The organism is Bradyrhizobium sp. KB893862 SZCCT0404 (genome assembly GCF_018130885.1).
GTDB classification, from domain to species: Bacteria; Pseudomonadota; Alphaproteobacteria; order Rhizobiales; family Xanthobacteraceae; genus Bradyrhizobium; species Bradyrhizobium stylosanthis.
Map to the genome: position 1 here is coordinate 1 of NZ_JAFCLT010000003.1, position 56,407 is coordinate 56,407.

The 56,407-nt window shown below is 65.5% G+C and carries 52 protein-coding genes (1 of these 52 cut by a window edge); 20 read left to right on the forward strand and 32 right to left on the reverse strand.

The genetic code is table 11. The annotated features are described in order from the left end of the window. Positions 1-121 precede the first annotated feature (121 nt). From JQ617_RS13980 to JQ617_RS13990, 3 genes are read right to left on the reverse strand one after another with little or no spacing between them, the layout of a single operon-like run. The gene (locus JQ617_RS13980; protein ID WP_212026832.1) at positions 122-757 is read right to left on the reverse strand and encodes a GNAT family N-acetyltransferase; all 636 of its coding nucleotides are present in this window, start codon (positions 755-757) and stop codon (positions 122-124) included. 22 nt (positions 758-779) lie between these two features. Next, positions 780-1,430: a 3-oxoacid CoA-transferase subunit B gene (locus tag JQ617_RS13985; protein WP_063694048.1), complete on the reverse strand. Its 651-nt coding sequence runs from the start codon at positions 1,428-1,430 to the stop codon at positions 780-782. Between the two features lie 18 nt (positions 1,431-1,448). Continuing rightward, entirely contained in the window at positions 1,449-2,156 is a 708-nt protein-coding gene (locus tag JQ617_RS13990; RefSeq protein ID WP_011089830.1) for a CoA transferase subunit A, read from the reverse strand. A gap of 324 nt (positions 2,157-2,480) precedes the next feature. Between JQ617_RS13990 and JQ617_RS13995 the strand changes: the two genes are divergently transcribed. The 4 genes from JQ617_RS13995 to JQ617_RS14010 all read left to right on the forward strand — a co-directional run bounded on the left by JQ617_RS13995 (position 2,481) and on the right by JQ617_RS14010 (position 7,830). Continuing rightward, the gene (locus JQ617_RS13995) at positions 2,481-4,421 is read left to right on the forward strand and encodes an AsmA family protein (protein WP_212027419.1); all 1,941 of its coding nucleotides are present in this window, start codon (positions 2,481-2,483) and stop codon (positions 4,419-4,421) included. Positions 4,422-4,629: 208 nt separating this feature from the next. After that, the gene (locus JQ617_RS14000) at positions 4,630-6,015 is read left to right on the forward strand and encodes an ABC transporter substrate-binding protein (protein ID WP_212026833.1); all 1,386 of its coding nucleotides are present in this window, start codon (positions 4,630-4,632) and stop codon (positions 6,013-6,015) included. Positions 6,016-6,109: 94 nt separating this feature from the next. Next, positions 6,110-6,982 (forward strand): carbohydrate ABC transporter permease, encoded by an 873-nt coding sequence (locus tag JQ617_RS14005; RefSeq protein ID WP_212026834.1) that lies wholly within the window; start codon positions 6,110-6,112, stop codon positions 6,980-6,982. Continuing rightward, positions 6,979-7,830 (forward strand): carbohydrate ABC transporter permease, encoded by an 852-nt coding sequence (locus tag JQ617_RS14010; RefSeq protein WP_212026835.1) that lies wholly within the window; start codon positions 6,979-6,981, stop codon positions 7,828-7,830. Before JQ617_RS14005 ends, JQ617_RS14010 begins: the two co-directional genes overlap by 4 nt. An 87-nt stretch (positions 7,831-7,917) precedes the next feature. Here the strand turns inward: JQ617_RS14010 and JQ617_RS14015 are convergent, their stop codons facing one another. The 7 genes from JQ617_RS14015 to JQ617_RS14045 form a co-directional block, all read right to left on the reverse strand. Then, positions 7,918-9,945 carry a methyl-accepting chemotaxis protein gene (locus tag JQ617_RS14015; RefSeq protein ID WP_212026836.1) on the reverse strand — a complete coding sequence of 676 codons (2,028 nt, stop codon included), beginning with the start codon at positions 9,943-9,945 and terminating at the stop codon, positions 7,918-7,920. Between the two features lie 14 nt (positions 9,946-9,959). Continuing rightward, positions 9,960-10,943 (reverse strand): TRAP transporter substrate-binding protein, encoded by a 984-nt coding sequence (locus JQ617_RS14020; RefSeq protein ID WP_249157109.1) that lies wholly within the window; start codon positions 10,941-10,943, stop codon positions 9,960-9,962. Between the two features lie 95 nt (positions 10,944-11,038). After that, a complete protein-coding gene (locus JQ617_RS14025) occupies positions 11,039-11,851 on the reverse strand; it encodes an ABC transporter permease (protein WP_212026837.1) in 813 nt (270 codons plus the stop codon). A gap of 4 nt (positions 11,852-11,855) precedes the next feature. Further along, the gene (locus tag JQ617_RS14030; protein WP_212026838.1) at positions 11,856-12,770 is read right to left on the reverse strand and encodes an ABC transporter permease; all 915 of its coding nucleotides are present in this window, start codon (positions 12,768-12,770) and stop codon (positions 11,856-11,858) included. Next, entirely contained in the window at positions 12,767-13,939 is a 1,173-nt protein-coding gene (locus JQ617_RS14035; protein WP_212026839.1) for an ABC transporter ATP-binding protein, read from the reverse strand. The genes JQ617_RS14030 and JQ617_RS14035 overlap by 4 nt, the downstream gene beginning before the upstream one ends. 176 nt (positions 13,940-14,115) lie before the next feature. Beyond that, on the reverse strand, positions 14,116-15,576 hold the full coding sequence (locus JQ617_RS14040) for a glycerol-3-phosphate dehydrogenase (RefSeq protein ID WP_212026840.1): 1,461 nt from the start codon (positions 15,574-15,576) through the stop codon (positions 14,116-14,118). 137 nt (positions 15,577-15,713) lie between these two features. Further along, entirely contained in the window at positions 15,714-18,401 is a 2,688-nt protein-coding gene (locus JQ617_RS14045; RefSeq protein WP_212026841.1) for a sensor domain-containing protein, read from the reverse strand. Between the two features lie 202 nt (positions 18,402-18,603). Here JQ617_RS14045 and JQ617_RS14050 point away from each other — a divergent pair, with 202 nt between their 5' ends. Then, a complete protein-coding gene (locus tag JQ617_RS14050; protein WP_212026842.1) occupies positions 18,604-19,707 on the forward strand; it encodes an NAD(P)/FAD-dependent oxidoreductase in 1,104 nt (367 codons plus the stop codon). A 213-nt stretch (positions 19,708-19,920) separates the two neighbouring features. On the opposite strand, the gene JQ617_RS14055 is transcribed toward JQ617_RS14050, so the two are convergent. Continuing rightward, positions 19,921-20,100: a YdcH family protein gene (locus JQ617_RS14055; protein WP_061880823.1), complete on the reverse strand. Its 180-nt coding sequence runs from the start codon at positions 20,098-20,100 to the stop codon at positions 19,921-19,923. Between the two features lie 329 nt (positions 20,101-20,429). Between JQ617_RS14055 and JQ617_RS14060 the strand changes: the two genes are divergently transcribed. The 3 genes from JQ617_RS14060 to JQ617_RS14070 all read left to right on the forward strand — a co-directional run bounded on the left by JQ617_RS14060 (position 20,430) and on the right by JQ617_RS14070 (position 21,255). After that, complete coding sequence (locus JQ617_RS14060) at positions 20,430-20,636, forward strand: YdcH family protein (protein ID WP_008546179.1); 207 nt, start codon at positions 20,430-20,432, stop codon at positions 20,634-20,636. Between the two features lie 126 nt (positions 20,637-20,762). Continuing rightward, a complete protein-coding gene (locus tag JQ617_RS14065) occupies positions 20,763-20,981 on the forward strand; it encodes a hypothetical protein (RefSeq protein WP_145668571.1) in 219 nt (72 codons plus the stop codon). A 22-nt stretch (positions 20,982-21,003) separates the two neighbouring features. Beyond that, positions 21,004-21,255: a hypothetical protein gene (locus JQ617_RS14070; protein ID WP_063694061.1), complete on the forward strand. Its 252-nt coding sequence runs from the start codon at positions 21,004-21,006 to the stop codon at positions 21,253-21,255. 105 nt (positions 21,256-21,360) lie between these two features. On the opposite strand, the gene JQ617_RS14075 is transcribed toward JQ617_RS14070, so the two are convergent. After that, complete coding sequence (locus JQ617_RS14075; RefSeq protein WP_212026843.1) at positions 21,361-22,074, reverse strand: GGDEF domain-containing protein; 714 nt, start codon at positions 22,072-22,074, stop codon at positions 21,361-21,363. Positions 22,075-22,216: 142 nt separating this feature from the next. Between JQ617_RS14075 and purE the strand changes: the two genes are divergently transcribed. After that, positions 22,217-22,705 (forward strand): 5-(carboxyamino)imidazole ribonucleotide mutase, encoded by a 489-nt coding sequence (purE, locus tag JQ617_RS14080; RefSeq protein ID WP_145668560.1) that lies wholly within the window; start codon positions 22,217-22,219, stop codon positions 22,703-22,705. After that, positions 22,702-23,811, forward strand: coding sequence for a 5-(carboxyamino)imidazole ribonucleotide synthase (locus tag JQ617_RS14085; RefSeq protein WP_063694064.1), 1,110 nt, complete (start codon positions 22,702-22,704; stop codon positions 23,809-23,811). The genes purE and JQ617_RS14085 overlap by 4 nt, the downstream gene beginning before the upstream one ends. Positions 23,812-23,847: 36 nt before the next feature. Here JQ617_RS14085 and aqpZ read toward each other — a convergent pair whose 3' ends face one another. After that, positions 23,848-24,570: an aquaporin Z gene (gene aqpZ, locus JQ617_RS14090; RefSeq protein WP_145668548.1), complete on the reverse strand. Its 723-nt coding sequence runs from the start codon at positions 24,568-24,570 to the stop codon at positions 23,848-23,850. A 259-nt stretch (positions 24,571-24,829) separates the two neighbouring features. Between aqpZ and rpsU the strand changes: the two genes are divergently transcribed. Together rpsU and JQ617_RS14100 are read left to right on the forward strand one after the other, a co-directional pair. After that, complete coding sequence (gene rpsU, locus JQ617_RS14095) at positions 24,830-25,126, forward strand: 30S ribosomal protein S21 (RefSeq protein ID WP_063694066.1); 297 nt, start codon at positions 24,830-24,832, stop codon at positions 25,124-25,126. Positions 25,127-25,250: 124 nt separating this feature from the next. Then, positions 25,251-25,901, forward strand: coding sequence for a tetratricopeptide repeat protein (locus tag JQ617_RS14100; RefSeq protein ID WP_212026844.1), 651 nt, complete (start codon positions 25,251-25,253; stop codon positions 25,899-25,901). Between the two features lie 15 nt (positions 25,902-25,916). Here JQ617_RS14100 and JQ617_RS14105 read toward each other — a convergent pair whose 3' ends face one another. From JQ617_RS14105 to JQ617_RS14160, 12 genes are all read right to left on the reverse strand, one after another. Further along, positions 25,917-26,888 carry a hypothetical protein gene (locus tag JQ617_RS14105; RefSeq protein ID WP_212026845.1) on the reverse strand — a complete coding sequence of 324 codons (972 nt, stop codon included), beginning with the start codon at positions 26,886-26,888 and terminating at the stop codon, positions 25,917-25,919. A 91-nt stretch (positions 26,889-26,979) separates the two neighbouring features. Beyond that, positions 26,980-27,264 (reverse strand): cupin domain-containing protein, encoded by a 285-nt coding sequence (locus JQ617_RS14110; RefSeq protein WP_212026846.1) that lies wholly within the window; start codon positions 27,262-27,264, stop codon positions 26,980-26,982. Positions 27,265-27,320: 56 nt separating this feature from the next. Then, entirely contained in the window at positions 27,321-28,418 is a 1,098-nt protein-coding gene (locus JQ617_RS14115) for a calcium:cation antiporter (protein ID WP_212026847.1), read from the reverse strand. Positions 28,419-28,467: 49 nt separating this feature from the next. Next, positions 28,468-29,946 (reverse strand): sodium:proton antiporter, encoded by a 1,479-nt coding sequence (locus JQ617_RS14120; protein ID WP_212026848.1) that lies wholly within the window; start codon positions 29,944-29,946, stop codon positions 28,468-28,470. After that, positions 29,900-30,697, reverse strand: a complete 798-nt coding sequence (locus JQ617_RS14125) for an alpha/beta hydrolase (RefSeq protein ID WP_212026849.1) — start codon at positions 30,695-30,697, stop codon at positions 29,900-29,902. Before JQ617_RS14125 ends, JQ617_RS14120 begins: the two co-directional genes overlap by 47 nt. Positions 30,698-30,719: 22 nt before the next feature. Continuing rightward, positions 30,720-30,890: a hypothetical protein gene (locus JQ617_RS14130; RefSeq protein WP_212026850.1), complete on the reverse strand. Its 171-nt coding sequence runs from the start codon at positions 30,888-30,890 to the stop codon at positions 30,720-30,722. Positions 30,891-30,903: 13 nt separating this feature from the next. After that, entirely contained in the window at positions 30,904-32,304 is a 1,401-nt protein-coding gene (locus JQ617_RS14135) for an NAD(P)(+) transhydrogenase (Re/Si-specific) subunit beta (protein WP_212026851.1), read from the reverse strand. Positions 32,305-32,343: 39 nt separating this feature from the next. Continuing rightward, entirely contained in the window at positions 32,344-32,661 is a 318-nt protein-coding gene (locus JQ617_RS14140) for a proton-translocating transhydrogenase family protein (protein WP_014492434.1), read from the reverse strand. A 12-nt stretch (positions 32,662-32,673) separates the two neighbouring features. After that, entirely contained in the window at positions 32,674-33,801 is a 1,128-nt protein-coding gene (locus tag JQ617_RS14145; protein WP_212026852.1) for a Re/Si-specific NAD(P)(+) transhydrogenase subunit alpha, read from the reverse strand. A gap of 137 nt (positions 33,802-33,938) precedes the next feature. Next, positions 33,939-34,091, reverse strand: a complete 153-nt coding sequence (locus JQ617_RS14150) for an aa3-type cytochrome c oxidase subunit IV (RefSeq protein WP_008136857.1) — start codon at positions 34,089-34,091, stop codon at positions 33,939-33,941. 140 nt (positions 34,092-34,231) lie between these two features. Continuing rightward, positions 34,232-37,219: a patatin-like phospholipase domain-containing protein gene (locus JQ617_RS14155; RefSeq protein WP_212026853.1), complete on the reverse strand. Its 2,988-nt coding sequence runs from the start codon at positions 37,217-37,219 to the stop codon at positions 34,232-34,234. A gap of 239 nt (positions 37,220-37,458) precedes the next feature. After that, positions 37,459-39,396, reverse strand: coding sequence for a M3 family oligoendopeptidase (locus JQ617_RS14160; RefSeq protein ID WP_212026854.1), 1,938 nt, complete (start codon positions 39,394-39,396; stop codon positions 37,459-37,461). A 127-nt stretch (positions 39,397-39,523) separates the two neighbouring features. Between JQ617_RS14160 and JQ617_RS14165 the strand changes: the two genes are divergently transcribed. From JQ617_RS14165 to JQ617_RS14175, 3 genes are all read left to right on the forward strand, one after another. Then, the gene (locus JQ617_RS14165) at positions 39,524-41,020 is read left to right on the forward strand and encodes a sigma-54-dependent transcriptional regulator (RefSeq protein ID WP_212026855.1); all 1,497 of its coding nucleotides are present in this window, start codon (positions 39,524-39,526) and stop codon (positions 41,018-41,020) included. Between the two features lie 346 nt (positions 41,021-41,366). Next, complete coding sequence (locus tag JQ617_RS14170) at positions 41,367-43,577, forward strand: L,D-transpeptidase family protein (RefSeq protein WP_212026856.1); 2,211 nt, start codon at positions 41,367-41,369, stop codon at positions 43,575-43,577. Between the two features lie 285 nt (positions 43,578-43,862). Beyond that, positions 43,863-45,473, forward strand: coding sequence for a peptidoglycan L,D-endopeptidase MepK (locus JQ617_RS14175; protein WP_349630612.1), 1,611 nt, complete (start codon positions 43,863-43,865; stop codon positions 45,471-45,473). A gap of 117 nt (positions 45,474-45,590) precedes the next feature. On the opposite strand, the gene JQ617_RS14180 is transcribed toward JQ617_RS14175, so the two are convergent. Further along, the gene (locus tag JQ617_RS14180) at positions 45,591-46,016 is read right to left on the reverse strand and encodes a DUF1801 domain-containing protein (RefSeq protein ID WP_212026858.1); all 426 of its coding nucleotides are present in this window, start codon (positions 46,014-46,016) and stop codon (positions 45,591-45,593) included. A gap of 247 nt (positions 46,017-46,263) precedes the next feature. Between JQ617_RS14180 and JQ617_RS14185 the strand changes: the two genes are divergently transcribed. Next, on the forward strand, positions 46,264-46,797 hold the full coding sequence (locus tag JQ617_RS14185) for a hypothetical protein (RefSeq protein WP_212026859.1): 534 nt from the start codon (positions 46,264-46,266) through the stop codon (positions 46,795-46,797). Positions 46,798-46,923: 126 nt separating this feature from the next. Here JQ617_RS14185 and JQ617_RS14190 read toward each other — a convergent pair whose 3' ends face one another. Then, positions 46,924-47,196 (reverse strand): DUF2312 domain-containing protein, encoded by a 273-nt coding sequence (locus JQ617_RS14190; RefSeq protein ID WP_018641571.1) that lies wholly within the window; start codon positions 47,194-47,196, stop codon positions 46,924-46,926. A gap of 192 nt (positions 47,197-47,388) precedes the next feature. Beyond that, entirely contained in the window at positions 47,389-47,694 is a 306-nt protein-coding gene (locus JQ617_RS14195; RefSeq protein WP_212026860.1) for a DUF1244 domain-containing protein, read from the reverse strand. Positions 47,695-47,867: 173 nt separating this feature from the next. Here JQ617_RS14195 and JQ617_RS14200 point away from each other — a divergent pair, with 173 nt between their 5' ends. After that, entirely contained in the window at positions 47,868-48,449 is a 582-nt protein-coding gene (locus tag JQ617_RS14200; protein WP_063694083.1) for a DUF1036 domain-containing protein, read from the forward strand. After that, the gene (gene pyk, locus JQ617_RS14205; protein ID WP_063694084.1) at positions 48,446-49,882 is read left to right on the forward strand and encodes a pyruvate kinase; all 1,437 of its coding nucleotides are present in this window, start codon (positions 48,446-48,448) and stop codon (positions 49,880-49,882) included. Before JQ617_RS14200 ends, pyk begins: the two co-directional genes overlap by 4 nt. 152 nt (positions 49,883-50,034) lie before the next feature. Here the strand turns inward: pyk and JQ617_RS14210 are convergent, their stop codons facing one another. Continuing rightward, positions 50,035-50,715, reverse strand: coding sequence for a TetR/AcrR family transcriptional regulator (locus JQ617_RS14210; RefSeq protein WP_063694085.1), 681 nt, complete (start codon positions 50,713-50,715; stop codon positions 50,035-50,037). 267 nt (positions 50,716-50,982) lie between these two features. Between JQ617_RS14210 and JQ617_RS14215 the strand changes: the two genes are divergently transcribed. Next, entirely contained in the window at positions 50,983-51,966 is a 984-nt protein-coding gene (locus tag JQ617_RS14215; RefSeq protein ID WP_212026861.1) for a phosphatase PAP2 family protein, read from the forward strand. Between the two features lie 504 nt (positions 51,967-52,470). Here JQ617_RS14215 and JQ617_RS14220 read toward each other — a convergent pair. Further along, on the reverse strand, positions 52,471-52,635 hold the full coding sequence (locus JQ617_RS14220; protein ID WP_018641576.1) for a Flp family type IVb pilin: 165 nt from the start codon (positions 52,633-52,635) through the stop codon (positions 52,471-52,473). Between the two features lie 300 nt (positions 52,636-52,935). On the opposite strand from JQ617_RS14220, the gene JQ617_RS14225 reads away from it, so the two are divergent. Further along, entirely contained in the window at positions 52,936-54,423 is a 1,488-nt protein-coding gene (locus JQ617_RS14225) for a hypothetical protein (protein ID WP_212026862.1), read from the forward strand. 23 nt (positions 54,424-54,446) lie between these two features. Here JQ617_RS14225 and JQ617_RS14230 read toward each other — a convergent pair whose 3' ends face one another. Then, positions 54,447-55,517 carry a hypothetical protein gene (locus JQ617_RS14230; protein WP_212026863.1) on the reverse strand — a complete coding sequence of 357 codons (1,071 nt, stop codon included), beginning with the start codon at positions 55,515-55,517 and terminating at the stop codon, positions 54,447-54,449. A 141-nt stretch (positions 55,518-55,658) separates the two neighbouring features. Beyond that, a protein-coding gene (locus tag JQ617_RS14235; RefSeq protein ID WP_212026864.1) for an ABC transporter substrate-binding protein crosses the window boundary here: on the reverse strand, positions 55,659-56,407 show its 3' portion. The gene runs 457 nt beyond the window's last position; only the last 749 of its 1,206 coding nucleotides appear in the window; the start codon falls outside the window, past its right edge — the gene reads right to left on this strand; it ends in the stop codon at positions 55,659-55,661.

Consider the following 56,407-nt stretch of genomic DNA (forward strand, 5'->3'; position numbering starts at 1 on the left):
TCGCCTTGACCGGCGAGCACGATGCCGCACTCTTGCCCCTGATCGACCTCTTGACGAACATCACGGTAGATGCCCCGCCTTCGCGGGGCATGACAGCGGCGAATGCAGAGACCAACCGCTCTTAGATATCCCGCGCGAACATGCGAAAGCCGGGTGCGCCGATGATCGCCTCGAAGGCGGGATCGCGCTTCTCCTCCGCGAAGACGAAGCCGGCCTTGGCATAGGCGCGCTCGGCGGGCTCGTTGCCGATCAGGAACGAGATCGTGGCGCGCGCAAATCCGGCTGCCCGCCCCTTGTCCAGCGCATGGGCAATCAACGCCTGCATGAGACCGCGACCGCGATAGGCGGGATCGGTGGCGACATGCTCGATCATCCAGTCGCCTTCGCCGCCCTGCACCCAGCAAGCACGCGAATACGTACCGCGTCGGCGGATGGCTTCGAGCTCCGACGCGGCGAGCCCGGCCGCCAAGCCGACCTCCTCGATCGCGCGCCAGGCCGACGGCCCGGTGTTCGCCGCAGGCACGGCACAAAGCGCCGCGACCGGCTTACCGTCTATCTCGGCGACCAGGAACTGCGAGACATGCCACATCGACACCGCGTGTGCCGTCGCGACGCGCGCGATGAAATCGAGGCACTCGGCTTCAGGCCGGCCGAGCGCGACGTCGAACCAGCCGCGCGACCGGTAGCCGCGCATCGATGACAGAATAATGCTTGCGATGAAACCGGCGTCTTCGGGACGCGCAGACCGTATCGTCATGCGCGCCCCCTTTGCGACGACCTTACGTGTTCTTCAGCGCGACGCGGAATTCGGCCTCGGTCTTGGACTTGACCTCGTCGAGCGTGACGCCGTCGGCGAGCTCGATCAGAGCCATGCCGCCGTCGCCGTGCTTGTCGATGGTGAAGACGGCAAGATCAGTGACGACCATGTCGACCACGCGCTCGCCGGTCAGCGGCAGGTTGCACTTCTTCAGGAGCTTCGAGCCGTCCTTGGCCGAATGCTCCATCACCACGACGACGCGTTTGACGCCGGCGACGAGATCCATCGCGCCGCCCATGCCCTTGACCATCTTGCCGGGGATCATCCAGTTGGCGAGATCGCCGTTCTGGGCCACCTGCATGGCGCCGAGGATCGACAGATCCATATGGCCGCCGCGGATCATGCCGAAGGAATCCGCGCTCGAGAAATACGAGGTCGAGGGCAGCTCGCTGACGGTCTGCTTGCCGGCGTTGATCAGGTCGGCGTCCACCTCGTCCTCATAGGGGAACGGGCCCATGCCGAGCATGCCGTTCTCGCTCTGCAGGCTGACATCGACGCCCTCGGGGATGAAGTTCGAGACCAGCGTCGGGATGCCGATGCCGAGATTGACGTAGTAGCCGTCGCGCAGTTCCTTCGCGGCGCGCGCAGCCATCTGTTCACGGGTCCAGGCCATGTGAGTCTCCTGATACGCTTAAGCGGCGGTGCGCGGGCGGGTGTTGCGGAATTCGATGCGCTTCTTGGCCGTACCGACCTCGACGATGCGCTTCACGAAGATGCCGGGCGTGTGGATGTGGTCGGGATTGAGTTCACCGGCCGGAACCAGGTGCTCGACCTCGGCCACCGTGATCTTGGCGGCGGTCGCCATCATCGGGTTAAAGTTGCGCGCGGTCTTGCGGTAGATGAGGTTGCCGGCGGTATCGCCCTTCCAGGCGTGGACGATGGCGAGGTCGGCGAACAGGCCGCGCTCCATCAGGTACTTCTCGCCGTCGAACTCCTTCACTTCCTTGCCTTCGGCGATCAGCGTGCCGACGCCGGTCTTGGTGTAGAAGGCCGGGATGCCGGCGCCGCCGGCGCGGATGCGCTCGGCCAGCGTGCCCTGCGGGTTGAACTCGAGTTCCAGCTCGCCGGCCAGGAATTGCTGGGCGAACAGCTTGTTCTCGCCGACATAGGACGAGATCATCTTCTTGATCTGCCGGGTTTCCAGCAGGCGGCTGAGCCCGATGCCGTCGACGCCGGCATTGTTGGAGACGACCGTCAGCCCCTTGACGCCGGATTCGCGGATCGCGTCCGACAGCTCCTCGGCAATGCCGCAGAGGCCGAAGCCCCCCGACATGATCATCATGTTGTCTTTCAGAATGCCGTCGAGCGCCGACTTGGCGTCGGGATAGACCTTGTTCATACAGGAAACCTTCGGCTTGGAGGCGTCGCGCCTTATTGGCGGCGATTATTAGGCGAAATCGTCCGAAGCCGTCAATGATACGGGGTTCTCCGTTCCGCGGGGCGGTGGTAGAAGCTGCCCACGCGGTGGGCAGACCCGCCTGCGGCCTTGAAAGCGACAAGAAAGCCCATCAAGTTGCGGCACTTAACACGGCAGGGCTTGTAAGCTGACAAGACTTGTAGCCTAACAAAGACTTGTAACCGAACAAAGGCTTGGGCGTGGGGCGCGCAGCTTGCCCGGCCCGACCTTCTGGCACACCAACCCGATCAGGACATGCCATTGACCATGGCCCAAGGAATGAAGCGCCTCGGGACGCCGATCGCGGCGCTGCTCGGCGTCGTGCTGATCGCCCTGATCGCGACCTCATGGCTCATCAACCGCGACGCGCTGCGCAAGGCGGTGGAAGCGCAGATCCGCGACGTCACCGGCCTCGAGCTCAATGTCGCAGGCAGCATCGACATTTCGGTACTGCCGGCGAGCTACATTTCGTTCCATGACGTCGGCCTCAAGGGTGGCGGCACCACCGATCCCGCGCTCCATGTCGACGTGCTCACGGCCAATCTGCGCCTGCTGCCGCTGCTGCTGCAGCGGTTCGAGATCGCCGATCTGACGCTGCTGCGGCCCCGCATCCATGTCAGCCTGAAGCCGGACGGCGAGAGCAACTGGACGCCCTTCATCCAGACCATCGCCCGCACCATGAAGCCCGGGGCCGACAACCAGGTGTCGTTCTCCGAGATCAGGATCCAGGACGGCGTGCTGAACTACGAAGACGCCGTCACGCACGCCACCGAGAAGTTCGAGGACATCGACCTGTCGCTGGCCTGGCCCTCGATCTCGCGCTCCTTTGCCGCGACCGGACAGTTCGACTGGCGCGGCGAACGGGTCGACGGCTCGATCAGCTTTTCCGATTTCGTCGCCGCCCTCTCCGGCGATCGCTCCGGCCTGAAGGCGCGGATCGCCAGCGCGCCGCTCAAGCTCGCCTTCGATGGCAGCGTCGCCAACCGCACCAGCCCGATGATGGAGGGCACGCTCACGATCGACAGCCCGTCCTTGCGCAACGCGCTGCGCTGGACGGGGCAGCCGCAGCCAGGCAGCGGCGGCTTCGGCCGCTTCGCGCTGAAGGCGCGCGCCAACGTGGTCGGCGCCTCGATCGCGCTCACCAACGTCAATGTCGAGCTCGACGGCAACGCCGCCGAGGGCGTCATGACCTACGCCAATAACGGCCGGCAGACGCTGCAGGCGACGCTCGCCGCCGACGCACTCGACTTCACACCTTATATCTCGACCTTCCGCCTGCTCGCGAGCGGCGCGCGCGACTGGAACAGGCAACTGTTCGACCTCAACGGATTGTCGACCACCGACCTCGATATGCGCCTGTCGGCGGCGCGGCTGACGGTGGGCCCGACCAGGCTCGGCCGCACCGCGATCGGCGCCAACCTGCGCAACGGCGCGCTGGCGCTCTCGGTCGGCGAAGCCCAGGTCTATGGCGGCATTGCCAAGGGCTCGTTCGGCATCGCGCGCTCCGACAGCGTCGCCGACATCAAGGCGCAATTCCAGTTCACCGACGTCGACCTGCAAGCCTGCGCCACCGAGCTGTTCGGCCTCAACAAGCTGTCCGGGCGCGGCAACATCAACGTCTCGCTCCTGGCCTCCGGCTCGAGCCCGTTCGGCCTCGTGCAGTCGCTCGACGGCAGCGCCACGATCACCGGGCATGACGGCGCGATCTCGGGCTTCAACGCCGAGCAGCTGTTGAAGAGGCTGGAGCGGCGGCCGCTGTCGGGCGGCGGCAATTTCCGCAGCGGCTCCACCCCGTACGACCATCTCACCATCGCGTTGAAATTCTCCGACGGCATCGCCACCGCCGAGGACATCCGCGTCGAAGGGCCGGCGGCGAAGATCACGCTCACCGGCACCGCCTCGGTGCCGACGCGCGAATACGACATGAAGGGCGTGGCGAGCCTCAACAGCACCTCGGGCTTCGAACTGCCCTTTGTGGTGCAGGGCCCCTGGGACGATCCGCTGATCTTCCCCGATCCGGAAAGCCTGATCCGCCGTTCGCCGGCCTCCGCCCCGCTGCTCGACATGCTCAAGGACCGCAAGGGGAGCGACGCCGTGCGCTCCGCGATCGAGCGCATCACCGGCGCAGGCAAGCGTCCCGCACCGGCGGAATCGCCGACGGCGGAGAACGCGAAAGAGAACCCCAAGGACAACGCCAAGTCGAACTAGTGCGCGCGCCGATCGGCCCGCAACGGCCGACCGTCGCGAATTGATCCGGCCGAATTGATGCGGCGATTGGATCGATGCGCACGTCAAGCATCTCCTCCGGCGCAAGGCCCACGACCCAGGTCTGACAAGATGCGTTGATTGCGCTACCACCATGCGCTAGTGTTTTAGCCGACCGGTTAAAAACACCGGCCGTTTGAGGGAGAAAAACGTGAAATCCAAGGTTATTGGCGCAGTGTCATTGGCGGTCGCTGCGGCTGGGCTGTTTGCCGCCACCGCACCTGCCTTTGCGCAGCAGAAGACGATTACGGTCTGGTGGGGCAAGGGCTTCTACCGCTCCGAAGACGACGCGCTGATCGAGACGATCAAGAAATTCGAAGCCAAGACCGGCATCAAGGTCGAATTGTCGCAGTACGCGATCCAGGACATGATTCCGAAGACGGTCGCCGCGCTCGACGCCGGCACCGTGCCGGATGTGGCCTATTCCGATTCCTACGACGTGCAGGCGCAGGGCAAGTGGGCCTACGAGGGCAAGCTCGAGGACCTCTCCGACATCATGGAGCCGATCAAGGACCGGTTCGTCCAGAACACGCTCGATGCGTCGATCCTCTATAACAACGTCACCAAGAAGAAGGCCTATTACGGCTTCCCGCTGAAGCAGCAGAGCATGCATGTCGAGATCTGGAACGACATGCTGGAGAAGGCCGGCTTCAAGCTCGCCGACATTCCGACCGACTGGTCGGGCTACTGGACGTTCTGGTGCGACAAGGTGCAGCCGGCGATCCGCAAGGCGACCGGCCAGCGCATCTATGCCGTCGGCCAGCCGATGGGCGTGGAATCCACCGACGCCTTCCAGTCGTTCTACACCTTCATGGACGCCTATCACGTCAAGCTGGTCGACGACGACGGCAAGCTCCTCGTCGACGACCCCAAGGTTCGCGAGAACCTGATCAAGGCGATGAAGGACTACACCGACACCTACATCAAGGGTTGCACGCCGCCCTCCTCCACGACCTGGAAGGATCCGGACAACAACGTCGCCTTCCACAACAAGACCATCGTGATGACCCACAACTTCACGATCTCGATCGCGGCGAAGTGGTTCGAGGACTCCCAGAACCAGGCGCTCACCCAGGAGCAGCGCGACGCCGGCAAGAAGGCCTATGAGCAGGACATCGTGACGGCGTCCTTCCCGAAGGCGCCGGATGGTTCGACCATCCGTTACCGCTCCGACGTCAAGACCGGCCTCGTCTTCACCGCGGCCAAGAACAAGGCCGAGGGCAAGCAGTTCATTGCCTTCCTGCTCCAGGAAGAGAATGTCCGCCCCTATATCGAGGGCGCGCTCGGCCGCTGGTTCCCGGTGACGAAGGCGAGCCAGGAAAGCCCGTTCTGGCAGGCCGACAAGCACCGCAAGGCCGTCTATAGCCAGTTCACCGGCGGCACCACCGCGTTCGACTTCACCAAGAACTGGAAGTTCACGATCCTCAACAACGAGAACATCTGGGCCAAGGCCATGAACCGGGTCGTCAGCGAGAAGGTCCCGGTCGAAAAGGCCGTCGACGAGATGATCGCCCGCATCAAGGAAGTTGCGGGTTAAGTCCGTCCTTCCCTCTCCCCGCATCGCGGGGAGAGGTGTAAGAATAACACCGGCCGCGTTTCGCGGCCGGCTTCTCTTTGAAGAGTCCTAAAGAATGGCGATCACGCTCTCTGGCGATCAGGCACTCCCCGGCCCGCCCCTGTCGTCGCGGCTGACCCCGGCGCAGGTCTGGGGCATCATCCTGCTCGCGCCCTATCTGCTCGTTTTCCTCGCTTTCGTCGTCTATCCCGTCTGCTACGGGCTCTGGCTGGCGCGCGCTCCGGCGAACTACGTCGCGCTGTACAACGACCCGATCTTTGCGCGTGCCGCAGTCAACACGCTGATCTTCCTGGTCATCGGCATCAACATCAAGATGATGATCGCGTTGGTGCTGTCCGGCTTCTTCGCCGTGCAGCGCACCTGGATCAAATGGCTCTCGGTGGTCTTCATCCTGCCCTGGGCGGTGCCGTCGATCCCGACCATCCTGTCGGTGCGCTTCATGCTCAATCCCGAATGGGGCGTGATCAACCACCTCATCTTCTCCTTCACCGGCGATGACGGCCCGAACTGGCTGAACGACCCGACCGTGGCGCTCAGCATGGCGATCGGCGTGCACATCTGGAAGTCGCTGCCGTTCTGGACGCTGATCCTGATCACCGGACGCCTTGCGATCTCGCACGATCTGTTCGAGGCCGCCGAGGTCGACGGCGCGAGCTGGTGGCAGAAGTTCCGCTTCATCACCTGGCCGTCGATGCAGACGCTCTACATCACCTGTACGCTGCTCTCGATGATCTGGACGCTGGGCGATTTCAACAGCGTCTACCTGCTCACCGGCGGTGGCCCGGCCGACCTCACGCACGTGCTGGCGACGCTCGGTATCCGCTATCTGCGGCTCGACCAGCTCTCGCTCGCGATGGCCTCCATCGTCTGCGCGATGCCGTTCGTCCTGCCGCTCGTGTACTTTATGATGAAACGGTTGTCGCGATGAAGCTTCCCTCTCTCCGTGACGTCGCGACGGAAGCGCGGCTGCTCCTGATCGGCATTCCCGTCTTCCTGTGGACGATGATCCCGATCTACCACATGTTCCTGTTCGCGATCTCGCCGAAGGAGGACGCGTTCTCGGGCAAGCTGTGGCCGGACCACCCGACGCTCCACAATTTCGAGATCGTGTTCAAGCAGCAGCACTACTTCCTGCGCGACTTCTACGTGCAGTTCTGGAACTCGACGCTGATCGCAGCCGCGGTCGGTGCGCTGACGCTGTTCATCGCGACCGCCGCGGCGTTCTCGATCTCGCGGCTGAAGGTGCCGGGCGGGCGCATGGTGCTGAACCTCGCGCTATTCACCTATTTCATCCCGGCGGCGTTCCTCGCGGTGCCGATGTACCGCACCATGGGCAATTACGGCCTGCTCAACAATCACTGGTCGCTGATCCTGGCCATGGTGACGATCGCATCGCCATACGCGATCTGGGTGCTCAAGCAGGCGTCCGACAAGCTGCCGGTCGAGCTGGACGAGGCCGCCGTCATGGACGGCGCCACCACGCTGCAGATCTTCCGCCTGGTCTACCTGCCGCTGATGATGCCCTCGCTGGTCGCGATCGGCACCTATGCGGTGCTGCTGGCCTGGAACGAATATCTCTACGCGTTCCTGCTGCTCTCCAACGACCGCGAGATCACCCTCCCCGTCGCGCTCGGCAACTTCCTCGCCGCCGACGACTCGCCGTGGGAGCTGCTGATGACCACCGGCTTCATCTACGCGCTGCCGCCGGCCGCGGTCTATTACGCCTTCCGCCGCTACATGGTGGGCGGGCTCACGGCAGGTGCGGTGAAGTCCTGAAGCCGGCCCGCAGGTCGCGCCCGAGATGGCGCGGCCTGCCGTATCGCCACGATGCGCCAGGCGAAGGACCGCCGCGCGCGAAGATCCTCAGGCCGCCTTGCGCACAGTCTGCAGAAACTCCGCGACGGCCGTCTTGAGCGCGCGCGCCTGATCCTGCAATGCTGAAGCCGCCGTGAGCGCGGCTTCGGCGCCGGCATCGGTTTCGCCGGCCACGGTGCGGACGGCGCCGACCTGATCGGTCACCGCCGCGGTCCCGTTAGCAGCCTGCTCGACATTGCGCGCGATCTCGCTGGTTGCCGCGCCCTGCTCCTCGACGGCCGAAGCGATCGTCGTCGCGATCTCCGTCATCTCGGCGATGGTCCGGCCAATCTGGCCGATCGCAGCGACCGACTGTCCGGTCGAGCCCTGGATCTCGGCGACGAGGCCGGCGATCTCCTCGGTGGCGCGCCCGGTCTGGGTCGCAAGGCTCTTCACTTCGTTGGCGACCACCGCAAAGCCCTTGCCGGCATCGCCGGCCCGCGCCGACTCGATCGTGGCGTTCAATGCCAGCAGATTGGTCTGGCTTGCGATCGCCTGGATCAGCTGAACCACGGTGCCGATCCGCTCCGCCGAATCCGACAGCGCGCGCATCAGCGCCTCGGTCCGCGAAGCCTCCTCCTTGGCCTGATCCGACACCGACACGGAGCGCGCGACCTGGCTCGAAATCTCCTTGATCGAGGCGGCGAGCTGATGCGTCGCGGCCGCGACGGTCTGCACGTTCGAGGACGCCTGGGCCGACGTCGCCGCGACTTGCTCGGCCAGCGAACGGCCGCGCTCGGCGACACGGGCGAGACTTCCGGCGCTCTGTCCCATCTCCTCGGCACGGCTCGAGACGCCGCCGATGACGCCCTCCATGCCGCGATCGAAGCGGTCGGCGAGCTGAGCCATCATCGAGGCACGTTCCGTCTCGGCTGTAGCCCGCTGCGCGGCAGCATCCTGCTCCATGCGCCGAACGGTTTGCGCGTTCTGGCGGAACACCTCGACCGCGCCGGCCATGTGACCGATTTCGTCGCCGCGCTCGCCGCCCGGGATCGCCTCGTCGAGCTGGCCCGCAGCCAGGCTCTGCATGCGCAAGGTCATCTGACCGATCGGGCGCGACACGCTGCGTCCGATCAGCCATGCCAGCAACGCGCCAAGGACGAGCGCGGCCGCGGCCACCGTGAACACGAGATTGCGGGTCTGATCGACCGAGCCGGCCGTGAGCCGGCTCTGCTCGGTGCGCGTCGCGCCGAGGGCCTTGCTGATCTCCGCCGCCTTGGCGTCGATCGCGCTGCTGGATTTGGTGAGATCGGCCTGCGCCTTGCGAAGCTCGCTCATTGCGGCAGACAGCTCGGTCAAGGTCGCCGATTGATCGGCAAGCACCTTCTTCAGGGCAGCGATCAGGTTCTTCAGTCGCGGTGCCTCGACAGCGGCGATCTCCGCCTCGCTATCGGCCACCGCTGCCAGCACATAACCGATCGTCAACCCGGCATCGTCGGCGTCGACCTGGGCCTGGGTGATCGTGTAGCGCAGCGTCGAGACGCGCATCGCATCCACCGTGCCGGCCAGACGCAGCGGCTGGAGCAGGCGCTCGGGCTGGTTGGCAAGCGCGACATTGATCGCGCCGACAGCGAGGCCAGCGGTGGCACCGAGGCCCTCACTCTTGGTGCTCGCATTGCGCAAACGATCGACAGCGGAGGCGACCGCCGTGAAGGATTTCCGGTAGGTCCCGAGTGCGTCGACCAGCGCACTTCGGCCGGCGGCGATCGCCGGCAGGCGGCCGAACTGCTGATCGACCTGGTCAAAGGTCTGGCCAAAACCGTCGATCGCCTTGATGGCGCTGTCGCGGTCGCCGAGATTGCGCGTGCGGATGAACTTCTCGACGGTGACGTTGGACGAGAGCAGCGCGGCGTGTACCCGCGCCATGCCGGCATCGCCGTCGGCGCTGGTGACGAGTTCGCCGACCGTGCCGCCGATCTCGTACAGCCGCATGACGGCGAGCAGCGCCAGCACGCAGAGGAAACCCAGGACCAGCGCGAAGCCGCCGAAGATGCGCGGGCGGATGCCGATGCGCGACAGGATCAATGACAGGTTCATGATGTTTCCCGCGATTACGGCGTCGCCCGGATCCGGGCGAGCAGATCCTTGCCGAAGCGCTTCTCGAATTCGGGCTCCAGCGGCTTCACGGCATCGATGAAGGGCTGGCGATCGACCTTCTCGATGATCTCCATGCCGCCCTTGCGAAGCTCCTCGATCTTCTTCGTCTCTTCTGCGACGCCGCTCTGCCAGGTCGCCTCAGCGCCGGCCTTGGCCGCGGCGACGATCGCGGCCTGGTCCGCGGGCGGGAGAGCCTGGAACGCATCACGATTGGCGACGAAAGCGATCGGCGCGAAGAAATGCCCGGTCAGGCTGGCGTATTTCTGCACTTCCTCGAGATGGCTGGCGGCAATCGTCGCGACCGGATTCTCCTGCCCGTCGATGCGGCCGTCCTTCAATGCGGAATAAACCAGCGTGAACTCCATCGGCACGACCTCGGCGCCCAGCGCCTTGAAGGTCATCTGATAGACTTCGTTCGGCAGCACGCGAATCTTCAGGCCGCGAAGATCTGCGGGAGACTGAATCGGCCGCTTCGAATTGGTGACGTTGCGAAAGCCCTGCTTGCCGATCGCGAGCAGCACCAATCCCTTGTCGGCGAAATGCTTGGCGAAGAGAGCGCCGACCGGCCCCTCGGCGACCGCCTTGGCCTGCGCCGCATCGCGGAACAGGAACGGCACGTCGAACACGCCGAACTCCGGCACGGCGGAGCTGACCACCGAGCCGGACAGCGTGGCCATGTCGACCACGCCACTGCGCATGGCGGCGAGGATCGCCGTCTCGCTGCCCAGCGCGTTGCCGGCGCGGGCATCGAGGATGATGCGGCCCTTTGCCAGCTCGCCGAGCTTGCGGCGAAATTCGTCAGAGCCAATCTGTTGCGGCGACTGCGGCGAACCGTTGTAGACCAGCGACACCATCTGCGTCGCAGCGGCCGATGGCCGAACCGCGAAACAGAGCAACGCCAGCACCGTGCTGGCCACACCAATATAAAGCCGCTTCATCGCCCCTCTTCCCCAAGCGAGGCGACGATAGCCAGATAAGCTATATGAACTGTTAACCAAGTTGGCCGGTGCCCAAGCACCGCGGGAGAGCGCAGCTACAGCGGCGCCGCGCTCTCGCCCTGTGAGCTCGACAGCTTCGAGGCCAGCGAGGCGATGACGATAACGACCGCGATCAGAGCGATCACCAGCGTGCAGATCGCGTTGATCTCCGGCTTCACGCCGAGCCGCACCTCCGAATAGATCCGGATCGGCAGCGTCGCCGAGCCGGGACCGGTGGTAAAACTCGCGATCACGAGATCGTCGAGCGAGAGCGTAAAGGCCAGCATCCAGCCGGCGACGATCGCGGGCGCGATCAGCGGCAGGGTCACCGCCACGAAAGCGCGGACCGGATTGCAGCCGAGATCCATCGCCGCCTCCTCCAGGGAACGGTCGAGCGAGCTGAGGCGGGACTGCACGACGACGGCGACGAAGCACATGGTCAGCGTGGTGTGGGCGATCGTCACCGTCCAGAAGCCGCGCTCGGCGTTCAGCGCCACGAACAGCAGCAGCAGCGACAGGCCGGTGATCACCTCCGGCATCACCAGCGGCGCGTAGAGCATGCCGGAGAACAGCGTGCGGCCGCGGAACCGCTCGCCGCGCGACAGCGCCACGGCCGCGAGCGTACCGAGCAGCGTCGCGATGGTCGCGGAGGCGACCGCGACCCGCAGGCTCATCCAGGCCGCCTCGATCATGGCGCGGTCGTTGAATAATTCGCGATACCAGCGCAGCGACCAGCCGCCCCACACCGTCACCAGGCGCGAGGCGTTGAAGGAATAGAGCACGAGGATCAGGATCGGCAGATAGAGGAACGCCAGCCCTAGCGCGAGCGAAGCGACATTGAAGCGGGTCAGGCGGGAAGCCTTGCGCATCGCCCTACCTTCCCAGTTCGAGCTGGCGCTTCTGCAGCCGCTCGTAGAGTAGAAGCGGCACGAGCAGCACCACCAGCAGCACGATGGCCGCGGCGGAGGCGACCGGCCAGTCCTTGTTGGTGAAGAATTCGAGCCACAGGGTTTGGCCGATCATCAGCGCGTTGGAGCCGGCCAAGAGATCCGGAATCACGAACTCGCCGACGATGGGGATGAAGCACAGCAGTACGCCGGCGCCGACGCCGGGCAGCGACAGCGGAAAGGTGACGAGCCAGAACACCTGCCAGGGCGGCGCGCCGAGATCGCCCGCCGCCTCCTCAAGCGCCGGCTCCATCTTGGCGAGCGTGGCGTAGAGCGGCAGGATCATGAACGGCAAATACGAATAAACGATGCCGATATACATCGCGGTGTCGGTGGAGAGCCACACCACGGGCTGGCTGACCAGATGCAGGGCCAGCAGGATCTGGTTGAGCAGGCCGTCATGCTGGAGGATGTTGATCCAGGCATAGATGCGGATCAGGAACGAGGTCCAGAACGGCACGATCACCAGCACCATCGCCACCGCCTGCCACCGCTTCGGCAGCCGCGCCATGCCATAGGCGATGGGATAGCCGATCAGGAGCAGCAGGGCGGTGGCCGTCACGGCGACGGTCAGGCTGCGCACATAGGCGAACACGTAGATGTCGTCGGAGCCGATCAGCCTGAAATTGTCGGCCGACAGCGCAGCGAACGCCGCCTTGAGCGCACCCCACCCGGCCGAGAGGTCAAACACCGGCTCATATGGCGGCTGCGCGATCGCGGTTTGCGACAGGCTGATCTTGAGCACGAAGGCGAACGGCACCAGGAAGAACAGCACCATCCAGACATAGGGCGCGATCGCGGCAAAGCGCGCCGGGCGCGCGAAGATGCGGCGGGAGCTCATGATTGCAGCACCACGCAATCATCGGGCGTGAACCAGGCGACGACATGCTGGTTCAGGCTGTAGGCATCGACGTCGATCCGCGCGCTGTTGGCGACGGACGCCTGCAGCACCCCGCCGGTGTCGAGCTTCACCTTGTAGGTGGTGGTGCCACCGAGATAGCAGATGTCGGCAATGACGCCATCGAGCCGGTTGATCGCCGTCTCGCGCCCGGCCTCGCTGACGGGACCGCGGCGCGACAGCTTGACCTTCTCGGGGCGGATCGCGACGGCAAATCGTCCCGCACCGACCGGCTCGCGCGGCTCGGCCACCACCAGCGCGCCCGCATCACGCGTGCCGATGACGAGGCGATGACCATCGCGCAATTTGGACTCGCCGTCGAACAGGTTGATGTCGCCGACGAACTCCGCGATCCAGCGCGAGCGCGGCGCCTCGTAGAGCTCGCGCGGCGGTGCGACCTGGGCGAGCTTGCCTGACTTCATCACGCCGATCCGGCTCGCCATCGTCATCGCCTCCTCCTGGTCGTGGGTGACGATGATGAAGGTCATGCCGAGCCGGCGCTGCAGCTCCATCAGCTCGCCTTGCGTGCTCTCCCGCAACTTCTTGTCCAGCGCGGCCAGCGGCTCGTCGAGCAGCAGCAATTGCGGCCGGCGCGCCAGGGCGCGCGCGAGTGCGACGCGCTGGCGCTGGCCGCCGGAGAGCTGGTCCGGCTTGCGCTTCTCCAGGCCATCGAGCTTGACCAGCGCGACCATCTCCGCAACGCGCGAGGCGATCTCGGCGCGCGCCATACCAGCGCGTTTCAGGCCGAAGGCGATGTTGTCGCGTACGGACAGATGCGGGAACAGCGCGTAGTTCTGGAACATCATGTTGATCGGACGCTCATGTGGCAGCGCCTGCGCGATGTCCTTGCCGCCGAGCAGGATGCGCCCCTCATCGGGCGCCTCGAAGCCCGCGAGCATGCGGAGCAGCGTGGTCTTGCCGCAACCGCTCGGCCCCAGCAGCGCGAAGAATTCGCCGGCCTTGATGTCGAGCGATACGCCGTCCACGGCCCGGAACGTTCCGAAGCTTTTGGCGACGCCCTCGATGCGCAACAACGGCTGCCCCGCCGCGGGAAATACATCTCCGGCGCCACTATCCGCCGCGGCGTCTTTTCTGGGCAACTCGTCCGTCATGGTCCCTGCCAACCCCGATTCCGCCGCACGCTAGCGGCCCATCGGGATTTGCTCAACCTGTTCGGCGATAACATTGCAGCCCGTAGCCCGGATGGAGCGAAGCGTAATCCGGGGCAGCCTTTCCGCGGCGAAACTTTCCCGGATTGCGCTTCGCTCCATCCGGGCTACTTCGCCCACTAGCTCGCGCCCGCCATGAACGCGGCCAGCGCGTCACGGTCCGCCGCCGGCATGGTCAGGCCGAGCTTGGAGCGGCGCCACAGGATATCCTCGGGGAAACGTGCCCATTCGTGCGTCATGAGATAGCGCACCTCGGCACCGGTCAGCTCGGGGCCGAACGCGGGGCCGAGCTCGTCACGCGTCTTCGCCTCGCCGAGCACTGCCTTTAGCCGCGAGCCGTAGGCCGCGACCAGCCGGTGCGCCTCCGGCTCGGACAGGAAGCGCCAGCGGTCGCGCGCGAGGTCGACCTCGTGATCGAACCGGTCCCACGCGAAATCCCCGCCCGGGAGCGGCGCGCCGGCGGTCCAGGGCGGCGACATCGGATAGAACGGCGTCAGCTTCGTCACCGCCCGCTCCGCGCGCAGGCGCGAGGTGGTGACATCGCCCCCGAACATCGTGATCAACGGAGCCTTGCGCCGGCGGGCGTGGAACAGCGTCGTGCCGTCGCGTCCCCGCGCGGACGCCAGCGTCAGGTTGACGCCCGAGACCGTACGGACCACGTCGGTCGGAGCGACGCGCTCGCGGAAATAACGGCTGGCGGCCTCGCAGAGATAGCTGACGTCGGCGCCCGGCATCGCGACGATCGCGGGGTCCCCGGTGAAGGCATGCGTGATCGTCCCGATCAGCGTGAAGTCGCGCTCGAGGGGCCGGGCGAAGATCAGCCGCCCGTCATTGTTCTGAAACACGTCGACATTTTCGGAGTCGAACAGCCTGGGCACGACGATCTGGCTCATCTGCGTCGCCGCCATCGCGGGCTGCGGCTGGCGCAGCACGGTGTCCGCGACGATCGGGGTCCAGCCGCCCGTGGCGTTGGCCAGCGCCCGCGCCGTGACCGTACGGCGATAGCCGCGATCGACCACCGCAAGCCGCCAGACGTCGTCCCGATCGGCACGCGCGCAGCGCGCCCCGGTCCGGATCGCGGCGCCGCGTTCGGCGGCATCCAACGCCGTGATTGCCACCAGGCGGGAATCGTCGACGACGCAATCCCAATATTCGAACGCGGTGCCGAACGGCCGCTTCAGCGCGTTGCCGACCGGATGATGGGTGATGTCGAGGGTCGCCGATGGCGGCAGGCCGCCCCGATTCGTGAGGCCGTCATAAACATAGAGACCGGCACGCAAGAGCCATGGCGGACGCTCGTCGGAATGCGCGGGGATGACGAAAGGCAGCGGCCGGACCAGATGGGGCGCGATGGCAAGCCAGGTCCGCCGCTCGGCCAGCGCCCGGCGCACCCGCCAGAAGCCGCGGCGCTCCAGCACGGACAGGTCACCATGGATCAGCCGCGGTGTCGCCGACGACGCCGCGCCGGCGAGATCGCCCTGCTCGAACAGGATGACGCGCAGGCCGCGACCGGCCGCATCGCGCGCGAGGCTGACACCGTTCAGGCCGCCGCCGATGATCGCAAGATCGTAATCCGCCATGAAGCCGTCGAATGAGAGCGAAGCGCGCTCTCATCACTAGAGCCATTTCCGTTCCGATGAAATCGGAACGGAGCCCCAGAGTTTTGTTTTGCGTGTTTTCTTGACGCGAACCGGCGGCCAATTCGCTCGAAAGCGCGCTAGCCGGTCTTGAGCACCAGCTCCATGCGTTCGGCGCGGCCGACGAGGTTGGCATATTTGCCGATCGGCAGCGGCTTGCCGAGCAGATAGCCCTGCACGCCGTCGCAGCCCTCCTTGGCGAGGAAGGCGAGCTGCTCGACGGTCTCGACGCCCTCGGCAATGATCGACATTTCGAGGCCGTGGCCGAGATCGATCACGGCGCGCACGATCGCCGCCGATTGCGGGTTGCGGCCGAGATTGATGATGAAGGCGCGGTCGATCTTGATCTTGTCGAACGGGAACGCCTGGAGATAGCTCAGCGAGGAATAGCCGCTGCCGAAATCGTCCATGGAGATGCGCACGCCGAGTGCCTTCAGCCGGCGCAGCAATGCAAGACCGCGATCAAAATCCTCGATCAGCACGCCCTCGGTGATTTCGAGCTCGAGGCGGCCGGGCGCAAGGCCGGTCTCGATCAGGATGGAATGGACGAGGCCGACCACGTCGCCGTGCATGAACTGCGCGGGCGACAGGTTGACCGCGACCTGGAGCGGCTTCGGCCAGGACGCCGCCTCGCGGCAGGCCTCGCGCAAGATCCATTCGCCCATCTCGACGATCAGGCCGCTCTCTTCGGCGATCGGGATGAATTCGGCCGGCGAGACCTGGCCGCGCACCGGATGCTGCCAGCGCGCCAGCGCCTCGAAGCCGATGATGTCGCTCTCGGCGACGCTGTGGCGGGCGACGCCCTGGGGCTGGAACGCGAGCGAGAGCTCGCCGTTCTTGATCGCCATCGAGAGGTCCTGGTGCAGCACGCGGCGGTCGCGGATCTGCTGGTCCATCTCGGGCTGGTAGAGGCTGATCGTGCCGCGCGACTTCTGCTTGGCGCGGAACAGCGCCGCGCCGGCATTGGCGAGCAGCGAGGCGCCATCAGCGCCGTTGTGCGGGAAGATCGACATGCCGGTGGTGGCGCCGGCGCGGACCGGCCGGCCGTCGATCAGGAATTCCTGCGCGACGGCATCGCCGATCTGCTGCGCCAAAGCGAGACCCGCTTCCGGCTGCTTGCCGTCGATGATCAGGCCGAACTCGTCGCCGGACAGGCGCGCCACCACGCCGCCGCGTGCGGAGTCCTGGAGCCGCTGGGCCACCTCGATCAGGAGCTTGTCGCCGAGCGCATGGCCGAAGACGTCGTTGACCTCCTTGAGGCCGTCGAGGTCGACGCAGAGCACGGCGAATTCCTCGCCGGTGCCTTCGCAGGCCTCGATCATCTGGGTCAGCGCCTGCAGGAAGGCGGCGCGGTTCGGCAGATCGGTGAGGCCGTCATGATAGGCCATGTGCGCCATGCGCGACTCGGTCTGCCGGCGGTCGGTGACGTCTTCATGGGTCTTGATCAGATATTGCGGCTCGCCGGCATCGTTCAGCACGGTGGCGCGGCGGGTCAGGAACAGCCGCAGGCCGTCCTTGGTGGAGATCGGGTGCTCCTCGGTGATCATCCCGCGCTTCTTGATCGCGGCCTCGTCGCGCGCGATGATCAGCTTGGCTTCCTTGGGATTGAAGATGTCGGACGCGGTCAGGCCCGTGGCCTCCTCGCGCCGGCGGTTGAGGATCGTCTCGGCGCTGCGGTTGGCGAGCAGATAGCGCCCGTCCTTGACCTGCTCGACGATCAGCGCCACCGGGATGTTGTCGACCACGAGTTCGAGGAACCTCTTGGTGCTCTCCAGCTCCTGCGACAGCGAGCGTCGGTCGGTGATGTCCTCGAACACGAGCAGCAGGAATTCCGGCTTGTTGCTCTCGTTGCGGACCACGATCCGGATCGAGGCGACCATGCGCCGCTCACCGCCGCGGTCGACCTCGAACTCGTTGCGGAACCGGCCATCCGCCGCCTCCAGCGCCGCCCGGTCGGCCGCCTCGATGCTCGTCGCCGAGCTCGCCGCGAACAGCTCCCGCGCATTCCTGCCGACGGCGTAGTCCCGCGACAGGCCCCAGAACCGCTCATAGGCGCTGTTGGCGAAGATGTAGCAGCCGTCGTCGATGTTCTTGGCGGCCACGCAGGCCGGCACATGGTCCAGCACCGATTCCAGGAATTGCTTGGTCGAGGCGAGCTGCCGCGACAGCTTGCGCTGCTCGCTGACGTCCAGATGGGTCGCGACCGAGCCGCCGTTCGGCAGGATGAAATACTTCACCAGGATCGCCCGCCCGTCGGGCAGTTCGGTGATCAGGCCGTTGGTGCTCGCCGCCTTCTCGTAGAACTCGTCGTCGGAGACGCCGCCGAGGACGCCCCGCTTGCGCCTGAGCTCGAGGATGTCGTAGCCGGTCATGCCGGCCCACAGGTCCGAACGGGTCAGGCCGTAAATCTCGAGATAGCGGTTGTTGCAGAAGATGATGCGCCGCTGCGCATCGGTCATCACCACGCCCTGGTTGAGGCTGTTCATGGCGGATGAGACGAAGGCGTTGCGCCGCAGCTGCGAGCGCCGGGTCCGGCGCAGCGCCGAGTGGACCCACAACGCGACGGAAGCCAGGAACGCACAGACGACGACGCCTGCGATCAGGGCTTCCCAGATCAGGTTGGGGCCGAGCTGGCCGATATAGTCCGGCGGGGTGAGGCTGTCCGAGAGCGCAAAGGCGCGCGCAGGCGCGACCGTGCCGGCCAGGCACAAGACGGCCTGCACAGCAATCGGAAGCGTGCTGCCCTCGTGCCAGTTCTTCTCAGCCATCAGCCACCCGCGATTTCAACGTCGGATTGTCTGGCCTCACGGGTTTGGATCGGGTAAACGCCTGTACGCGCAACAGAAAAATGTGACGCCAAATACGGCAATTGCCCTGACATGATAAATTCTTCCTTAATGGAAAACGGCCCCGCGCCCGTCTTCCCAGGTCCAATGCCACCGGCGCTTCCAGCGGACACCCTGCACAACCATGGATAAGGTCGATTGCATCGTCATCGGAGCCGGCGTGATCGGGCTTGCGGTGGCACGGAAGCTCGCCCAGGCCGGGCGCGAGGTCGTCGTGCTCGAGGAAGCCGAGGCCATCGGCACCATCACCTCCTCGCGCAACAGCGAGGTGATCCATGCCGGCATCTACTACCGCGCCGGGAGCTGGATGGCGCGCATGTGCGTCAGCGGCAAGCACGCGCTCTACCGCTACGCTGCCGAGCGCGGCATCCCCCACAAGAATTGCGGCAAGCTGATCGTCGCGACCAGCGCCAAGGAAACCGAGAAGCTGCAATCGATCAAGGCGCATGCCGAAGCCAATGGCGTGCTCGACATGCAGCTGCTCACGGGCGAGGCCGCACGCGCGCTGGAGCCGGCGCTCGCCTGCGACGCCGCGCTGCTGTCGCCCTCGACCGGCATCATCGACAGCCACGCCTACATGCTCTCGCTGCGCGGCGAGGCCGAGGATGCAGGCGCGGCCTTCGCGTTTCACACCCCGCTGATCCGCGCCAAGGCCGTCGCCGGCGTGATCGAGGTCGAGGCCGGCGGCGAGGCGCCGATGACCTTGCAATGCAGCCTGCTCGTCAACGCCGCGGGACTGTCGGCGACGACAGTGGCGCGCAATATCGAGGGCATGCCGCTCGACCGGATTCCGCCGGCCTATCTCGCCAAGGGCAACTACTTCAGCTGCAACGCCAGGGCGCCGTTCTCGCACCTGATCTATCCGGTGCCCGAGCCCGGCGGCCTCGGGGTGCATCTGACGCTGGACATGGCGGGACAAGCGCGTTTCGGGCCCGACGTCGAATGGATCGAGACGATCAACTACGAGGTCGATCCGTCACGCGCCGAGCGCTTCTATCCGGCGATCCGCAAATACTGGCCGACGCTGCCGGACGGCGCGCTGATGCCGAGCTATTCGGGTATCCGGCCGAAGATCGTGCCGCCGGCCGTCGCCACGCAGGATTTCCTGATGCAGGGCCCGCGCGACCACGGCGTCGCGGGTCTGGTCAACCTGTTCGGCATCGAATCTCCGGGACTGACGTCGTCGCTGGCGATCGCGGACCACGTCGCCGAGCTCGCGGACATCTAGCGCGCTCTCGCGCGAAGCGGGCACGGTTCGCGCGAGGAAAACGCATCCCAAAAAACGAGAGCCATTTCCGTTTCGATTCCATCGAAACGGAAATGGCTCGGGCTTCCGCGCAAATGTCTTTGCATGGTCTCGCACCTTGCAGCAGGGATGAGCACAAAGGCTCTCATCCCCGCCTGAAAGGGTACGATCAACTCAACGCTGTTACGGGGGTCACTAGTGGAGCGTATCGCCGTGCTTCAGACGCTCGATCTGGTCCTTGACCATCAACTTCCGGCGCTTCAACTCAACAATTTGCAGGTCGTCTGTTGAAAGGTGCACGAGAGCTTCGTGCAATTCGTTTTCGAGAAGTTTGTGCTTCCGCTCCAATTCAACCAGATGTGCCTGAATTGTCATTCGAAACCTCCTCGGTAGGGTAGAGCTTTAGGATTCGATCCGGACGCCAAAGTCTACATCACCGATTCGTTCTGTCGATGGGTATCCGTCGTCGCATCGTCATTTTTGAAAATTCATATGTAATGAAGCGTGAGTAATGGAACCGCGCCTGAAAAATCCATGATATCAATGCGCTCGCGCAGCGCCGCATCGGTCCGCAGAAATATGTTGCGGGAGATCGGCGTGCGGGGGTCGCAGATCGCTTGCGATCACGTCGCGCAAGGACGATAATTTCCACAGGGCATCCACAGCCCAGATCTCACGCTTTTCGGTTTTCGGCCACCGCAGACATGACCAATGAAGACGAGCGTGAGCTCGAAGCCGAGCTCACCCGGTTGCAGCAGGAACACCGAGATCTCGATGCGGCGATCGATGCACTGCATCAATCGCCTGCCCCCGACCTATTGCGGTTGCAGCGGCTGAAGAAGCGCAAGCTGTTGTTACGCGACCGTATCGCGTTCATCGAAGACCAGATCACGCCCGACATCATCGCCTGATCCACAGAGGCGCGTTCGCGGCCCGCTCGCCGCAGATGAATCCGCTTGACTCACAGAGAACAAAATAGGAACATTTTGCGACCCCAGCGCCCCAGGAAACGCCAAGCAGCCCCAAGGACACCGCCGATGTCAGTCCCCGCCCTTCTCGACAACAGCCATTACGAACAGGCCTGCGATCAGGCGATCGCGATGTGCGACGGCAACCTGCGCAGCACCATCAAGGCGCTGATCATGGCCAACGAATATCTGGAGGCGGAGCTGGAAGAATTGCAGGCGGCGATTTCCGCCGGCTGCATCCCCGAGACGTCACGCAGCAAGGCGCGGAGCAACAGCAGCGCCGCGTAGTTTTGATCATTGGAGCAACGCCATGTCGGACGTGACCTATTACGTTGCAATGCCCTTCCTGATCGATGACGACGGATCGCCCGTCGCGGGCGCTGCGGAGGAGTGTCAGTCCTCGACGGCAGCGCTGCGGCGCGCCGAAGCTCTGGCGCGCGGCGCCGGCCATATCGGCGCGGTCGCCTTCAGCCGCAGCGGCGATCCCATGACCGGCGAATTCGGGGACGCCACGCTGCTGCGCAAATTCGGCAACGTGCCCGAAGATCTCGCGACCCTCTGATTTCCTGTTTGAGCATGATCTCCGCGCAAACGCGTTGCGTGTTCGTCGCGAGGAAAGCCGCTGCGCACTTCGCGCTGACGCGGCCCTTCGGATCCGGATCATATTCTAGCGCTCGCTGCTGACGAGCCTGATGCGCGGCTCGTGCCGGCGCCGCGCCTTGCGCACATACATGGCGGCATCGGCCTCCTCCAGGGCGCGGCCCGCATCGGAATGCGGACCGAGCAACGCGACGCCGGCAGAGGCGCCCGCGGTGACCTGTTGGCCGCGGAAGACGAAGGACAATTCGTCGATCGCCTGCTCGAAGGAAGCAGCCTTCGCCTTGGCATCGGTCTCGTTGAGATTCCACAGCAGCAGCGCGAACTCGTCGCCGCCGAGCCGGCCGACCACGTCGGAGGCGCGGACCTGCCGCGTCAGCGTCGCGACGATCGCCTTGAGCACCTCGTCGCCGGCGGCATGGCCGAAGGAATCGTTGATCGGCTTCAGCCGGTCGACATCGAGCACGATCAGCGCGCCGCTGGCGCGATACCGCTTCATGTAGGCAATGGCGCGTGCGAGCTCGCGCTCGAAGCCGCGCCGGTTCGGAATATCGAGCAGGAAGTCGGTGTCTGCGGCCGCCTCGAGTTCCGAGACCCGCAGCAGGGCTTCCCTGAGCTTGCTCTTGAGGCCGCGGATGGTCGCGTTGGCGCAGGCGGCAGCGGCGGCCGGAGCGCGGCGCCGCGCCGGCTTGGCCGGGGCCTTGGCGGCGGCTCCAGGTCGGCCGGCACTGGTTTTCCGGCCCTTTTTGGCCTTCGCAGCGCGCGCCCTTTTTGGTTTCCTCATGGGCATCCTGCTCAATGAAGGCTTGCGGGGATTCACCAAGACAGGATAGTGCATTCCCTTCTCCTTGCCACCGCCTTGCGAGCCGCCGGCCGGAACCGTTAATCTGGCCTATGTTTCTGTTTTCCCGAGCACAATTAACGCCATGACCGCGCCGATCGCCATTATCATGGGAAGCCAGTCGGACTGGGACACGATGCGGCATGCCGCCGACACGCTTGCAGCGCTCGGCGTTCCCGCCGACACCCGCATCGTTTCGGCCCACCGCACCCCCGACCGGCTGTTTGCCTTCGCCAAGGGCGCCAAGGCGGCCGGCTACAAGGTCATCATCGCCGGCGCCGGCGGCGCTGCGCATCTGCCCGGCATGGCGGCCGCGCTGACGGAACTCCCGGTGCTCGGCGTCCCCGTGGAGTCGAAGACGCTCAAGGGCGTCGATTCGCTTCATTCGATCGTTCAGATGCCCGCGGGCATCCCGGTCGGCACCCTCGCCATCGGCAAGGCCGGCGCAATCAACGCGGCGCTGCTTGCGGCCGCGGTGCTGGCATTGTCCGACCCGGCATTGTCCGACCGCCTCGCCGCCTGGCGCAAGGCGCAGACCGAGGCGGTTGCCGAGCGTCCGGAGGACAAGGCGTGACTGACGCAAAGCAGGTGACGCTGAAGCCCGGCGACACCATCGGAATCCTCGGCGGCGGACAATTGGGGCGGATGCTGGCGATGGCTGCGGCACGGCTCGGCCTGCGCTGCCAGGTGTTCTCGCCGGATCCGGACTCGCCGGCCTTCGATGTCGTGCTGAACGCCACCTGCGCCGAATATGCCGACGTCGAGGCGCTCGAGATGTTCGCGGGCGACGTCGACGTGATCACCTACGAATTCGAGAACGTGCCGGCCGCCGCCGCGATGGTGCTGGATGCGCGCCGCCCGGTGCTGCCCAAGCGCAAGATCCTCGAGACCACCCAGGACCGGCTCGCCGAGAAGGATTTCGTGACGCGGCTCGGCATCGGCACCGCCGCTTACGCCGACGTCACCTCGGTGGCTTCGCTGCGCGAGGCGATCCTGAGGATCGGTCTTCCCGCGGTGCTGAAGACCCGCCGCTTCGGTTACGACGGCAAGGGCCAGGCCATCATCCGCGAGGGCGACGACATCGCCAAGGTGTGGACCAGCCTCGCCACCAAATCGGCGATCCTGGAAGCCTTCATTCCCTACGAGCGCGAGATCTCCGTGATCGCCGCGCGCTCGGCCACGGGCCAGGTCGAGTGCTTTGACGTCACCGAGAACGAGCACCGCGATCACATCCTGAAAATATCCCGCGCGCCCGCGCCCATTCCGGATGCGCTGGCCGAGGAAGCACGCAGCATCGCCGGCAAGATCGCCGACGCGCTCGACTATGTCGGCGTGCTGGCGGTGGAGATGTTCGTGCTCGCCAATGGCACCGGTCCGAAGGTGCTGGTGAACGAGATCGCGCCGCGCGTACATAATTCCGGGCACTGGACGCTGGACGGCGCCTCCGTCTCGCAGTTCGAGCAGCACATCCGCGCCATCGCCGGCTGGCCGCTCGGCAAGCCGGTGCGCCATGGCGAGATCGTCACCATGACCAACCTGATCGGCGACGAGATCAACGACTACGGCAAATGGCTGAGCGTGCCCGGCGCGACCGTGCACATCTACGGCAAGGGCGCGCCGCGCCCCGGCCGCAAGATGGGCCACGTCACCGAAGTGAGGCGGCCGATCGAGGGCAAGTGAAGGGACCGCAGCAAAGGCTGCGATCCCGCACTTGAATCAGGCCGTCTTCGCGCCCGCGACGATGCCGCTGGGCTCCTCGCTGAGCCAGCGATAGATCACCCCGCCCAGCGCGCCGCCGATCAGCGGTGCGACCCAGAACAGCCAGAGCTGCGACAGTGCCCAGCCGCCGACGAACAGCGCGGGACCGGTGCTGCGCGCCGGGTTCACCGACGTGTTGGTGACGGGAATGCTGACGAGATGGATCATCACCAACGCAAGCCCGATCGCGAGCGGCGCGAAGCCGGCGGGTGCGCGGCCGTGGGTCGCGCCCATGATGATGAACAGGAACATCATGGTCATCACCACCTCGGTGAGGAAGCACACGATCATGCTGTACTGGCCGGGCGAATGGGCATCGTAGCCGTTGGACGCAAAGCCCTTGGTGACGTCGAAGCCGGGCGCTCCGCTGGCGATGACGTAGAGGATCCCGGCACCGACGATGGCGCCGGCCACCTGCGCGATCACGTAAGGCAGGATCTGGCCTGCCGGAAACCGGCCGCCGGCGGCAAGGCCAAGCGTGACGGCCGGATTGAGATGGCAGCCCGAGATGTGGCCGATCGCGTAGGCCATCGTGACCACACTCAGGCCGAACGCCAGGGACACACCGACCAGACCGATTCCGACCTGCGGGAAGCCGGCCGCGATCACGGCGCTGCCACAACCTGCGAATGTGAGCCAGAAGGTGCCGATAGCCTCGGCAGCGTATTTTTTCATATCCATTGTAGTCCCCTCATTTCAAAGAATCCGGAACAAAGCTCCGGTCGCGGCCGCGCCAAGGGCGCCAAATCACCCAAATCGAGGCCGCCCGGGGGCATTTTCGCCGCATTTAATGGCTGAACTTGGCCCGAAAACCCGCTTGGCAGGTGGACATCAAGGGTTTTGTCTGATACATCCACGCCCTCAGGTTAAGGGCTTGCGCGTTTCGCCATCCCCTTTGACTTACCAGAATTCAAATCCGATCCACTGAAGAGGATGCCGCGTGCAGGTTCTCGTTCGCGATAACAATGTCGACCAAGCCCTCAAGGCGCTGAAGAAGAAGATGCAGCGCGAAGGCATTTTCCGCGAGATGAAGCTCCGCGGTCACTACGAAAAGCCCTCCGAGAAGAAGGCCCGCGAAAAGGCCGAAGCCGTGCGCCGCGCGCGCAAGCTGGCCCGCAAGAAGCTGCAGCGTGAAGGCCTGCTGCCGATGAAGCCGAAGCCGGTGTTCGGCGCCGGCCCCGGTGGCGACCGCGGTGGCCGTGGCGGCCCGGGTGCAGGTCCGCGCCCTCCGCGCTGATTTGGTGAATAACTAAGACCTCAGTTTTCGATGACGCGGGCCCTTGGCCCGCGTTATTGTTATGAGCGGTGCCTTTCTGGGACGGGCACGACCGGTGCGGCACCAACGCGCGAGCGAACCGTAGATGGCCTCCCCTTTCCCCGAGCGCGGCTTGGCGCGACGACGCCGGTTCTGGCGGCAGCCGCTCGCACTGGCCCTGACGGGGATTGCGCTGTGCGGCTGCTCCTTCGATCTGGGATCGCTGATGCCGGAGAAGGACAAGCCGCAGGAGACGCCGAAGGCCGCCGCGACCGCCGAGAGCGCGGTCAGCCCCGGCAGCGTCACCGAAGCCGCGAGCCACACCGCAAAGGCCCAGTCCCTCGCCAAATCAGGCGACACCGCAGCGGCGCTCGACGAGTTCAATCGGGCCGTCGGGCTCGATCCCTATAACGCGCAGGCGCTCTATGGCCGCGCGCTGATCTACCAGGGCAACAACCAGCACGATGTCGCAATCGCCGATTTCAGCGCGGCGAGCGGGCTCAACCCGCAAAAGGCCGAGCCGCTGCTCGGCCGTGCCACGAGCTATCTCGCCCTCGGCAAGATCAAGGAGGCTACGGCCGATCTCGACGAGGCGTCCGAGGCCGACCCGCACAATGCCCAGATCTGGACCGCGCGCGGGCAGGCCTATGAGCGGCTCGGCGACAAGGCCAAGGCGGCGGCGTCCTACAACAAGGCGGTTGCGCTTCGTCCGCGCGACGATACCGCCCGCAGCGGCCTCGCCCGGGTCGGCGGCTGACAGCAGCGAAAGCTCTTAGTCGGGGGTGGCGCCCTTCGGCAGGACCGAGTGGAACATCGACTTCATGCCCGACAGCATCTCGTCGGCGACGTTGGTCTTCTTCGGTCGCGGCATGGCCGCGCCGGCGTCGGCCCGCAGGTCAAGCGGCGGCGCGATCATCGGCACGGGAATGTCGGCCGGAGGGGTGATTCGATTCGGGTCGTCGTTGCCGACCGACGCGGTGTAGTTCGGCGACGAACCGCCATTGCCATACGCCTCGGTCGAGGGCGTGGACACCGTGATCGGCGGCGGCAGGGGACGGACCGCAGACGGATCGGTCGAGATGACACGCGGAGCCTCGGGGGTGCGGGCGGCTTCGCGCACCGCAGGCTCGGGGGTTCGCTCGACCGGCTTGGTCTCGGCGGCCTTGGCTTCCGCAGCCTTTGCTTCGGCGGCCTTGGCTTCGGCAGCCTTCTCGGCGGCCTTGCCCTCAGGCGACTTGCGCAGACGCTCGATGGCGGCACGCGCCAGGTCGTTGGCGTCCGGGGCCGCAGCCGGGGAGCTAGCGGCCGGCGCCGAATTCGCCTCCGCCACCGGCGCGGTGGCAGCCGGGGTCGACTTGGCAGCCGCCTTCTCGCGGGCCGTCGGGCGGCCATGGGAGGCGGCCTCGGCGGGAGCCGTGTCAGCAGCCTTGGTGTCCGCAGCCTTGGTGTCCGCAGACTTGGTGTCCGCCGCCTTGGTCTCGGACTTGTCGGCAGGCTTCTCGACCGCCGCCTTCTCGGTCACGTTCTTCTCGGAGACGCCCTTGGCCTTGACGCCGGGCGCGGGAAGATTGGCGGTGTCCGCCGGCTTGCCGTCGCCGCCGGCCTGGGCAGGCGCCGTCACGGCCGCGGGGGTGTCGGGCGCGGGCTTGGCGTTGATGTAGTGGTTAACGATGTAGGCCCCGATGATCGTCGCGAGCACCGAGGGGAAAATATCCATCGAGATTTTAGCGAGGTATTTCAGCATTTCTCGGCCACTCCCCGCGCGACCTGATGCGGGAACTTTAGGGCATTGTAAGGGATCAACTGCGACGGATCGATGGCAAACACAACCGGCCTTACGGCTTCAGCTCGATCTCAAGGAACACGATCTCGGTTGCGGTTTCGTTAAGCACGTCGTGCTGGACGCCGGCTTTGCGGAAGTAGGATTTTCCGGCCGCAAGCTGCGCCTTGGACCGCTCGCCGCCGGGGGCCACGATGGTCATCTCGCCGGCCACAACGGGAACGATCACATAGTCCATCCCGTGGGTGTGATGCCCGGTCGCGCTGCCCGGGGCAAGCCGCCATTCGGTCACCCGGACCTGTTCGTTCTCGATCTGGACTTCGGACTTGGCGGCAAGCATCGGAACTCTCCTGGGACATGATCCGGACCCGGTGGGCCGCGGCAGCGCAATGGTGCTCAGGGCACGAAAACCATGAACACGTAGACGGCAAATACCACCATATGGACCAGCCCGAACAGGACATTGGTCCTGCCCGTGCCGAAGGTCAGCATGCTCAGGAAGAAGGTCAGGAGCAGAAGCACGCTGCCCTGGTCGCTGAGACCGAGCTCGAGCTCCTTGTCGAGCGCATAGGTGGCGACGCCGACGGCGGGAATGGTCAGGCCGATGGTCGCCAGGGACGAGCCGAGGGCGAGGTTGATGCTCTTCTGGAGGTCGTTCTTCCGTGCCGCCGCGATGGCCGCGACGCCCTCCGGCATCAGGATCAGCAGCGCGACCAGAAGACCGGCGAAGGCCGGCGGCGCCCCGATCCTGGCGCCGACGGCATCGACCACCAGCGAGAATTTCTTGGCCAGCAGCACGACCGCCAGCAGCGAGACCAGGAGCATCGCCACGGTGACCGCGAGCGCTCCGACCGACAGGTGCACGTCCCCGCCCTCGCCCTTCCCCCGTTCATGAACGAAGTAGTCCTTGTGCAGGACGGTCTGGGTGTAGAGAAACACCGCATAGAGCGCCAGCGTAACCACATCGACGAAGCCGAGCTGGATGGCCGAATAGACCGGTCCGGGCGTGGTTGTCGTGTAGTTCGGCATGATCAGCGTGATGGTCGCGAGCGCGAACAGGACGCTGAGATAGACGTTGGCGCCGGAGAGCTGAAAGCCCTGCTCGCGATAGCGCAAGCCGCCGATGAAGATGCAGAGCCCGACGAGGCCGTTGCAGACGATCATGACCACGGCGAACACCGTGTCGCGCGCCAGTTCCGGCGCCGGCTTTTCGCCCAGCATGATCGTGGTGATCAGCGCCACCTCGATGATGGTCACCGCGAGCGTCAGCACCAGCGTGCCATAGGGTTCTCCGACCCGTTCGGCGATCACTTCGGCATGATGAACGGCGGCGAACACCGTGCCGAACAGGATGACCAGAAGCACGGCGGCGAACCCCAGCCCGGCCAGCGACAGCGTGAAGACGTAGTCCGCCACGCTGACGGCCACGAACAACAGCACGGCCAGCGCCGGGAAGATCCAGGCCGACCGGGGCATCGAATTATGCGCGCTCATCCACCGGCTCCGATTGTGAAGCCGAGCAGTAGCAAATCGGCCGTCAGATTCAATGCCAGTGCAGGATCGGGGCGACCGGCAGGACCGTCAGCAGCAGGAACAGCGGGATCAGCACGGCGCCGGCGCGCAGCAAATAGCCGAAGAAGCTCGGCATCGCGATGCCGTTCTCGCTGGCGATGCTGCACACCATGAAGTTCGGCGCATTGCCGATATAGGTGAGCGCGCCCATGTAGACCGCGCCCATCGAGATGGAGGCGAGCGTGCCCGGCAGGGCATGCATCAGCACCTGCGGGTCTCCGCCGGCCAGCTCGAAGAACAACAGATAGGTCGGCGCATTGTCGAGGAATGCCGACATCAGGCCGGTGAACCAGAAATAGGCGGCCTCCCTCGGCGTGCCGTCCGGGGCCGAGACCGCCGACAGCAGCCAGGCGAAGGCGCCGTGATCGCCGGCATCGAGCATGGCAATGACCGGGATGATCGCGACGAAGATGCCGGCAAACAGCTTTGCGACCTCGCGGATCGGCTCCCAGGTAAAGCCGTTGGCCAGCCTGTGCTCCTCCGGCGTCAGCCACACCGAGAGCGCCGCAATCGCGAGCAGCGCCGCGTTGCGGGCGACGTCTTGCAGCTCCAGCTTCGTTCCGAGCACGTCGAACGCGATGCCGGGCTCCCACATCGCCGAGGCCAGCAGGCTGGCAACGATCGCCGCGATCAGCACGAGGTTGACGAGACCGCGGATCCGCACCGGCGCCGCAGGCTCCGTGTCGCGGACCGGCGGCTCGCTCCTGAAATGCCAGACGTCGATGGCGACGAAGATCGCGAGCAGCAGCCCTGCAACGATCATCGTCTGCAGCCAGATCGTCCGCGTGGTCCAGAAGAAGTCGACGCCGTGCAGGAAGCCGACGAACAGCGGGGGATCGCCGAGCGGGGTCAGCGCGCCGCCGACATTGGCGACCAGGATGATGAAGAAGATGATGACGTGGGCATTGTGGCGCCGCGGCCGGTTGGCCCGGATCAGGGGACGGATCAGGATCATCGCGGCCCCCGTGGTGCCGACGACGCTCGCCATCAGCGTGCCGAGCGCGAGGATGCCCGTGTTCGCGGCCGGCGTACCCTTGATGCCGCCCGTGACGAGGATGCCGCCGGCGACGACATAGAGCGAGAAAAGCAGCACGATGAAGCCGAGATATTCAGCGAGCATGGCGTGAACCAGCGCGGCCAGCGTCGCCATGCCGCCGGCAAAGACCACGAGCGAGCCGAGCGCGAGCAGCGACCAGGCTGCGGCGATCTTGCCGTAGTGGTGGTGCCAGAATTTCGCGAATAGCAGCGGCCCGAGCGCGATCGACAGCAACAGGCCGGCAAAGGGCAGCGCATAGGGCCAGCGCATCGCCGCGCCGTCGAGCCCGGCCGCTGCCCACGCGGGCTGCGGCGACGCCGCGAGAGCCGCGGCGATGACCGCGCAGCCCCGCCAGGTCGCAAGCCGTCTAGGAAGCAATGAAGCGCCTCGCTGTCTCGATCGCGCCGAACGCATCGAGATTGTCGTGTCCGCCGCCCGCGAAGCGAACGAACTGCTTCGGTTCATGCGCGAGCCCGAACAGACGCTCGCCGAACACGATCGGAATGGCAAGGTCATCGGTGCCATGCATCACCAGCAGCGGCACCGTGACGCGCGCAATGCGTTCGTCGGAGCGAAACTGGTCGCGCATCAAGAGGCGCACGGGAACGAAGCGGAATGCCGCGGCAGCGACGTCCACGGTCGAGGAGTACGGCGCCTCCAGGATCAGTTTGCCGACCGGATGCTCGGATGCGATGGCGACCGCAACGCCGGTCCCCAGCGAGAAGCCCCAGGCGACGATCTGGTCCGCGGCATAGCGCGCGGTGGTGAAGGCGTAGGCGGCCGCGGCATCGCGCAGCAGCCCCTCCTCGCTCGGCGCCCCGCTCGAGCCGGCGTAGCCGCGATAGGACAGGGCGACGAGACCGGTGCCGTCCGCCGTCATGGCCTTGAAGCGATCGATGCGGCCGGCGAGGAAATCGCCGTTGCCGGGGAAGAACAGGATCACGGGACGGCCGGGCTTGGCCGGCACGTGCCAGACGATGACCTTCTCGCCGTCGGAGGTGGCCAGGACATGCTCCTCAGCCTCGCCAAAGCCTGCGGCACCGGGTGCGGTGCGGCCGACGGGCGGGATCGGAAACAGCATCTCGCGCTGGCGGACATACAGCACGACGAGACCGGCGCAGTAGACGGTCACGAGCAGGATGGCGATCCACTTGAAGATTGTCATGACGGGGCGGCCGGTCTCCGCCTCACGGCTTGCGACGACTCCGCAGCAATTTCATGACGTCGGGCCGGATGCTCGCTGGAGCGTCGCGGCAACCGCAGGCCGCCTTGTGAGCGGCGCGCCAGGCGATGCGCTGCTCGCGCGTCGCCTTCGGCGGCATGCGATGGGACCGGTGCCATTCCTTGTTGATGGCCACGGTCCCTTCCGCGTTACATCGCCTTGACGATGTTCTCGGTCACCTTCTTGGCGTCGCCAAGCAGCATCATGGTGTTGTCGCGATAGAACAACGGATTGTCGATGCCGGCGTAACCCGACGCGAGCGAGCGCTTGATGAACATCACGGTGCCGGCCTTCCAGACCTGGAGCACGGGCATGCCGTAGATCGGCGACGTCTTGTCTTCTTCGGCCGCCGGGTTGGTGACATCATTGGCGCCGATCACGAAGGCGATATCGGCCTGCGCGAATTCGGAGTTGATGTCCTCGAGCTCGAACACCTCGTCATAGGGCACGTTGGCTTCCGCCAGCAGCACGTTCATGTGACCGGGCATGCGGCCCGCGACCGGGTGAATGGCGTACTTCACCTCGACGCCTTCCTTCTTCAGGATGTCGCCCATTTCACGCAGCGCGTGCTGGGCCTGCGCCACCGCCATGCCGTAGCCGGGCACGATGATGACCTTGGAGGCGTTCTTCATGATGAAGGCCGCATCGTCGGCCGAGCCGAGCTTGGCGGGCTTCTGCTCGCCGCCTGCTCCGCCGCCGGCAGCGGCAGTCTCACCACCGAAGCCGCCGAGGATGACCGAGATGAAGGACCGGTTCATCGCGTGGCACATGATGTAGGACAGGATCGCGCCGGAGGAGCCGACCAGCGCGCCGGTGATGATCAGCGCCGAATTGCCCAGCGTGAAGCCGATGCCGGCCGCGGCCCAACCCGAGTAGGAGTTCAGCATCGAGATCACGACCGGCATGTCGGCGCCGCCGATCGGGATGATCATGAGCACGCCGAGCGCCAGCGCCAGGATGACGATCAGCCAGAAATCGAGCGCACCGCCGGTCAGGACCAGGCGGACGATGAAGAACACCAGCGCCACCGCAATCGCGATGTTGATGATGTGACGGGCGGGCAGGATGATCGGCGCGCCGCTCATGCGCGCGGACAGCTTCAGGAACGCGATCACCGAGCCGGTGAAGGTCAGCGCGCCGATGGCGACGCCGAGCGACATCTCGACCAGGCTCTGCGGATGGATGTTGCCGGGGGTGCCGATGTCGAAGGCTTCAGGCGCATAGAACGCGCCGGCGGCGACCAGCACCGCGGCCATGCCGACCAGCGAGTGGAAGGCGGCGACCAGTTCCGGCATCGAGGTCATCGGCACGCGGCGGGCGATCACCGCACCGATCGCGCCGCCGATCGCGATGCCGACGATGACGAGCACCCAGGCGAGACCGTCTGCCGGCGGATGGTTGGCCAGCGTGGTGGCGACCGCGATCGCCATGCCGATCATGCCGAACAGATTGCCCTGGCGCGACGACGCCGGGCTCGACAGCCCGCGCAGCGACAGGATGAACAGCACCCCCGCCACAAGATACAAGAATGCAGAGAGATTGGCGCTCATCTCAGGTCCCCATTGATCCCATCAGCCCGAGGTGGCCGCTTACTTCGACTTCTTCTTGTACATCGCCAGCATGCGCTGGGTGACAAGGAAGCCGCCGAAGATGTTGATGCAGGCGAAGATCAGCGCGACGAAACCGAACGCGCGGGCCCAGCCCGAACCGCTCGAGACGTTCGCGACGCCGCCGGCCAGCAGCGCGCCGACCACGATCACCGAGGAGATCGCGTTGGTGACGCTCATCAGCGGCGTGTGCAGCGCCGGCGTCACCGACCACACCACGAAATAGCCGACGAAGACGGCGAGGACGAAGATCGACAGCCGGAAGATGAAGGGGTCGACGACCTGTGCAGCATGCTCCATGACGATCTCTCCTTACGCCTTCGGCTGGAAGTTCGGGTGCACCACGGCGCCGTCTTTCGTGAGCGCAGTGGCCTTGACCAGCTCGTCGTCCCAGTTCACGGCGAGCTTCTTCTCCTTCTTGTCGACCATGGTCTCGATGAAGGAGAACAGATTGCGTGCGTAGAGGCTGGAGGCCGAGGCCGCGACGCGGCCGGCAACGTTGGTGTAGCCGACGATCTTGATGCCATCGAGGTCGACGACCTCGCCGGCCTTCGCGCCCTCGACATTGCCGCCGCGCTCGACGGCGAGATCGACCAGCACCGAGCCCGGCTTCATCGACTTGACCATCTCGGCGCTGACGAGCTTCGGCGCCGGCCGGCCCGGGATCAGCGCGGTGGTGATGACGATGTCCTGCTTCTTGATGTGCTCGGCGGTGAGCGCGGCCTGCTTGGCCTGGTATTCCCTGGACATTTCCTTGGCGTAACCGCCGGCGGTCTGCGCGTTCTTGAACTCCTCGTCCTCGACCGCGAGGAACTTCGCGCCGAGCGATTCGACCTGCTCCTTGGTCGCCGGCCGGACGTCGGTCGCGGTCACCACCGCACCAAGGCGGCGCGCAGTCGCGATCGCCTGGAGGCCGGCGACGCCGACGCCCATCACGAACACTTTCGCGGCGGGCACGGTGCCGGCGGCGGTCATCATCATCGGGAAGGCGCGGCCGAAGGCCTCGGCACCTTCGATCACGGCGCGGTAGCCGGCGAGGTTCGCCTGCGAGGACAGCACGTCCATCACCTGCGCGCGGGTGATGCGCGGCATCAACTCCATCGCGAAGGCGGCGACGCCGGCATCGGCGATCGTCTTCAGCGCGGCCTCGTTGCCGTAAGGATCCATGATCGCGATGACGAGCGCGCCGCGCTTGTAGCGCGAAAGCTCGGAGGCCTCGGGACGCTTCACCTTGATGATGATGTCGGCGTCGGCAAGCGCATCGGCGCTGACGGTGGCGCCGGCCGCCGTGAATTCGGAATCCGGCAGGCCCGACTTGATGCCGGCGCCCGGCTCGACGGCGATCTCGGCGCCCAGCGCCTTGAACTTCTTCACCGTATCAGGCGAAGCGGCAACACGCGGCTCCGACGGATCGATTTCCTTGGCAACGGCGATCTTCATAGGCCCTCCGGCGACGCGGGCAAAAACGCGCACGCGAATTTAGCGTCACTCCCGCAACGTTGGATACCGGTTTTGGAACCGGCTTGTATGCAAATTTTATGGGCACCGACGACGCTGTCGGTGCAGCAGTCGATGGATCAGGTGAGGAAGATCGCCATCAGGATGACGATGAGCGCGACCGACGCCGTGCCGTATTTCACCAGCTTGATGAAGCCCTCATAGGTCTGCTCGTGGGCAACGTAGTCGTTGCCGTCGGCAGTGGTGTACGCCACTTCGCTATGGTCAGCCATGGATTGTCCCCAGTCGAAAGTCGAATTCTTGGGCTGGGATACCTTAATCCTTCGGACAGGGCAACGGCACGGTTGCGCGGTTTTCCCGCAAATCGGCTCATTTGGAATTCCGATTGCCGGGAATTGGGCGCTCGCGCGGCTCAGCCCTGATCGATCATCGTGGCGGCGAGGCTCGCGGTGCGGCGCTGGAATACCGGAAGGCCGAGCGCCGCGCGCACCGCGTCGATGGCGGGCTCGCCCGGCTCGGTGAACCGGGCCACGCGCGGATCGGTGCCGGGACCGACCGTCACCGGCGTGTCCCCGGACAGGAAACCGTGTGCCATGTGGAATCCCAGCGCGCGGTAGACCTCGAACTGCTCCTCCGAGAAGAACTGATCCCCCGTCGTCTCGTGCGGGAAGCGGTCGTTCCGGCGCGCATAGTCCCGGATGTAGTCGTTCTCGTCGCCGTTGAGCGACGATTTGACATAGACGAGATAACCGAGGTCATTGCCGCCATAGTCGATGGTGCCGATGGAGACGTGGACGTGGTCACGGGCGGCCGCGTCTTGCTCGTCGAGCGCCGCGGGATCGCCCGCCTTGATCGCGTTGCGCGCCATCAGCACGCGGGTGCACTCCCGAATCGGCGTCCAAGGCAGATCGATCCGCACGCCGAGATCGATGCGGGCGTAACGCTGCAACGTCATCAGCGAGCCGAAATTCATGGGAGCGTCGGCTTCCGCGTCGACCGCGATGATCACCTTGCAGCGGCGGCGCAGCAGCTCGTAGACGCCGAGATTCTCGATATGGCCGCCGTCGGTGAGGTAGACGCTGTCGCTGTTCTCGTACAGGCGCCCCGAGATCTCGGACCAGAAGTAGAGCGGCGTCGAGCGGCGCTGCGGCCGCACCCGCTCGTCGACATAGCGCGGGTTCTTCAGCCAGTAGCCAAGCCGCACGTTGAGGAGCGCAAGCGTCGGTGTCAGGGCCTTGATCGAGCTCGAGCCCATGTTCGAGGAGGCCGCGGCTCCGGAAATCGCCATGGCCGTCGCGAGGTCGAGGCTCTGCTCGTCGTCCTCGACGAGCCCCGTGGGCGCGTAGCCTGTCGCCTCGCTGCCGACATTCAGCGCGGAGAACAGGAAGAAGTCCGCGTTGCGGCCGCGCCGGTTGGCGAAGTCCGAGCCCTGGATATTCAGCGCCGTATTGATCAGCTGATAGGGCGCGTGCAGCTTCGGCGCGGCCGCGAGCCCCGGAATTCGCGCCACCTCGGCCGGGATCGCGTAGAGGTCGGTCAGCTTCATGCGGTCGAGCGCCTTGAAATCGCGCCCCTGATCGAGGCTGGCTTCGGCGCGCCCGACGCCCCCGTCCGCCGAACGGGTGGGATCGAACAGGAAAGCCTTGCTCAGGCGATCGCGATAGAGCCGGTGCAGCGAGTTCGCATTCGGCGTCAGGCAAAACGAGATGGCAAACAGCACGATGCCGGCAAACAAGTAGATGATCACCTTTGGCAGACTGTACGCATAGGCGAGTTCCGACGCATCGCCCCGGAACAGGTCGGGAAATCGGGGCCGCACCGCGTCTCTGACCTTCTCGGCCAGGAATTCAAGCCATTCGGGCGTGTGCCAGACCGGCGTCAGCTTCCGCGTCTCGTCCACAACCGGCGGCGCGGCCTTCGGCGTGATCTCGGCCGACAAGGTGCCCTTGCCGGCATCGAACTGGATCCTGCCGGCCAGGCTGCCGGTGGGTGCGTTCGACCTGGCGTTCGTCAGGCATTCCCTTTGCGCGACCGGGCCCAGATTCACCGAGCACTGCTCGAACAGGTCGTTGGAGATGCCCCAATAGGACAGATAGAGGTATGCCACCCAGATGATGAGCGGCAGCGCAAGACCCGCGATCCAGAGCGCGACCTTGGCGACGATCTTGAGGACCAGCGAGCCCCACTGCGAAGAGGCGCTGTTTCCTTTCAGCAGTTCCGCGAATTGCTGCCGGAATGCGGTGACGAAAATGCCGATTGGCGCAGCCGCGGCCGCCAGCGACTTGATCCAGACGATCGCAACCCCGGCAGCAGGCCCGCCGATTGCGGTGCTCTCGGCGACATCGAACATCTGCTCCAGCATGAAGGGCTGAAACTCGAAGAAGGCGATCACCGCCAGCAGCACCAGGAAGGTCGCGCCCACGCTCGGCCAATGCGAGCGGAATTCCTGCCGCTTCCCCGGGCTTGCCAGCGACTGCTTGAGCGCCCATGCGAAAAACAGCACGGCCCCGATGATGGCGATCGCGAGCGTCAGCGCGAAATGATGCACCTTGAGAAGCCGCGCGAAATCGCAGGCAACGCCCACCAACAGCGCGATCCCGCCGATATAGGCGAGCACGACGCTGGGTCCGCTGCCGCGGACGGAGCGCGACGCCAGATAAGTGAGCCCGCTGCAAACGAACATGAAAAGGGCTATCGCCGCGCCGAACGTGCTGAAGCCATAGCGGTCGACGCTGCCGAAATTGTGCAGCTCGCACAGTTTTTTGTCGCTGAGGCTGACGCCGAAGACGTTCGCATCCGTCAGGCAGCTTCGCAGCGGCGTCGACCACACGGTGACGGCCGCCAGCAACAGCAGGACGGGCAACGTCAGGCCGACATTGGCGACCAGTCCGCGCACCACGATGGCAATTCCAGTCAGGAGATCGCGGACCCCGGCCGGGACCAGATAGTTGGAATAATTGCGCAGATGCCCGACCGACGGCGTGTCGCTGATCTCGGCGGCCGTGACGGCTCCGCCGAGCGGTCTTTCGCCGAACACAAATCGACGCGCCGCCGTCATGGTGGCGCTGAGGGAGGTGCCGATATAGCCGCCGCCCGACACTGTCGACAGATAGTCGATCCGCCCGATCAGATTGTGGTGGTTCAAGGCCTGGAGCACGCCAAGGCAGAGGGCCGACGAGCGGATGCCGCCGCCGGACAGAGCGAGCCCGGTGACGTCGAGCAACTGGCAACTCTCGAGGCGATCGGTATCGATGCGCCGGTCCGGCTCACGGCGCGTGTTGATCGCGGCGATTTCGTCGCGGACGATCTGATGGTGCTTCTCGCACCAGGGAATTTCCTGATCGACGGCGGCAGCGTTCTTCGATTCCGGAACCGGCGCGGCAGGTCCTTGATCGAGCATGGGTGCCTCCCCAGGCAAAAATCGATCAATCGGCAATCAATAGTTGAAAATGACGTTCGCAATATCTCTTGAGTTAGTCTGCCGGACCGCTCGAACGTTCAATCTGACGTAGCAAATTCCCACGCCATGACGCGAGCAGCGCCGGCCCGTGCGGATGCCCGTCGCAAAGATGCCGCGAGATTGCTCGCGGCATCTTCAAGCTCCGTCAAAATGGGAACCCGGTCAGGAAGGAAACCGGCTCAGCCCATCGCCTCCAGCTCGTCGATCATCCCGGCGATGACCGAGAGGCCGCCATCCCAGAATTTGGGATCCTTGGCATCGAGCCCGAACGGCCGCAGCAGCTCCGAGTAGTGCTTGGTGCCGCCGGCGGCGAGCATGTCGAGATAGCGCTCGGCAAAGCCTTCGGCTGCGTTCTCGTAGACGGCATAGAGCGAGTTCACGAGGCAGTCGCCGAACGCGTAAGCGTAGACGTAGAACGGCGAATGGATGAAGTGCGGGATGTACATCCAGTAGTTCTCGTAGCCCGCCTTGATCTCGATCGCCGGACCCAGGCTCTCGCCCTGCACCGACAGCCAGATCTCGCCGAGCCGCGTCGCGGTGAGCTCGCCGTTCTTGCGCTCGGTGTGGACCGCACGCTCGAACGAATAGAACGCGATCTGCCGCACCACGGTGTTGATCATGTCCTCGACCTTGCCGGCGAGCAGCGCCTGGCGCTGCTTTGCGCTCTTGGTCTGGGCCAGCAGACGGCGGAAGGTCAGCATCTCGCCGAACACGCTCGCGGTCTCCGCCAGCGTCAGCGGCGTCGGGGCCATCAGCGCGCCGTTCTTCGCCGCCAGCACCTGGTGCACACCGTGGCCAAGCTCGTGGGCGAGCGTCATCACGTCGCGCGGCTTGCCCTGGTAGTTCATGAGCACGTACGGGTGCGCCGACGGGGTGGTCGGATGCGAGAAGGCGCCCGGCGCCTTGCCCGGACGCACCGGCGCGTCGATCCAGCGGTCGGTGAAGAAGCGCTCGGCGATGTCGGCCATCTTTGGCGAGAAGCCACGATAGGCCGTCAACACCATGTTGCGTGCATCGGGCCAGCCGATCATGTCGGTCGCGGCGAAGGGCAGCGGCGCGTTGCGGTCCCAATAGGCGAGCCGCTTCTTGCCGAACCACTTCGCCTTCAGCGCATAGTAACGATGCGACAGCCTTGGGTAGGCGGCGCGGACGGAGGCGACCAGCGCATCCACCACCTCGCGCTCGACGCGGTTGTTCAGATGGCGGGAATCCGCGACGTCCTGAAAACCGCGCCAGCGGTCGGAGATGTCCTTGTCCTTGGCGAGCGTGTTGGTGATCAGCGCGAACGTGCGTTCATTGGCCTTGAACGTCTTGGCCAGTGCTTCCGCCGCCGTCTTGCGCTTGGCGCCGTCACGGTCCTGCAACAAATTGAGGGTCGGCTCGATCGCGAGCTCTTTCGCGCCGACCTTGAAGCGCAGGCCGGAGATGGTCTGGTCGAACAGCCGGTTGAAGGCGGAATAGCCGGTCTGCGCCTTCTCCAGGAAAAGCTGCTCGAGCTTGTCGTCGAGCTGGTACGGCTTCTCCTTGCGCAGATCCTCGATCCACGGTCGGTAGTGGGCGAGTTCGGGCGCCTGCATCGCGCGGGTCAAAATATCGTCATCGACACGGTTGAGCTCGAGCGCGAAGAACAGCAGATGCGTGGAAGCCGCCGTCAGCCGCTCCGACACGTCGCCGTAAAACTTTGAAATCTTGGGATCAACGCTGTCGCCGGCATGGACGAGACCGGCATAGGAGCCGAGGCGGCCGGCGAGATCGTCGATCGCCTCATAGCGTCGCACGGCTTCCGCGAGCCATTTTCCGCCATTTTCGTTTGCTGTTCCTGTCGCGAGCTTGCCCTTGTAGTCGGTCTCGAACGCGACGCAATCGGCATCCATCTTCTCAAGATCGCGCGCCACTTCCGGCGCATCGATCCCGGAATAGAGATCGGCGAGGTTCCACTCCGGGAGCTTGCCGGTCTTGCTCGCAGGCTTTGCGAGTGAAGGCTTGGCGGAGGGTTTTGCCTTGGCGACCGACTTGGCTGCGGATTTCTTGACGGCGGATGTCTTGACCAGAGATGTCTTGGCGGCTGGCTTGCGGAGAGCGGGCTTTTTGAGAGCGGGCTTGGAGCGCGAATTCATTGTGTGGGAAACCTGTGTTCAACAATCGCGACGACGGGCTGGGGCACCAAGGTTTAAGAGTGCGTTAATCGGCTTCGGCCAGAGTGACCCGATTCGAGACAGATAGTAGTAGCGTGCGGGGAACACCATGGCTGCCTGTATTTTGATCGCCGACGACGACGCTGTAGCCCGCCGGCTGGTCGAGAACATGGTGCAGAAATGCGGCTATGAAACGATTGTCGTCGAATCCGGCGACGCCGCGATCGCCACCCTTACCGCCCCCGATGCACCGGCCATCGATGGCGTCATCCTCGATCTCGTGATGCCAGGTCTCGACGGCATGGGCGTGCTGGCTAAGATCCGCGAAGCGGGCCTCTCCGTCCCGGTCATCGTGCAGACTGCCCATGGCGGCATCGACAATGTGATCTCGGCGATGCGCGCCGGCGCGGCCGATTTCGTGGTCAAGCCCGTCGGCATGGAGCGGCTTCAGGTTTGCCTGCGCAATGCGCTCAACACCTCCGCGCTCAAGGGCGAACTGCAACGCATCCGTCACAGCCGCGAGGGCCGGCTGACCTTCTCCGACATCATCACCCGCGCCGATGCGATGGAGCCGGTGATGCGCGCCGCGCAGAAGGCGGCGAACTCCTCGATCCCGGTGCTGATCGAAGGCGAGTCCGGCGTCGGCAAGGAGATGTTCGCGCGCGCCATCCACGGCAGCGGCGAACGCAAGGCGAAGCCCTTCGTCGCCGTCAATTGCGGTGCGATCCCCGACAACCTCGTGGAGTCGATCCTGTTCGGCCACGAGAAGGGCGCCTTCACCGGCGCGACCGAGCGCCACACCGGCAAGTTCGTCGAGGCCCATGGCGGCACGCTGTTCCTGGACGAGGTCAGCGAGCTGCCGCTGACCGCCCAGGTCAAGCTGCTCCGCGCGCTGCAGGAAGGCGCGGTCGAGGCCGTCGGCGGTCGCAAGCCGGTCAAGGTCGACGTCCGCATCGTCTCGGCGACCAACCGCAAGCTGCTCGAGCGGGTGAAGCAGGGCCATTTCCGCGAAGACCTGTTCTACCGCCTGCACGTGCTGCCGCTGACGATCCCCTCGCTGCGTGCCCGCCGCGAGGACATTCCGCATCTGCTGCGGCACTTCCTCGCGCGCTTTGCCGCCGAGGAGAACCGCGCCATCACCGGCATCAGCGGCGAGGCCGTGGCGCATCTCGCCCAGCTCGACTGGCCGGGCAACATCCGCCAGCTCGAGAACGCGGTCTATCGCGCCGTGGTCATGAGCGAGGGCGACCAGCTCGGCCTTGCCGACTTCCCTCTGCTGACCTCGCAGCCGCATGCCATGACGGAGATTCCGACGGCGCCGCTGATGTTGGAGCCGATCGCGGCGCCCTCCCTGGTGTCGGGTAATGAAATACCGATCGCGCCGCTGCCGCTGGCGGGAAGCCTCTCGATGCTGACGCCGACCGGCGACGTCCGGCCGCTCGAAGAGATGGAGAACGAGATCATCCGTTTCGCGATCTCGCACTATCGCGGACAGATGTCGGAAGTCGCCCGCCGCCTCAAGATCGGCCGGTCCACGCTCTACCGCAAACTGGACGAAGCCGGGGTTCCCGGCCATGGCGGGAAAAGCGGCGAGGAGACGCACTGAGCCTCATGCGAACGGAGGTTCGCGTGCTGCAAAGACGCGGTCGCAACCCGTTGAATTACGGCAAAATTCGGCGACGAGCTGAACCGTGACTTGGAAGTGACAGACAGAGGGAAAAGCGCCTGTTGCAAGCGCACAATCCGTTGCCAAGAGGCTCCCTTGAAGTCAGTTTGTCGTGAGTTGTCCCGGGTAGCGCTGGCTGCGAAATCGGGGCCTGTATATCGTCTGCGTATGAATCGTTGCGTGCAGGCGTGCAACTTTCGAGGGGCCGGCGCCGTTTAGCCGAAAACTCCATAGACGATAACGAAGCTGTTCCACGAGGAACGGTTCACCCGAGGGGTGCGACACAATGCGTGACTGTTTGAACCACCGTGCAGGCTTTGACCGCGTCTTGATGACGGTCGCGGCGACCTTCCTCACGGTGTCGGCCGGCTCGGCCCTGGCGCAGGATCAGGCGCGCAGCAGCGCCGCCGAGCTCGCGATCGAAGCCGCTATTCCGCGCCCCGAGCCTGCCAACGTCCCGCCCCCGACCGCGTCCGACATCAAGACCGACACCACCGCCACGGTGCAGGACCCCGCCAAGGAATCCGCGCCCGTGAAGGCCGAAGCGGCCCCGGCGCCCGACAAGGTCGAGACCAAGCCGTCCGACGTCGCCACGACGCCCGCGCCTGAAGCACCGAAGAACGAGACCGCAAAGACGGAGCCGGAAAAGACCGAGCCTGCCAAGTCGGAGCCTGCAAAGGCCGATGCCGCGACCACTACGCCGGCCGCTCCCGCGGCACCCGCCACTGCAGCGGCTCCGGCCGCCGAGCCGGTCAAGGCCGCCAGCAACGTTCCCGCCGCCGACCAGCCGGTCGCGGACAAGCTCAAGGACCTGATCGGCGCCAAGACCTCGCGTCATTTCGACCGCAAGAACGAGCGTGCCGCGATCGAGAAGTTTTACGGCGCGCGCGACTTCGCGCCGGTGTGGACGCAAGCCGGCAGCCTGACCGCTGCGGCCAAGGGCGTGATCGCCCGGCTCAAGGATGCCGCCTCCGACGGCCTCAATCCGGCCGACTATCCGGTGCCGGATTTCGCCGCCGCTACGACGCCCGATGCGCTCGCCGATGCCGAGCTGAAGCTCACCGCCAGCATGTTCGACTATGCGCGCCAGGCGCAGAGCGGCCGCATGCACTGGTCGCAGGTCTCCGGCGACATCCTCTATCCCGAACATCCGGTCGACCCGAGCGAGGTGCTGACCAAGGTCACGACCGCAACGGACGCCTCCGCCGCCCTCGACAGCTACAACCCGCCGCACAAGCTCTACAAGGAGCTGAAGGCGAAGCTCGCCGAGCTCCGCGGCCAGGGCAGCGGCCCGGTGATCGAGATCGCCGACGGCCCGGCGCTGAAATACACCCCCGCCGGCAAGAAGCAGGCGGAGATCGTCGTGGACGATCCGCGCGTGCCGCAGCTGCGCGCCAAGCTCGGCCTCGCCGAGAACGCCAGCGACACCCGCTACGATGCCACGGTTGCCGAAGCCGTCCGCAAATTCCAGAACAGCGCCGAGATGAAGCCGACCGGCATCCTCGACGACAAGACGGTCAAGGCGCTCAACACGCCCAAGCGCGACAAGCAGATCGACACCGTGCTGGTGAACATGGAGCGCTGGCGCTGGCTGCCGCGCGACCTCGGCGTCCCCGCGCTGGGCGATGCCTATGTCATCCTCAACATTCCCGACTATACGCTGAAGGTGATGCAGCGGGGCCAGCAGGTCTGGACCACCCGCGTCGTCACCGGCAAGCCAGGGCAGCACGCGACCCCGCTGCTCACCGAGACGATGAAGTACATCACGGTCAACCCGACCTGGAACGTGCCGCCGTCGATCGTCTACAACGAATATCTGCCGGCGCTGCAGCAGGACCCGACCGTGCTCCAGCGCATGGGGCTCAAGCTCGAGCAGAACCGCGACGGCTCGGTGCACATCTCGCAGCCGCCCGGTGAAGCCAACGCACTCGGCCGCATCCGCTTCAACTTCCCGAACAAGTTCCTGGTCTATCAGCACGACACGCCGGACAAGAACCTGTTCGCCAGGGACGACCGCGCCTTCAGCCATGGCTGCATGCGCGTGCAGTATCCGGATCAGTACGCGAGCGTGCTGCTCAATATCGCGATGCCGAACGACAAGTACACGCCCGAGCGCGTGCGCAGCATGTACGGCAAGAGCGAGATCGACCTGAAATTCCCCACCCCGATCCCGGTCAACATCACCTACCAGACCGCCTTCGTGGACGACGCCGGCAAGCTGCAAATCCGCAAGGACGTCTACGGCCGCGACGCGACCATGCTCAACATCCTGAAGAACGGCCGCGGCAAGGATCTCGAGAACGTCGTCGCCCACTCCCAGCCGAGCTATTCGCGCCCGGCGACCACCCTGCCCTCGGGCGTGGCGGTGGCCAACAATGGCGGCGGCTTTGGCTCGTCGGGTCCGAACTTCTTCGAGCGGCTGTTCGGTGGGGGAGCTCCGACCCCGCCGCCGGCTCCGGTCGGTCGCCGGCCGCAGCAGCGGGTGTTTACCCGCTGAGGCCCGTCCGGCACCTCATTTCCTGAAATTCCACAATGAAATCAGCGGCCCCATTCCCAGGATGGGGCCGTTTAGCGTTAACCATTCTCCCACCTGCTCTTGGGCAGCGGGCGTTTTTTTGCCACAGTCAACCGTTTAGGTTTGTATTCTGACTTGGTTTGGGGGCGGGAAGGTCAACCTCGAATTAACCTTCTCGCTTTAAGAAAGCGTTCATCCTCTTTCGCGCTGCTACGGGGTTGGCGGGAGAGTCCATTTTGAACGCTCGTCGACTGGGTGGGCTCATACGTGCTGACTGGTCTCGCACGCCAACTTGCTGTGCTGTCGTTGTCCCATGCGGGCGTGAAGGCCGGATCCCGGATCGGCCTCGCCGGCGCGCTGCTGCTTGCTGCCGCGGGCTCGGTCCATAACGCCGCCGCACTGAACGAGACCAAGACCCTCTCCTTCCACCACACCCATTCCGGCGAAGACCTCACCGTCACCTTCAAGCGCGATGGCCGCTACGACGAAGCCGCGCTGAAGCAGCTCAACCACTTCCTGCGCGACTGGCGCAGCCAGGACGAGACGGTCATGGACCGTCGCCTCTTCGACATCCTCTGGGAAGTCTATCGCGACGTCGACGGCAAGCAGCCGATCCAGATCATCTCCTCGTTCCGCTCCCCCGCCACCAACGCCATGCTCCGCCGCCGCTCCTCGGGCGTGGCGCGCTTCAGCCAGCACATGCTGGGACATGCGATGGACTTCTACATTCCGGGCGTGCCGCTGGAGCAGATCCGCTTCGCCGGCCTGCGCCTGCAGCGCGGCGGCGTCGGCTTCTATCCGACCTCCGGCTCGCCCTTCGTTCACCTGGATACCGGCAGCATCCGGCACTGGCCGCGCATGACGCATGACCAGCTCGCCCGCGTCTTCCCGGACGGCAAGACGGTGCATCTGCCGACCGACGGCACGCCGCTGAAGGGCTATGAGCTCGCCAAGGCCGAGATCGAGCGCCGCGGCAATGGCGACGATTCCGCCAGCAAGCCGAACTTCTTCGCCGCCCTGTTCAAGGGCAAGCCGGCGCCGGCCGCCAGCAGCGACGAGGATGACGAGGGCGCGCCTGCCCCGAGCGCGAAGCCGGCCGCACCGACCGTGGTCGCCGCCGCAGCCAAGCCGGCAGATCCGGTGCCGACGCCGCGCGCCAAGCCGCAGGTCGCAGCCACACTCCAGCTCGCCTCGGCCGATGTGCAGCTCGTTGCGCCGCCCAAGGCGAAGCCGGCACCCGTGGCTGAGAAGCCCGCCGACGCCAAATCTTCGGACGGCAAGCCGGAGACGCCGGCCGACATCATCAATGCCCGCGGCTTCTGGGACACCCCGGCCACGCCGCAGCAGGCCACGCCCGCGCAGGTCGCAGCGCTCAAGGCCCGCCAGGCGCTTGCCTCCGCCACCGATCCGCAGGCAACCGCGAGCGTGTCCAACGCAACGCTTCAGGCGCTCGCCTACGCGCCGGCCGCCTCCCCGGTCGAACGCGCCAATGTGGTCGCCGCCTCCGCGCCGATCCCGCGCTCTGCCCGCTCCGGCTCCCGTAACGTCGCGCAGGCTACCGAAATCAACAGCGTGGTCGGCAAGAGCATCGACGGCATGGTCGCGACCGCGACCCGGCTGTCCGCGGCCAAGGGCGAGAGCATCTGGCTCAAGATCGTGATGCTGTCGCCGAGCGCCAGCCGCGCGATGTCGGTCACGCTGATGGGCGAGCTCGATACGGCGGCGCTGCGCGGCTATTTCGTGAAGCCGCAGGCCGTGATCGCGATGAGCTTCACCGACGATCCGACGAAGGGCCTGTCCTGCGACAGTTTCTCGGGTAGCGCGACGGCGAAGCTGGAGACGACGTCGTTCGTGATGCGCACGGCCGCGCTGCGCTAGGGCATCCACTTTCCCGGAACTCGGTCTCGTAGCCCGGATGAGCGAAGCGACATCCGGGAAAGCTGCAGGCGCGAAGATATCCCGGATATCGCTTCGCTCATCCGGGCTACAAGCCTGCTACCGCGCCTTCTTCCCCCGCCGATCCAGATGATAGGTCAGCGCCAGCGACAGGCAGACCGCCAGCTCGCGCTCCGGCAGCTTGCCCGCCACCGGCAACAGCAACGCCCGCGTCTGCCGATATTCGAACCGATCGGGAAAGCGCTCGCGAAAGGTGTCGACCAGCGTCGTCTTGCAGTTGAAGAGAATGGCGGCCTGGTCGGAGTCCTTGAGGCGGCCGAGCCGGATCGTGGAGCCGCTGCCGGTCTCGTCCGTGAGATAAGCGGGCTCGCCCCATTTCAGTGTCTCCGTGAGATTGCCGACACCGTCATGCGCCGCAGCGGTGGCGAAGATCAGCTCTCGCACCTGAAGCAGCCGCTTGCCGATCGGCGCCGGAAGAGCGTCGAAGGCGCGGTTCACCTCGCGCGGCAACCTCGGCGCAATCACTGGCGTCTCCGTTCACAGACGAAACACGCGTCATTTGTAGCCCGCAAGGAGCGCAGCGCAATCCGGGGCGGCATCAGCCTGTGATCACGGCGTCCCGGAAGGGATTTCCCCTGCGAGCAACGGGTAATAACCCGGTATCGCCGCACGCAACAGCGGCGCAGTGTTGATGCGAGAACCCCGGAAGGGACGCCACGGGCCTGCTGCAGGCCTCGCAGAAAACTCGCTCAACGCGAAGAGGGGGCGCACGATGTCGGTTCCATGCAAGTCCGAGCTCAGCCTTCTGAACCATGACGAGCGCGAGGTCATCTTGAGCACGCACCATCCGGTGGTTGGCGAGATGGAGCGCGATGGACTCGAGCGCCTTCGCGACCGCCTTCGGGATCTGCGCGACAAGGAGCGTACATTGTCGCGGCATCGACGCCGCGAGACCAAGGGCACGGCCGATCCGCGCGGCAAGAGCTTCTCCGGAACGGCCGAGCACGCAAGCCGCCGGCAGTCGGTCTTCGCTGGCGCCATCAAGCGCATCAAGAACGAGCTGAGACGCATCCGGAAGTTTGAAGCGCGACGAGAGCTCGGCGAAGCGGCGCGACGGGCGTTGGCGCTCCGTCGGGCCCGCCAGTTTGCGCGGCCGCAGACGTCCCCGACGTCACATGACGGCATGCGGTCCATCCCGAACCCTCGCCGGGCTTACAAGATTCCACCGGAAAAAATCGGGCGCGTCTCGCAAGCCAACAAGCGGGCGCAGGCCCGGCGCGACTCAAAACGCGGACGCGGCGGTTGAGATGGAGATCGGTCGTTGCGGACCGCGCGGACTCCGCGCAGTCCAGGATGCTTCATGCTGGGCATGAGACCCGGATTTCGCTGGCGCTCCATCCGGGCTACGGCAACGGTGCTTGAGGCGAAAGCCTCAGAGCATCCCCAGCGCCTGCATGTAGGTCTCGAGGATGGTCTCGGCCTCGGCGCGCTCGTTGGGATCCTGCTTGCGCAGGCGCACGATGGTGCGCAGCGCCTTGACGTCGTAGCCGTTGCCCTTGCTCTCGGCATAGACGTCACGGATGTCGTCGGAGATCGCCTTCTTCTCTTCCTCCAGCCGCTCGATGCGCTCGATGATGGATTTGAGCTGGTCCTTGGCAAATTTCGTCGCGGGCTCGTCGTCGCGGACGGCGGCGGAGGTGGCCATCTTGGTACTCCCAATGGAACTGGCAAAACGAGGTGACGCCGGCATCCACCGCGCGTGCTGGTAGACCCTTAGGGTTCGGACCCCCGGCGTTCAAGCAAGCATCGCGCTCGTCCACAGCGCGCCCACATCTTCCTGCGGCGAGGCGAAGAAAGCTGTTGTGTGGTGCGACTCAGGCGATGCGTCCGGGCCCGTTCAATGCCCGTGGGGATGGACCTTCTTCATCGCCTCGAGCTGCTCGGGCGTGGCCGTGCCCTGGTACTTCGCCTTCCAGGTCTCGTAGGGCATGCCGTAGACGGCCTCTCGGCTCTCGTCCTTGCTCAGAGCGACGCCCTGGGCGTCCGCGGCGTCCTTGAGCCAGTTGGACAGGCAGTTGCGGCAGAAGCCGGCCAGATTCATCAGGTCGATGTTCTGGACGTCCGTCCGCGTCTTCAGATGGTCGACCAGGCGCCGGAAAGCGGCTGCCTCGAGCTCCGTTCTGGTTTTGTCGTCGATTGCCATGACTGAATTCCTCAAAGCTCCGGCCGCGATGGCGGTCACCCTTACGGGATCAGGTGGGGTCCTGTCACAGATTTTGCCATATCGCGGCGCAAACGGACCTTAAACCCCGGCCTCGGGCAGTTCCCCCGGGCCCTACGCCAAATCGTCAATGATCTGGTATACGTTCCGCGACAATGATTGCCGAATCTCCCCGCCTCCCCCTTCGCCTGCTCGCCCGGTTGGTCCCGGTGCTGGCGGTCGCCCTGCTGTGCCTCTGGAGCAGCCCGGCCTCCGCCGATTTCCGGCTCTGCAACAACACGTCGAGCCGGGTCGGCATCGCGCTGGGTTACAAGGACGCCGAGGGCTGGACCACCGAGGGCTGGTGGAACATCTCGTCCCGCTCCTGCGAGACGCTGCTGCGGGGCACGCTGGTCGCCCGCTACTACTACATCTACGCCATCGACTATGACCGTGGCGGCGAATGGTCGGGCCAGGCCTTCATGTGCTCGCGCGACAAGGAATTCACCATCCGCGGCACCGAGGATTGCCTCGCGCGCGGCTATGACCGGACCGGCTATTTCGAGGTCGACACCGGCGAGCAGCGGGCCTGGACGGTGCAGCTCACCGACGCCAACGAACAGCCGGCGCAGCAACGCGTGCCTGGCCTGCCCGGACCAGTTGGCCCGGGCGGCGTTCCGGGTTTGCCCAATGGCCCGCCCGGTGCTACCCCCCCGGGCTCGCCCGGCCTGCCACCCCCGCCTGGAAATAAGCCATGAGGCGTCTTCGCCGTATCAAGATTCTCGCGACCCTCGGACCTGCCTCCTCAGACCTCGCGATGATCCGCCGCCTGTTCGAGGCCGGCGCCGATGTGTTCCGCATCAACATGAGCCACACTCCGCATGACAAGATGCGGGAGCTGGTGGCGACGATCCGCAATGTCGAATCGAGCTACGGCCGGCCGATCGGCATCCTGGTCGACCTCCAGGGCCCCAAGCTCCGGCTCGGTGCCTTCGCCGAAGGTTCTGTGCAGCTCCAGAACGGCCAGATCTTCACCCTCGATTCCGACAAGGCGCCGGGCGATGCCACGCGCGTCCATCTCCCGCATCCGGAGATCCTGGCGGCGCTGAGGCCCGGCCACGCGCTGCTGCTCGACGACGGCAAGGTCCGCCTGATCGCCGAGGAGACCTCCAAGGAGCACGCGGTGACGCGTGTGGTGGTCGGCGGCAAGATGAGCGACCGCAAGGGCGTCAGCCTGCCCGACACCGACCTTCCGGTCTCGGCGATGACACCGAAGGACCGCGCCGACCTCGAGGCCGCGCTGGTCACCGGCGTCGACTGGATCGCGCTGTCCTTCGTGCAGCGCGCCGACGACGTGCTCGAGGCCAAGAAGATGATCCGCGGCCGCGCCTCCGTGATGGCCAAGATCGAGAAGCCGCAGGCGATCGACCGCCTCGCCGACATCATCGAGGCCTCCGACGCGTTGATGGTGGCGCGCGGCGACCTCGGCGTCGAGCTGCCGCTGGAGCGCGTGCCGAGCCTGCAGAAGCAGATGACGCGCATGGCGCGCCGCGCCGGCAAGCCGGTCGTGATCGCGACCCAGATGCTGGAATCGATGATCCAGTCGCCGGTGCCGACCCGCGCTGAAGTCTCCGACGTCGCCACCGCCGTCTATGAAGGCGCCGACGCCATCATGCTGTCGGCGGAATCGGCGGCCGGCAAATTCCCGGTCGAGGCGGTCTCGACCATGAACCGCATCGGCGAGGAGGTCGAGCGCGACCCGACTTACCGCTCGGTGATCACGGCCCAGCGCCCGGCGCCGGAAGCGACCGCAGGCGATGCCATCGCGGACGCCGCGCGGCAGATCGCCGAGACGCTCGACTTGCCCGCCTTGATCTGCTGGACCAGTTCGGGCTCGACCGCGGTGCGCGTGGCGCGCGAGCGGCCGAAGCCGCCGGTCGTGGCGATCACGCCCAACATTCAGGCCGGCCGCCGGCTCGCGGTGGTCTGGGGCGTGCATTGCGTGGTGGCGGAAGATGCGCGCGACCAGGACGACATGGTCAGCCGCGCCGGCCAGATCGCATTCCGCGACGGTTTTGTCCGTGCTGGCCAGCGCGTCATCATCGTCGCCGGCGTGCCGCTCGGCATTCCCGGCACCACCAACATGGTGCGCATCGCCTCGGTCGGCCCCGAGGGCGACGCCAACATGTAGGCCCGCGAAGAGCGGGCAAAGCAAAACGTCGAAAACAACCCCATGCACAGTAGCCGGGGCTATCCGGTTGATTTGCGCGGTTTCTGCAAATAGGCGCGCCCGGACAATGACCTGAGCGGGATCAGATCCCGCTCCGGTCGCGTCCCGCTTGTTCAGGCTCCAACCAGCGCCTTGGTGGTCGGGAGCAGCGTCTGCTGCACCACGAGGCCGCGGGCGCGGGCGTCCATGACGCCGACGGCACGCAGCGCCAGCAGCGTCACCGTCTGCACCGCATCGCGCATCTTGACGGGATCTTCGAGATTGTCGGGCGCAAGCGGGCCGACGAGGGCCTCGTGCAGCGCGCCGAGCAGCGCAGTGGCGGCGAGCGCGGTGTCCTGTGCCGGCAGATGGCCGGCACGCACGGCGGCGTCGATCCGGCTGGCGATCTCGCCGGCGATCTCGCGGCGGCTGGCCAGCCTGGAGGCGCTGACATCGACATCGACGGGCTCGGCCAGGATGCCCCAGGCCAGCCTGCGCTGCGACAGGGTATGGACCGCCACGGTCGTTACCGCCGCAGCCAGCGCCGAGGACGGCCCCGGCGCGGCATCGGCCGCCCGCCGGATCGCCGCGAGCTCGTCCCGCGAAACCTCGGCGATCAATTCGGAGATCAGCTCGGCCTTGGAGGGGAAGTAGCGGTAAACCGTGCCGGCCGCGACATTAGCCCGGACCGCAACCGGAGCGATCTGCACCGCCGCCATCCCGCCTTCCGCCGCAGCCTCCCGCGCCGCCGCCAATATCGCACTGCGCCTGGCCGCAAGGCGCTTAACCACTTGATGCGTCCGCCGATAAACCATGGCGCGCTTCCTGTCCCACCCACGTCGTCCGCACGCCCTGCGGCCGAACGCTTCGTCACTTTAAAGCTGCAAATCGCCCCGCAAGGACTGAACAACTATTCAGGGGGGATGACAAGATGGATTTGCGTAAAGCGTCACGGCAAAGCCGCAGGCGACAAATGCGCGAACTGCCGGAGCCGGTTGATAGACCGCTAACCACAATTGTTACCGCGATCTTAAAGCAGGTCCGCGACTGTGGCGCCGACCGCGATCCCACCTCGGTGCAGCATGCGCGATTCAGACGCCCAAACCGCCTGGCGGCTCTTCCAGCTGAACTGGCTCCCCATCGTGGCCATGGGTAGCGTGCTGGCGTTCGGGCTTCCCGCAACCGGTCTCAGCCTCGAGCCTGTCGCCTACGGCATCACGCTGGCGATCGCTGCGCTCCTCGTCGCAACGGCCTATCGCCACCAGCTCGCCAAGGGCGACCAAGCCGATCCGAAGCTGGTATTCTCGCTCGGCACGATCGGACAGGTCATCCTCACCTGCGCCATCGTCGGACCGCTGAGTTATGTCGCGGGCAAGCTGAACTGGCCGCTCCAGGACGAGGCACTGCTGGCGATTGACCGCGCGCTCGGCCTCGATCCCGAACCGATCGCGCGCTACATCAACGACCATCCCTGGCTCGCAGACCTCCTGGCGCGCAGCTACGGACTGATCAAATGGCCACTGCTCGGCGTTCCCGTCGTCCTGACGCTGACGGCACGCTACGTGCGGCTGCAGGTCTTCATGCTCGCGATGAGCCTCGCGCTCGCCGTCACCATCGCGGTCTCCGCATTGGTGCCTGCGATCGGCACCTATTACGGGCTGCAATTGCCGGCGGCGCATTTCCCCGAGATCAACACCGCGGTCTATGCCGGCCAGTTGCGTGACATCCTTGCGCTGCGTGACGGCAGCCTGCGTGAGCTCCGGCTGTTCTTCCTTTCCGGCATCGTCTCGTTTCCGAGCTTTCACGCCGCCTCCGCCGTGCTCTACATGTGGGCGCTGTGGCCGGTGCGCGGCATCGGCGGCATCGCCGCCGCATTGAACGTGCTGATGATCGCGGCGACGCCGGCGATCGGCGCGCATTATCTCATCGACGTCGCCGGCGGCATCGCGCTCGCCGCAGCCTCGATCTGGGCGACGAAGTTTTGTGTCGAACGCCTCGGCCGCACCGCGCCGGCGACCGCTGCACCCGCACTGCCGCCGGTCTGGCAGCCCAGCCTCGCGGAATAGTGCCGCGCTCGTCGTCGCAGGCACGCTGTCGTAGAGTGGGCAAAGGCGCATAGCGCCGTGCCCCCACACCTTGCAATCACGATAGAACTGGTGCGGACGCTGACGTTTCCTCGTCATTGCGAGCGCAGCGAAGCAATCCGGAATCCCTCCGCGGATACAGTCTGGATTGCTTCGCTGCGCTCGCAATGACGTTGTGGGTACGACATGCCCTATCATCCGCGAGTGGTGGGCACGCTGCGCTTTGCCCACCCTACGGGACCGCGATCGGCGAGGCAGCAGCAAATCTCCCGTTCCGCCATCCCGAGGTGCGAGTGGCGGGATGCAAAAGCATCGCGCCGGGAGCCTCGCAGGATGAACGGCCGGGATGCAGCCGGGCCGTCGCTCTTCGAGGCTTGCCCTGCGGCGCCGTCGCGCCGCAGGACGCGCACCTCAGGGTGACGGGTCACCCAAAAGAAAAGAGCCCCGTCGAAGACGAGGCTCTTAGAATTCCAAGGTCGTCCGAGCTTACTTGAGGCTGGACGAGATCGAGCCGAACTTGGTGTTCAGCGTGCTGCCGAGGTTGTTGACGACGGTGATGATCGCCAGCGCGATGCCGGCAGCGATCAGGCCGTATTCGATGGCGGTGGCGCCGGATTCATCCTTCACGAAACGCGCAACGAGGTTCTTCATAGAGTGCTCCCAAAAAAGTACACAAGGCTACAAGTGGTCTGGTCTCTTCGGCTTCCCAGCGCCGCCCGACCATGGAACCGAACCTAGAGACAAAGAATTTCGCCGCAGTTAATTCGACTGCGTAAACAAAGAGCGGTTTGCGTGTATTCGCCGATGGTAAACTGGAATTGAAAACAATCAGTTAAATTGTCGGGACATCAAGCCGCTCGTGCAGCCGGTTTACCCGAAGTTATGTCGGCCGTGGTCAAATGCCGCCCGCTCGGGCCCACCCGATGAGAACACCGAGGACGACGAGGCGGCATGTCCCTTTCCTTTGCCAACAGCATCGCGGTGCAGGGCCGCGCGCGCACGCTGGTGCCGCTCTGCGTCGGTGCAGGCGCCTATCTCTTCTTCCTCTTCGTCGGCGACACGCTGCTTCAGGACTCCGACTCGTTCTGGCAGATCAAGATCGGGCAATGGGTGATCGATCACCAGGCCCTTCCCTACACCGACTTCTATTCCTTCACCCGGCCTGGAGCTCCCTGGCTTTCGACCTCGTGGCTGTCGCAGGTCGCGTTCGCGCTCTCCCATACGCAATGGGGCTGGGCCGGTCCGGTCATCCTCACCGCGCTCGGAGTCGCGCTGTCGGCGGCGATCCTCGTCCGCCTGCTCGACGCGCATCTGGAAATGCCGCGCTCGGTGCTGTTCGCGATGCTTGCAATCGTGCTGTCGCTGCATCACATCCTGGCGCGGCCGCACATGCTGGCGCTGCCTGTCATGATCGCATGGGTGGGCATGCTGATGGCTGCAGCCGATCGCAGGGGCACGCCGTCATGGTACTGGCTGCCGCTGATGTCTTTGTGGGCGAGCCTGCATGGCGGCTTCGTGCTCGGCCTCGCGCTGATCGGCCCGATGTCGTTCGTCGCGCTCTGGGGCCTCGAGTCCGGCAAGCAGGTTCGCCTGCTGCTGCGCTGGTTCCTGTTCGGCGTCGCCGCGCTGGCCGCAAGCTGCCTCACGCCCTATGGCTGGCGCACGCTGCTGGGCGCGACCAACATCCTCAATCTCGGCGAGCTCTTGACCGTCATCTCCGAATGGTCGCCGGCGAACTTCGCCTCCTTCACCGCGTTCGAAGGCGCGCTGCTCGGCCTGATCGCGATCGGGCTCTATCGCGGCCTGACGCTGTCGCCGCCGCGCATCCTGCTGATCCTGCTGCTGACCTGGATGGCGCTGAGCCATGTCAGGAGCATCGAGGCTTTCGCCTTCCTGGTGCCGCTGGTGCTGGCCAAGCCGCTCGGCGAAAAATCGCCCCTGCGGCAAGCCGACACGCAAACCGGTGAGAGCTGGCCCGCCCGCTACGTGACTGCAATTGGCGCGTTGATGATCATGGCGGCAGGCTGGACCTCGACCTCGATCTACATGTCGCATCACCGCTTCACCTTCACGATGGACCAGACGCCGGTCGCGGCGACCGACCTGCTCGAGAAGCGCGGGGCAAAGCGCATCTTCAACTCATACAAGTTCGGCGGCTATCTGATCGCGCGCGACATCCCGGTCTTCGTCGACGGCCGCGCCGAGCTCTATGGCGAGAAGTTCGTGATGGACTTCTTCAAGGCGACCGAAGGCCAGAAGCCCGCGCTGCTCCCCGCCTTGCTCGACGAGCACAAGATCGACGCGACGCTGCTGGTCGCCGACTCCCCCGGCCCGCAGATCCTCGATCATCTCAAGGGCTGGAAGCGGATCTATACGGACAAGATCGCCGTGGTCCACGTGCGGGATGATGCGGATAGCGCGGCGGCGGCGCCGAAGTAGGGCGCAGCTTCAGGCGAAGCGCGTCAGTATTTCGACCAGGGCGTCAACTTCATCCTGTCGCTGGAATAGAAGAACGTGCGCTCCAGGTGATCCATCCCCCGGTCCCTCACGACCATCGTGACGTTGAAATCGCAACGCCGGTCATTGAGGCTGCGCGCCAGCGTAAAGCAATGCTGGTCGACGATCTGCTTTTCTGGCCCGTCGATGTCCGCAGCCGCCAGGATCGCGGTGCGCCCGTGCGTACGATCGAACTTCACGCATCGGTACTCATCCTCGTTGAATCGAAAGCAGGCCGTTCCTCCTGCCGTTCGAATTTTCTGACCGACCTGCCCTTCGCGCCCCAATCCCTGCGTCAGATGCCAGGCGACCACCTCGATCGCGTCATCGTCCGGCTTTTTCCTGGACTCATCGGCAAGCCGTGGCCGGCTGACCGTACCAAGTCCGAATGTCGGGCCGAGCTGAACGAGCCTCGCCTGGCCCTCCTTCATTCTTTTCGCGGCGTCTCCCAGGATGTCCGCCGAGGACCTCGGGCACAGATCGTTAGCGGCCTGGATCAATTTGCTGGCTTCTGAATAGCCAAGGTTGAGGGGATCGACCCCGCGATCCCTCACTGCAAGCCATGTGTTGCCGCGGTAGACCGAGAGGTAGTTGTCGCTGGCCCATTGCCGGGCAATGCCGTTCAGGGCAACAAATTCGCCGCCGACCTCTGCAATTCCCAGGAACGGATAATCCGCGGCGCAGAGGACGTTGTCGCGCACGCGAACGTCCGTGAACAGGCCCTGCTCGACCCGGATCGCGGTGACGCGAAGAGGCGCTGCAGCCGAGGCCTGCTTCTCAATTCCTTCGGCCGGCGGCGAGGGCTCCGTGCTCGACGCCGAGGGAGCGGTCGGAGTTGCCGGCGAACTATCATTCGCCGAGGCGCTCTGTTTGGCTTGCTCGGATCCGGTTGAAGCCGAGGCTCGCGCAGCCTCGCTGACCGGGGTGCCCGAATGATCGATAGCGTAGCGGATCAATCCTGTCGCGAGGAGGACGGCCAGAACGACGGGCGCAAAGAGTTTGCCGGAGCCATTCGCTCCAGGGCCTGTTCGGTGCATGCGGGTATTTCAACAGACGGAAGGGATTCTTGATTGCTTGCGAACAGGCTTAGTCGGCCGACATTCGCACCGTCAATACGACCAACGTCGCCGACTCGGCGCCAACTAACCTTTGTTAGTCGAGCCGCGCCCACCCGATCGTCAATTCCCCGTCTGCAGCTCGCCAAAACGCTCCCAGCTCTTGCCGTTGAAGCGCATGAACTGCATCTGGTCGATCGGGACATGGTCGGTCGTGCCAGTGTTGACCTTGATGCCGGGCAGCAGCATCGGCAGTTCGAGATCGCGGATCGCAAATGCCTGCTTCAGGATGTTCTCGGTCGACAGGTCGTCGCCGCAGGCCTTCAGCACCGCCTCGAGTGCCATCGCGCTGTTATAGGCGTTGACGTAGTTGGTGTCGTGCTGGTCGGCTTCGGGCACGTACTTTGTCATGAACTCGCGCCAGCCTTTCACTCCCGCATCGTCCTTCCAGGCGGGATCGTCGGGATCCTTGACGTAAGCGGTGGAGAGAATGCCGGTGCCGGCCTCCAGGCCCGCGGGCTCCATCACGGTCGAGATCCAAACCGCGACGTTGGAGAGGAACGTCATCGGTCGCCAGCCGATCTCGAAGGATTTGCGGATCGCCTGCGCTGCGAATTTCGGCGTCGCCGCGATCACGAACACGTCGGCGCCCGACGCCTTCAACTTCACGATCTGGGAATCGATGGTCGGGTCCTGGATCTCGTAGGTGGCATTGGTGACCACCGAATCGTATTTCTCGCCGAGCACGTCCTTGAGGCCGGCGAGATAGTCGCGGCCGTAATCGTCGTTCTGCGAGATGACGGCGAACTTCGCGTTCGGGTTCTTCGCCAGCGCGTAGCGCGCATAGAGCCGCGCCTCGTAGCGGAACGGCG

Excerpts from the sequence above, each read along its gene's own strand:
- JQ617_RS14005 (WP_212026834.1), top strand. The coding sequence starts at position 6,110 with ATGGCGATCACGCTCTCTGGCGATCAGGCACTCCCCGGCCCGCCCCTG.
- JQ617_RS14220 (WP_018641576.1), bottom strand. The coding sequence starts at position 52,635 with ATGAAGAACCTCGTTGCGCGTTTCGTGAAGGATGAATCCGGCGCCACC.
- JQ617_RS14230 (WP_212026863.1), bottom strand. The coding sequence starts at position 55,517 with ATGCACCGAACAGGCCCTGGAGCGAATGGCTCCGGCAAACTCTTTGCG.
- JQ617_RS13985 (WP_063694048.1), bottom strand. The coding sequence starts at position 1,430 with ATGGCCTGGACCCGTGAACAGATGGCTGCGCGCGCCGCGAAGGAACTG.
- JQ617_RS14150 (WP_008136857.1), bottom strand. The coding sequence starts at position 34,091 with ATGGCTGACCATAGCGAAGTGGCGTACACCACTGCCGACGGCAACGAC.
- aqpZ (WP_145668548.1), bottom strand. The coding sequence starts at position 24,570 with ATGGATATGAAAAAATACGCTGCCGAGGCTATCGGCACCTTCTGGCTC.
- JQ617_RS14145 (WP_212026852.1), bottom strand. The coding sequence starts at position 33,801 with ATGAAGATCGCCGTTGCCAAGGAAATCGATCCGTCGGAGCCGCGTGTT.
- JQ617_RS14065 (WP_145668571.1), top strand. The coding sequence starts at position 20,763 with ATGTCAGTCCCCGCCCTTCTCGACAACAGCCATTACGAACAGGCCTGC.
- JQ617_RS14105 (WP_212026845.1), bottom strand. The coding sequence starts at position 26,888 with ATGCTGAAATACCTCGCTAAAATCTCGATGGATATTTTCCCCTCGGTG.
- JQ617_RS14070 (WP_063694061.1), top strand. The coding sequence starts at position 21,004 with ATGTCGGACGTGACCTATTACGTTGCAATGCCCTTCCTGATCGATGAC.
- JQ617_RS14165 (WP_212026855.1), top strand. The coding sequence starts at position 39,524 with ATGGCTGCCTGTATTTTGATCGCCGACGACGACGCTGTAGCCCGCCGG.
- JQ617_RS14135 (WP_212026851.1), bottom strand. The coding sequence starts at position 32,304 with ATGAGCGCCAATCTCTCTGCATTCTTGTATCTTGTGGCGGGGGTGCTG.
- JQ617_RS14040 (WP_212026840.1), bottom strand. The coding sequence starts at position 15,576 with ATGGCGGATTACGATCTTGCGATCATCGGCGGCGGCCTGAACGGTGTC.
- JQ617_RS14030 (WP_212026838.1), bottom strand. The coding sequence starts at position 12,770 with ATGAGCTCCCGCCGCATCTTCGCGCGCCCGGCGCGCTTTGCCGCGATC.
- JQ617_RS14055 (WP_061880823.1), bottom strand. The coding sequence starts at position 20,100 with ATGACAATTCAGGCACATCTGGTTGAATTGGAGCGGAAGCACAAACTT.
- JQ617_RS14200 (WP_063694083.1), top strand. The coding sequence starts at position 47,868 with ATGATTGCCGAATCTCCCCGCCTCCCCCTTCGCCTGCTCGCCCGGTTG.
- purE (WP_145668560.1), top strand. The coding sequence starts at position 22,217 with ATGACCGCGCCGATCGCCATTATCATGGGAAGCCAGTCGGACTGGGAC.
- JQ617_RS14025 (WP_212026837.1), bottom strand. The coding sequence starts at position 11,851 with ATGCGCAAGGCTTCCCGCCTGACCCGCTTCAATGTCGCTTCGCTCGCG.
- JQ617_RS14060 (WP_008546179.1), top strand. The coding sequence starts at position 20,430 with ATGACCAATGAAGACGAGCGTGAGCTCGAAGCCGAGCTCACCCGGTTG.
- JQ617_RS14155 (WP_212026853.1), bottom strand. The coding sequence starts at position 37,219 with ATGCTCGATCAAGGACCTGCCGCGCCGGTTCCGGAATCGAAGAACGCT.
- JQ617_RS14050 (WP_212026842.1), top strand. The coding sequence starts at position 18,604 with ATGGATAAGGTCGATTGCATCGTCATCGGAGCCGGCGTGATCGGGCTT.
- JQ617_RS14195 (WP_212026860.1), bottom strand. The coding sequence starts at position 47,694 with ATGGCAATCGACGACAAAACCAGAACGGAGCTCGAGGCAGCCGCTTTC.
- JQ617_RS14020 (WP_249157109.1), bottom strand. The coding sequence starts at position 10,943 with ATGAAGCGGCTTTATATTGGTGTGGCCAGCACGGTGCTGGCGTTGCTC.
- JQ617_RS14110 (WP_212026846.1), bottom strand. The coding sequence starts at position 27,264 with ATGCTTGCCGCCAAGTCCGAAGTCCAGATCGAGAACGAACAGGTCCGG.
- JQ617_RS14015 (WP_212026836.1), bottom strand. The coding sequence starts at position 9,945 with ATGAACCTGTCATTGATCCTGTCGCGCATCGGCATCCGCCCGCGCATC.
- JQ617_RS14035 (WP_212026839.1), bottom strand. The coding sequence starts at position 13,939 with ATGACGGACGAGTTGCCCAGAAAAGACGCCGCGGCGGATAGTGGCGCC.
- JQ617_RS14210 (WP_063694085.1), bottom strand. The coding sequence starts at position 50,715 with ATGGTTTATCGGCGGACGCATCAAGTGGTTAAGCGCCTTGCGGCCAGG.
- JQ617_RS14190 (WP_018641571.1), bottom strand. The coding sequence starts at position 47,196 with ATGGCCACCTCCGCCGCCGTCCGCGACGACGAGCCCGCGACGAAATTT.
- JQ617_RS14215 (WP_212026861.1), top strand. The coding sequence starts at position 50,983 with ATGCGCGATTCAGACGCCCAAACCGCCTGGCGGCTCTTCCAGCTGAAC.
- JQ617_RS14160 (WP_212026854.1), bottom strand. The coding sequence starts at position 39,396 with ATGAATTCGCGCTCCAAGCCCGCTCTCAAAAAGCCCGCTCTCCGCAAG.
- JQ617_RS13980 (WP_212026832.1), bottom strand. The coding sequence starts at position 757 with ATGACGATACGGTCTGCGCGTCCCGAAGACGCCGGTTTCATCGCAAGC.
- JQ617_RS14225 (WP_212026862.1), top strand. The coding sequence starts at position 52,936 with ATGTCCCTTTCCTTTGCCAACAGCATCGCGGTGCAGGGCCGCGCGCGC.
- pyk (WP_063694084.1), top strand. The coding sequence starts at position 48,446 with ATGAGGCGTCTTCGCCGTATCAAGATTCTCGCGACCCTCGGACCTGCC.
- JQ617_RS14125 (WP_212026849.1), bottom strand. The coding sequence starts at position 30,697 with ATGACAATCTTCAAGTGGATCGCCATCCTGCTCGTGACCGTCTACTGC.
- JQ617_RS14115 (WP_212026847.1), bottom strand. The coding sequence starts at position 28,418 with ATGAGCGCGCATAATTCGATGCCCCGGTCGGCCTGGATCTTCCCGGCG.
- JQ617_RS14185 (WP_212026859.1), top strand. The coding sequence starts at position 46,264 with ATGTCGGTTCCATGCAAGTCCGAGCTCAGCCTTCTGAACCATGACGAG.
- JQ617_RS14120 (WP_212026848.1), bottom strand. The coding sequence starts at position 29,946 with ATGCGTTCGGCGCGATCGAGACAGCGAGGCGCTTCATTGCTTCCTAGA.
- JQ617_RS14075 (WP_212026843.1), bottom strand. The coding sequence starts at position 22,074 with ATGAGGAAACCAAAAAGGGCGCGCGCTGCGAAGGCCAAAAAGGGCCGG.
- JQ617_RS13995 (WP_212027419.1), top strand. The coding sequence starts at position 2,481 with ATGGCCCAAGGAATGAAGCGCCTCGGGACGCCGATCGCGGCGCTGCTC.
- JQ617_RS13990 (WP_011089830.1), bottom strand. The coding sequence starts at position 2,156 with ATGAACAAGGTCTATCCCGACGCCAAGTCGGCGCTCGACGGCATTCTG.
- JQ617_RS14140 (WP_014492434.1), bottom strand. The coding sequence starts at position 32,661 with ATGGAGCATGCTGCACAGGTCGTCGACCCCTTCATCTTCCGGCTGTCG.
- JQ617_RS14170 (WP_212026856.1), top strand. The coding sequence starts at position 41,367 with ATGCGTGACTGTTTGAACCACCGTGCAGGCTTTGACCGCGTCTTGATG.
- JQ617_RS14100 (WP_212026844.1), top strand. The coding sequence starts at position 25,251 with ATGGCCTCCCCTTTCCCCGAGCGCGGCTTGGCGCGACGACGCCGGTTC.
- JQ617_RS14045 (WP_212026841.1), bottom strand. The coding sequence starts at position 18,401 with ATGGCTGAGAAGAACTGGCACGAGGGCAGCACGCTTCCGATTGCTGTG.
- JQ617_RS14010 (WP_212026835.1), top strand. The coding sequence starts at position 6,979 with ATGAAGCTTCCCTCTCTCCGTGACGTCGCGACGGAAGCGCGGCTGCTC.